Source organism: Streptococcus sp. FDAARGOS_522, assembly GCF_003812445.1.
Classification (GTDB): domain Bacteria; phylum Bacillota; class Bacilli; order Lactobacillales; family Streptococcaceae; genus Streptococcus; species Streptococcus agalactiae.
Window position 1 is genome coordinate 1,510,172 of sequence record NZ_CP033808.1, and the last position, 57,671, is coordinate 1,567,842.

General features: G+C 37.3%; 41 protein-coding genes, 31 tRNA genes, 6 rRNA genes and 2 pseudogenes (2 of these 80 running past the window's edge). 10 read left to right on the forward strand and 70 right to left on the reverse strand.

Going from position 1 to position 57,671, the window contains the following annotated elements:
- The 59 genes and pseudogenes from purC to EGX70_RS08090 all read right to left on the reverse strand — a co-directional run.
- Positions 1-55, reverse strand: the 5' portion of a protein-coding gene (gene purC, locus EGX70_RS07795; protein WP_001064659.1) for a phosphoribosylaminoimidazolesuccinocarboxamide synthase. 650 nt of this gene lie to the left of the window's left edge; only the first 55 of its 705 coding nucleotides appear in the window; it begins with the start codon at positions 53-55; its stop codon lies beyond the left edge, outside the window.
- Between the two features lie 123 nt (positions 56-178).
- Positions 179-417 (reverse strand): annotated as a pseudogene (locus EGX70_RS07800) (phosphopantetheine-binding protein).
- Between the two features lie 10 nt (positions 418-427).
- A complete protein-coding gene (gene plsX / locus EGX70_RS07805; RefSeq protein ID WP_000717407.1) occupies positions 428-1,420 on the reverse strand; it encodes a phosphate acyltransferase PlsX in 993 nt (330 codons plus the stop codon).
- A gap of 77 nt (positions 1,421-1,497) precedes the next feature.
- Positions 1,498-2,376: a CPBP family intramembrane glutamic endopeptidase gene (locus EGX70_RS07810; RefSeq protein WP_172581985.1), complete on the reverse strand. Its 879-nt coding sequence runs from the start codon at positions 2,374-2,376 to the stop codon at positions 1,498-1,500.
- Positions 2,377-2,438: 62 nt separating this feature from the next.
- Positions 2,439-3,200: a DNA repair protein RecO gene (gene recO, locus EGX70_RS07815; RefSeq protein WP_001266269.1), complete on the reverse strand. Its 762-nt coding sequence runs from the start codon at positions 3,198-3,200 to the stop codon at positions 2,439-2,441.
- Complete coding sequence (locus EGX70_RS07820; RefSeq protein WP_000171457.1) at positions 3,190-4,365, reverse strand: pyridoxal phosphate-dependent aminotransferase; 1,176 nt, start codon at positions 4,363-4,365, stop codon at positions 3,190-3,192. The genes recO and EGX70_RS07820 overlap by 11 nt, the downstream gene beginning before the upstream one ends.
- A 107-nt stretch (positions 4,366-4,472) precedes the next feature.
- A complete protein-coding gene (locus EGX70_RS07825) occupies positions 4,473-5,441 on the reverse strand; it encodes a ribose-phosphate diphosphokinase (RefSeq protein ID WP_000122450.1) in 969 nt (322 codons plus the stop codon).
- Positions 5,442-5,564: 123 nt separating this feature from the next.
- Positions 5,565-6,908: a CHAP domain-containing protein gene (locus tag EGX70_RS07830; protein ID WP_000746079.1), complete on the reverse strand. Its 1,344-nt coding sequence runs from the start codon at positions 6,906-6,908 to the stop codon at positions 5,565-5,567.
- A gap of 235 nt (positions 6,909-7,143) precedes the next feature.
- A tRNA-Ser gene (locus EGX70_RS07835) sits at positions 7,144-7,231 on the reverse strand.
- A 13-nt stretch (positions 7,232-7,244) separates the two neighbouring features.
- Positions 7,245-7,318, reverse strand: a tRNA-Ile gene (locus EGX70_RS07840).
- Between the two features lie 34 nt (positions 7,319-7,352).
- Positions 7,353-7,423, reverse strand: a tRNA-Gly gene (locus EGX70_RS07845).
- A gap of 20 nt (positions 7,424-7,443) precedes the next feature.
- A tRNA-Phe gene (locus EGX70_RS07850) sits at positions 7,444-7,516 on the reverse strand.
- Positions 7,517-7,518: 2 nt separating this feature from the next.
- Positions 7,519-7,592 (reverse strand) — tRNA-Met (locus EGX70_RS07855).
- 10 nt (positions 7,593-7,602) lie between these two features.
- A tRNA-Ser gene (locus tag EGX70_RS07860) sits at positions 7,603-7,692 on the reverse strand.
- Positions 7,693-7,707: 15 nt separating this feature from the next.
- Positions 7,708-7,781 (reverse strand) — tRNA-Ile (locus tag EGX70_RS07865).
- 19 nt (positions 7,782-7,800) lie between these two features.
- Positions 7,801-7,874, reverse strand: a tRNA-Met gene (locus tag EGX70_RS07870).
- Positions 7,875-7,889: 15 nt separating this feature from the next.
- Positions 7,890-7,963, reverse strand: a tRNA-Pro gene (locus tag EGX70_RS07875).
- A 7-nt stretch (positions 7,964-7,970) separates the two neighbouring features.
- Positions 7,971-8,044, reverse strand: a tRNA-Arg gene (locus EGX70_RS07880).
- Between the two features lie 11 nt (positions 8,045-8,055).
- Positions 8,056-8,139: transfer RNA gene (locus EGX70_RS07885), tRNA-OTHER, on the reverse strand.
- Between the two features lie 8 nt (positions 8,140-8,147).
- Positions 8,148-8,219 (reverse strand) — tRNA-Gly (locus EGX70_RS07890).
- Between the two features lie 34 nt (positions 8,220-8,253).
- Positions 8,254-8,326 (reverse strand) — tRNA-Thr (locus EGX70_RS07895).
- A 10-nt stretch (positions 8,327-8,336) separates the two neighbouring features.
- Positions 8,337-8,418: transfer RNA gene (locus tag EGX70_RS07900), tRNA-Leu, on the reverse strand.
- A gap of 9 nt (positions 8,419-8,427) precedes the next feature.
- Positions 8,428-8,500 (reverse strand) — tRNA-Lys (locus tag EGX70_RS07905).
- A gap of 2 nt (positions 8,501-8,502) precedes the next feature.
- Positions 8,503-8,575: transfer RNA gene (locus tag EGX70_RS07910), tRNA-Asp, on the reverse strand.
- Between the two features lie 2 nt (positions 8,576-8,577).
- A tRNA-Val gene (locus EGX70_RS07915) sits at positions 8,578-8,650 on the reverse strand.
- Between the two features lie 3 nt (positions 8,651-8,653).
- Positions 8,654-8,769: ribosomal RNA gene (gene rrf / locus EGX70_RS07920) — 5S ribosomal RNA — on the reverse strand.
- 72 nt (positions 8,770-8,841) lie between these two features.
- Positions 8,842-11,737: ribosomal RNA gene (locus EGX70_RS07925) — 23S ribosomal RNA — on the reverse strand.
- A gap of 153 nt (positions 11,738-11,890) precedes the next feature.
- Positions 11,891-11,963 (reverse strand) — tRNA-Ala (locus tag EGX70_RS07930).
- A 54-nt stretch (positions 11,964-12,017) separates the two neighbouring features.
- Positions 12,018-13,566, reverse strand: a 16S ribosomal RNA gene (locus EGX70_RS07935).
- A gap of 145 nt (positions 13,567-13,711) precedes the next feature.
- A tRNA-Pro gene (locus EGX70_RS07940) sits at positions 13,712-13,785 on the reverse strand.
- Positions 13,786-13,792: 7 nt separating this feature from the next.
- Positions 13,793-13,866 (reverse strand) — tRNA-Arg (locus tag EGX70_RS07945).
- 11 nt (positions 13,867-13,877) lie between these two features.
- A tRNA-Leu gene (locus EGX70_RS07950) sits at positions 13,878-13,962 on the reverse strand.
- An 8-nt stretch (positions 13,963-13,970) separates the two neighbouring features.
- A tRNA-Gly gene (locus EGX70_RS07955) sits at positions 13,971-14,042 on the reverse strand.
- Positions 14,043-14,077: 35 nt separating this feature from the next.
- Positions 14,078-14,150: transfer RNA gene (locus tag EGX70_RS07960), tRNA-Thr, on the reverse strand.
- 10 nt (positions 14,151-14,160) lie between these two features.
- Positions 14,161-14,242: transfer RNA gene (locus EGX70_RS07965), tRNA-Leu, on the reverse strand.
- Between the two features lie 9 nt (positions 14,243-14,251).
- Positions 14,252-14,324, reverse strand: a tRNA-Lys gene (locus EGX70_RS07970).
- Between the two features lie 2 nt (positions 14,325-14,326).
- Positions 14,327-14,399 (reverse strand) — tRNA-Asp (locus tag EGX70_RS07975).
- Between the two features lie 2 nt (positions 14,400-14,401).
- A tRNA-Val gene (locus tag EGX70_RS07980) sits at positions 14,402-14,474 on the reverse strand.
- Between the two features lie 3 nt (positions 14,475-14,477).
- Positions 14,478-14,592: ribosomal RNA gene (rrf, locus tag EGX70_RS07985) — 5S ribosomal RNA — on the reverse strand.
- Between the two features lie 72 nt (positions 14,593-14,664).
- A 23S ribosomal RNA gene (locus EGX70_RS07990) occupies positions 14,665-17,560 on the reverse strand.
- A 153-nt stretch (positions 17,561-17,713) separates the two neighbouring features.
- Positions 17,714-17,786, reverse strand: a tRNA-Ala gene (locus EGX70_RS07995).
- A gap of 54 nt (positions 17,787-17,840) precedes the next feature.
- Positions 17,841-19,389, reverse strand: a 16S ribosomal RNA gene (locus EGX70_RS08000).
- The 16S, 23S and 5S rRNA genes sit together here with 28 tRNA genes alongside, the layout of an rRNA operon.
- A 491-nt stretch (positions 19,390-19,880) precedes the next feature.
- Positions 19,881-21,857, reverse strand: a complete 1,977-nt coding sequence (gene ftsH / locus EGX70_RS08005; protein ID WP_000794520.1) for an ATP-dependent zinc metalloprotease FtsH — start codon at positions 21,855-21,857, stop codon at positions 19,881-19,883.
- Between the two features lie 22 nt (positions 21,858-21,879).
- Positions 21,880-22,422, reverse strand: a complete 543-nt coding sequence (hpt, locus tag EGX70_RS08010; RefSeq protein WP_000892188.1) for a hypoxanthine phosphoribosyltransferase — start codon at positions 22,420-22,422, stop codon at positions 21,880-21,882.
- A gap of 4 nt (positions 22,423-22,426) precedes the next feature.
- Entirely contained in the window at positions 22,427-23,701 is a 1,275-nt protein-coding gene (gene tilS, locus EGX70_RS08015; RefSeq protein WP_000282854.1) for a tRNA lysidine(34) synthetase TilS, read from the reverse strand.
- 1 nt (position 23,702) lies between these two features.
- Entirely contained in the window at positions 23,703-24,989 is a 1,287-nt protein-coding gene (locus EGX70_RS08020) for a serine hydrolase (RefSeq protein WP_000757207.1), read from the reverse strand.
- Entirely contained in the window at positions 24,989-25,123 is a 135-nt protein-coding gene (locus tag EGX70_RS08025) for an SP_0009 family protein (protein ID WP_001061057.1), read from the reverse strand. The genes EGX70_RS08020 and EGX70_RS08025 overlap by 1 nt, the downstream gene beginning before the upstream one ends.
- Before the next feature lie 2 nt (positions 25,124-25,125).
- Positions 25,126-25,497 (reverse strand): septum formation initiator family protein, encoded by a 372-nt coding sequence (locus EGX70_RS08030; protein ID WP_000042845.1) that lies wholly within the window; start codon positions 25,495-25,497, stop codon positions 25,126-25,128.
- Positions 25,484-25,756, reverse strand: coding sequence for an RNA-binding S4 domain-containing protein (locus EGX70_RS08035; RefSeq protein WP_001234967.1), 273 nt, complete (start codon positions 25,754-25,756; stop codon positions 25,484-25,486). Before EGX70_RS08035 ends, EGX70_RS08030 begins: the two co-directional genes overlap by 14 nt.
- A 290-nt stretch (positions 25,757-26,046) precedes the next feature.
- On the reverse strand, positions 26,047-29,544 hold the full coding sequence (gene mfd / locus EGX70_RS08045; RefSeq protein ID WP_001021194.1) for a transcription-repair coupling factor: 3,498 nt from the start codon (positions 29,542-29,544) through the stop codon (positions 26,047-26,049).
- The gene (pth, locus tag EGX70_RS08050) at positions 29,541-30,116 is read right to left on the reverse strand and encodes an aminoacyl-tRNA hydrolase (RefSeq protein WP_000240202.1); all 576 of its coding nucleotides are present in this window, start codon (positions 30,114-30,116) and stop codon (positions 29,541-29,543) included. The genes mfd and pth overlap by 4 nt, the downstream gene beginning before the upstream one ends.
- Before the next feature lie 83 nt (positions 30,117-30,199).
- Positions 30,200-31,315: a redox-regulated ATPase YchF gene (gene ychF, locus EGX70_RS08055; protein ID WP_001218689.1), complete on the reverse strand. Its 1,116-nt coding sequence runs from the start codon at positions 31,313-31,315 to the stop codon at positions 30,200-30,202.
- A gap of 243 nt (positions 31,316-31,558) precedes the next feature.
- Positions 31,559-31,675 (reverse strand): hypothetical protein, encoded by a 117-nt coding sequence (locus EGX70_RS11310; protein ID WP_000369331.1) that lies wholly within the window; start codon positions 31,673-31,675, stop codon positions 31,559-31,561.
- A 202-nt stretch (positions 31,676-31,877) separates the two neighbouring features.
- Positions 31,878-32,075, reverse strand: a complete 198-nt coding sequence (locus tag EGX70_RS08065; RefSeq protein ID WP_000285199.1) for a DUF951 domain-containing protein — start codon at positions 32,073-32,075, stop codon at positions 31,878-31,880.
- A gap of 9 nt (positions 32,076-32,084) precedes the next feature.
- A pseudogene (locus tag EGX70_RS08070) lies at positions 32,085-32,977 on the reverse strand (diacylglycerol kinase family protein).
- Positions 32,978-33,034: 57 nt separating this feature from the next.
- Positions 33,035-34,171, reverse strand: a complete 1,137-nt coding sequence (gene dnaN, locus EGX70_RS08075; RefSeq protein ID WP_000581132.1) for a DNA polymerase III subunit beta — start codon at positions 34,169-34,171, stop codon at positions 33,035-33,037.
- 154 nt (positions 34,172-34,325) lie between these two features.
- Positions 34,326-35,687, reverse strand: coding sequence for a chromosomal replication initiator protein DnaA (gene dnaA, locus EGX70_RS08080; protein WP_123948149.1), 1,362 nt, complete (start codon positions 35,685-35,687; stop codon positions 34,326-34,328).
- A gap of 208 nt (positions 35,688-35,895) precedes the next feature.
- On the reverse strand, positions 35,896-36,669 hold the full coding sequence (locus EGX70_RS08085) for a ParB/RepB/Spo0J family partition protein (protein WP_000456084.1): 774 nt from the start codon (positions 36,667-36,669) through the stop codon (positions 35,896-35,898).
- A 97-nt stretch (positions 36,670-36,766) separates the two neighbouring features.
- Entirely contained in the window at positions 36,767-37,996 is a 1,230-nt protein-coding gene (locus EGX70_RS08090) for a S1C family serine protease (RefSeq protein ID WP_000728357.1), read from the reverse strand.
- A gap of 200 nt (positions 37,997-38,196) precedes the next feature.
- Between EGX70_RS08090 and rlmH the strand changes: the two genes are divergently transcribed.
- A complete protein-coding gene (gene rlmH / locus EGX70_RS08095; RefSeq protein WP_000768333.1) occupies positions 38,197-38,676 on the forward strand; it encodes a 23S rRNA (pseudouridine(1915)-N(3))-methyltransferase RlmH in 480 nt (159 codons plus the stop codon).
- Between the two features lie 72 nt (positions 38,677-38,748).
- Here the strand turns inward: rlmH and EGX70_RS08100 are convergent.
- Positions 38,749-38,822, reverse strand: a tRNA-Arg gene (locus tag EGX70_RS08100).
- Positions 38,823-39,013: 191 nt separating this feature from the next.
- Here EGX70_RS08100 and EGX70_RS08105 point away from each other — a divergent pair.
- Both EGX70_RS08105 and EGX70_RS08110 read left to right on the forward strand, forming a co-directional pair.
- Positions 39,014-39,085: transfer RNA gene (locus EGX70_RS08105), tRNA-Glu, on the forward strand.
- A 29-nt stretch (positions 39,086-39,114) separates the two neighbouring features.
- Positions 39,115-39,188, forward strand: a tRNA-Asn gene (locus EGX70_RS08110).
- A gap of 66 nt (positions 39,189-39,254) precedes the next feature.
- Here the strand turns inward: EGX70_RS08110 and EGX70_RS08115 are convergent.
- The 3 genes from EGX70_RS08115 to EGX70_RS08125 form a co-directional block, all read right to left on the reverse strand.
- Positions 39,255-41,834, reverse strand: a complete 2,580-nt coding sequence (locus tag EGX70_RS08115; RefSeq protein WP_000154429.1) for a YfhO family protein — start codon at positions 41,832-41,834, stop codon at positions 39,255-39,257.
- Between the two features lie 122 nt (positions 41,835-41,956).
- Positions 41,957-43,576, reverse strand: a complete 1,620-nt coding sequence (locus EGX70_RS08120) for an ABC-F family ATP-binding cassette domain-containing protein (RefSeq protein WP_123948065.1) — start codon at positions 43,574-43,576, stop codon at positions 41,957-41,959.
- A gap of 65 nt (positions 43,577-43,641) precedes the next feature.
- Positions 43,642-44,514: a YitT family protein gene (locus EGX70_RS08125; RefSeq protein ID WP_000037681.1), complete on the reverse strand. Its 873-nt coding sequence runs from the start codon at positions 44,512-44,514 to the stop codon at positions 43,642-43,644.
- Between the two features lie 243 nt (positions 44,515-44,757).
- Between EGX70_RS08125 and EGX70_RS08130 the strand changes: the two genes are divergently transcribed.
- Positions 44,758-45,450 carry a YoaK family protein gene (locus tag EGX70_RS08130; RefSeq protein ID WP_001250494.1) on the forward strand — a complete coding sequence of 231 codons (693 nt, stop codon included), beginning with the start codon at positions 44,758-44,760 and terminating at the stop codon, positions 45,448-45,450.
- A 107-nt stretch (positions 45,451-45,557) separates the two neighbouring features.
- Positions 45,558-46,583: a tryptophan--tRNA ligase gene (gene trpS, locus EGX70_RS08135; protein WP_000165475.1), complete on the forward strand. Its 1,026-nt coding sequence runs from the start codon at positions 45,558-45,560 to the stop codon at positions 46,581-46,583.
- A gap of 119 nt (positions 46,584-46,702) precedes the next feature.
- Here the strand turns inward: trpS and arcC are convergent, their stop codons facing one another.
- The 6 genes from arcC to EGX70_RS08165 all read right to left on the reverse strand — a co-directional run bounded on the left by arcC (position 46,703) and on the right by EGX70_RS08165 (position 52,839).
- A complete protein-coding gene (gene arcC, locus EGX70_RS08140) occupies positions 46,703-47,659 on the reverse strand; it encodes a carbamate kinase (protein WP_000237847.1) in 957 nt (318 codons plus the stop codon).
- 20 nt (positions 47,660-47,679) lie between these two features.
- A complete protein-coding gene (gene arcD, locus EGX70_RS08145; RefSeq protein WP_000410015.1) occupies positions 47,680-49,107 on the reverse strand; it encodes an arginine-ornithine antiporter in 1,428 nt (475 codons plus the stop codon).
- A gap of 62 nt (positions 49,108-49,169) precedes the next feature.
- A complete protein-coding gene (gene argF / locus EGX70_RS08150) occupies positions 49,170-50,183 on the reverse strand; it encodes an ornithine carbamoyltransferase (protein ID WP_000195399.1) in 1,014 nt (337 codons plus the stop codon).
- A 15-nt stretch (positions 50,184-50,198) separates the two neighbouring features.
- A complete protein-coding gene (locus EGX70_RS08155) occupies positions 50,199-50,630 on the reverse strand; it encodes a GNAT family N-acetyltransferase (RefSeq protein WP_000772113.1) in 432 nt (143 codons plus the stop codon).
- A gap of 5 nt (positions 50,631-50,635) precedes the next feature.
- Positions 50,636-51,868, reverse strand: coding sequence for an arginine deiminase (arcA, locus tag EGX70_RS08160; protein ID WP_000194844.1), 1,233 nt, complete (start codon positions 51,866-51,868; stop codon positions 50,636-50,638).
- Positions 51,869-52,134: 266 nt separating this feature from the next.
- On the reverse strand, positions 52,135-52,839 hold the full coding sequence (locus EGX70_RS08165; RefSeq protein WP_000159980.1) for a B3/4 domain-containing protein: 705 nt from the start codon (positions 52,837-52,839) through the stop codon (positions 52,135-52,137).
- Positions 52,840-53,046: 207 nt separating this feature from the next.
- On the opposite strand from EGX70_RS08165, the gene EGX70_RS08170 reads away from it, so the two are divergent.
- The 5 genes from EGX70_RS08170 to EGX70_RS08190 all read left to right on the forward strand — a co-directional run bounded on the left by EGX70_RS08170 (position 53,047) and on the right by EGX70_RS08190 (position 57,519).
- The gene (locus EGX70_RS08170; protein ID WP_000628848.1) at positions 53,047-53,727 is read left to right on the forward strand and encodes a Crp/Fnr family transcriptional regulator; all 681 of its coding nucleotides are present in this window, start codon (positions 53,047-53,049) and stop codon (positions 53,725-53,727) included.
- 9 nt (positions 53,728-53,736) lie between these two features.
- Positions 53,737-54,222, forward strand: coding sequence for an arginine repressor (locus EGX70_RS08175; RefSeq protein WP_001034427.1), 486 nt, complete (start codon positions 53,737-53,739; stop codon positions 54,220-54,222).
- A 156-nt stretch (positions 54,223-54,378) separates the two neighbouring features.
- Positions 54,379-55,860: an IMP dehydrogenase gene (guaB, locus tag EGX70_RS08180; protein WP_000073440.1), complete on the forward strand. Its 1,482-nt coding sequence runs from the start codon at positions 54,379-54,381 to the stop codon at positions 55,858-55,860.
- 74 nt (positions 55,861-55,934) lie between these two features.
- On the forward strand, positions 55,935-56,597 hold the full coding sequence (locus tag EGX70_RS08185) for a helix-turn-helix transcriptional regulator (protein WP_001868421.1): 663 nt from the start codon (positions 55,935-55,937) through the stop codon (positions 56,595-56,597).
- Positions 56,598-56,652: 55 nt separating this feature from the next.
- The gene (locus EGX70_RS08190) at positions 56,653-57,519 is read left to right on the forward strand and encodes a GRP family sugar transporter (protein WP_000398683.1); all 867 of its coding nucleotides are present in this window, start codon (positions 56,653-56,655) and stop codon (positions 57,517-57,519) included.
- Positions 57,520-57,530: 11 nt separating this feature from the next.
- Here EGX70_RS08190 and recF read toward each other — a convergent pair whose 3' ends face one another.
- Positions 57,531-57,671, reverse strand: the 3' end of a protein-coding gene (gene recF / locus EGX70_RS08195; protein WP_000264870.1) for a DNA replication/repair protein RecF. Its footprint extends 969 nt past the window's final position; 141 of the gene's 1,110 nt are visible here — the last part of the coding sequence; its start codon lies off the right edge, out of view; the stop codon is at positions 57,531-57,533.

The window sequence follows — 57,671 nt, forward strand, 5'->3', positions numbered from 1 at the left end:
CTTTTGTACTATAAATATCTTTCGCTTTTCCTGTATAAATAAGCTGGTTATTCACTTTATTATTCGCCTTTCTCTTATTTTAAGAGTTATTCTAACACACAACATTATCTAATACAACAAAAACTTTATTTAAAATCAAAAAAAAGAAGAAATGTTCGTATTTTCTTCCTTTTTATTATTACTTATGTTCAATGATATAATCTAATAGTTGTTGGACGCTTGACATGTGTTCGACAGCCTCATCTGGAATCTCTAGATGAAACACATCTTCCAAATGATAATAAACTCTGTTAAAGCGATAGAGTCAATTGCTAAATCATCATGTAACGATGACTCTGGTGTGATATCTAACTGTGGGTCACCAAGTTGCTGCCTTAATAATTCCAGCATCTTTTCAAAAACTTCATCTCTTGACATGAGTTCACTCCTATTCATCTGTAAAGGCATCAACTAATTGATCAACTACTTGAGTTTCCAACATTGTACGAACTTGCTTCAAAGTAGAATAAACAGCTTTAGAATCACTTGATCCATGGCATTTTACTATTGGAGCTTTTAAACCAAAAAGAACCGCACCACCCGCGCTTGAATAGTCCATACTATCTTTTAGCTGATATAGGCTATCTTTTAATAGAAGTGCTCCTAATTTAGCTTTCACGCCACCTGATTTAATTGAAGATTTTAGGCTTCCCATAATACTCATAGCTGTACCTTCCATTGTCTTTAGAACAGCATTTCCAGTAAAACCATCAGTGACAACAACATCTGCTACACTTGACATCAAATCACGTGCTTCAATATTTCCAATAAAATTAATAGAAGGCTCTGCTGCTAACAGTTCATAGGCTTCTTTATGAAGAGAATCGCCTTTTGTTTCTTCCGTTCCGTTATTTAAGAGACCTACACGAGGAACTTCAATACCACGGACATTTTTTGCATAAAACGACCCTAAAATAGCATATTGATGAAGATGAGAAGCTGTGTTTTCTGCATTAGCTCCTAAATCAAGCATATCAAAACCCACACCATCTAACGTAGGTATAGTTGACATTAAGCCTGGTCGATCAACACCTTTTATACGTCCTACTACAAACAAACCAGCAGCTAATAAAGCTCCTGTATTCCCTGCAGAAATAAAGGCCTGTGCAACACCATCTTTGACTGCCTTAGCTCCTAAGACCATCGAAGACTGTTTTTTACGACGAACAGCTTTAGCAGGCTCATCATCAGAATTAATTTTTTCTTCAGTATGAATAATACTAACTCGCTCCGTTACTGTTAAATATTTCTCAATTTTTTTCTGATCGCCATAGAGTTGTACTTCAATATCACTAAAATCTGAAATAGCTTGATTAACACCCTCTACAATAGCTTTGGGAGCGTAATCTCCACCCATAGCATCTACAGCAATTTTCTTCATGAATGAACTCCTCATAAAAACTTAGTGGCTATATTATAGCACGTTTCTTTATTTTTTTCACAAGAAGGCAATAATAGCTAATATCTAACAGATACTCTCACTCTTTCCAAAGAAAAGTATGCTAAACAACCTACTAATATCAAAGAACATAGTACTCCCCCTTCAAAACCAAAATCCCCACCATTCCAAAGAGCAAAGCTAGAATTTTCAGTAATTCTAAAAAGAGAAACAGGAGAATACCCCCCACTAACCTTATTACCTAATACACATCCCATAGTAAAATTCCATGTAGTATGAACTCCTGTAACAAAAAGAATATTTTGGGTCATATTAAAAAGAATAGAAAAAATAATACCAAGTAAAAATAAATTAAAAAGTGCTATTGCTGTGATACCATAGTTTCTAAAGTGGATAAAGGAAAACAACATAGAATTGCATAAAACACCTGCAAAACTACCTTTAAATTTGGTAACTGTTGTCATAACATATCCTCTAAATAAAATTTCCTCTGTCAAGCTTTGGATAAAGTATGCAAGAAATAAAAAGGAAAAAGGTCCAAAAGAAAAGGAATTGCTGGAAGAAATTTCCACAAAACCTGATAACCAGTGGCAAATATAAATAAAAAACATCAGTAAACTACCAGTAATAAATCCTGAGATCGTTGTTAAAACATTATTATCTTTAGTAAATCCCAAGGAAGTAAAATCCCTTTTTTGGAAATAGATTAAAAATAGTAAAATACTTGCCAAAATAGGAACAAATAGTAAAAGCGCAATGTATAAATTGAATTTATAATCATCAGGTAGCAATTTTACTACAAGGCGTCTGCTTACAATGATGCCGATAACTTGAATTAGAACTGCACCAATAACTGGCACAAACCAGTTAGCAAAAAAGAGTTTATTGGTAATGTATAATGTTTTTTTCATCTCAAATATCCTAAAAATTAATTCCATATTAGTTTATCCTAATATTAAAAAAAAGAACATGACACTAATGTCATGTTCCTCTTTACAACTTAATCTGATTTCATAATACTTCCCCAACTAGACAAATCATCAATAAATTTTTTACTTTTAAGATGAATCCCTACATATTCATCGTAAATCATGTCCAAAAATTGACGAATTTTAAGTTTCATCTCAGGTTTCACAGAAATTGTTTGTAAATCATCAAATTGAATTGACTGAAAACGATTGATTAAGTATAGCATATTAGGATCTAGGTGGTTTCTTCTCTCGTCTTTATAATAATGGTTTGGACATAATAATCCAGAATATTTGTGTGAAAAATCAAAAGGTAATCCTGCCCTATGACAAAAAACACAATCATGAAAATTTAAAGCAACACCGAACCTCTCTAGTAGTTGTACTTCAAAAATATTCGTTAGAATCTCATAATCTAAACCGTCCTCAATCAATTCTAACGTTTTCTTTAGGAAAATAAATAATTGAGCATCCGCTACATTATCACTAATAGCCACATCAGCCAAAGAAGTAATATAACTCGCATATGACAACTTAAACAAGTCTGAATTAATTTCTTGAAATGCTAAAACTTCTTTATAATCATCAATATAAGAAAGACCATTATCATTAATTTTTAAAATAAAATGAGCAATAGTCAAAGGTTGGAGCACAGCATTGAATTTTGACTTTGAAGCATGCTTTACAAAAAACATCCTTTTTCCCTCAGTCTCCGTAAAGATTTTAACTAATTTATCATCTTCACGATAATTACGATTATACAAAACGAGACCGTATGTTTGACTAACCCTCATATGATTCCATAAAAACTTTCAATCTAGCCATTGCTGTTTCAATAACTTCCATACTAGCAGCATAAGAAAGACGTATATATCCTTCACCATATTTACCAAAAGCCACCCCTGGAATAATAGCTACTGCTTGTTGATAAGCAAAATCCTGACAAAACTTAAAAGAATCCTGTGGATAACTATCAGGTATTTTAGCAAAGATATAAAAAGCGCCACTCGGTTTAATTATTTTGAAACCAAGTTTAGACATTTTATCAATGATATAATCTCTACGTTTAATATATTCTTGACGCATAGGTAACGTATCATTTTTACCCACAGATAAGGCTTCTACCCCAGCAAATTGCGAAATAGTACTAGCAGCTGTCACCATGTATTGATGACTTTTAATGATTTGAGCAGTAAATGCTTCAGGAGCATACACCAATCCAACTCTCCAACCAGTCATAGCATGTGATTTTGATAAGCCATTAATTAAGATAGTTTGGTTAGGTAAATATTCTGCAATTGAAACATGCTGCTGACCAGTGTAAGTTAACTCAGAATAAACTTCATCACTAATAACAAAAATATCATATTTTTTAAAGACTTCAGCTAATGCAGCAATTTCTTGCCTTGAATAGGTAATACCTGTAGGGTTAGTAGGATAATTAAGTAAAACAGCCTTTAATTTTTCACCTTGTTGGATAATAGCCGTTTCTAACATTTCAGGAGTTAGTCTAAAGTCATTTTCTCTAGTATCAATTTCTACGATATCAGCTCCTACAAGGTTAACTATTGGCTCATATCCTGGATAAGCGGGGGCGGGTAATAGAACAACATCACCAGCTTCTAAAATAGCTATAAGAGATGCAGACAGAGCTTCTGTGGCACCTATCGTAACCAAGATCTCACTATCAGGATTATAAGTAAGATTATATTTATCCTTTGCAAAATCTGCAGCAGCTTGCCTTAGAGCTAATAAACCGCTCATACCAGTGTAATACGATTGATTCGCATCAATAGCTGATTTAGCTGCTTCTTTAACATGATCAGGAGTGGTAAAATCTGGTTCTCCAAGAGTTAATTTTACCATTCCAGGTATATCTGAAATAGATTGATCAAACTGACGAATTAAGGAGACCTCTATTCTATCTAAGTACTTATTAAATCGTTTCTCTAATGTCATCATAACCTCCTGATAAGAAATAATATATTTAATTATACAAGAAAAATAATTTGTGTCCAGTTTTCCGTCATTAAATGATAAAAAACCTGTTAATAACAGGTTTTTTGTCATTTTAGTTTATTCATTTCAAATAATGGTGATAAAGGACGTTTCTCGTGAATACGGATAATAGCTTCACCAATCAATTCCGCAATTGAAATTTGTTCAATCTTATCAATCAAACGTTCTTCAGGGAGGTAAATCGTATCTAACACAATTAATTTTTCAATAGCTGAATTTTGAATATTATCCAAAGCCGGCCCTGATAAAACAGGGTGAGTACATGAAGCATAAACAGCTGTTGCCCCTGCTTCAGCTAAAGCGTCTGCAGCATGGCAAATAGTACCTGCAGTATCAATCATATCATCAATTAAAATACATTTTTTACCTTTGATATTACCAATAATATTCATTACTTCAGATGTATTCATTTTAGTAACACTACGGCGCTTATCAATGATAGCAATCGGTGTCTTTAAACACTGTGCCAGCTTACGTGCACGTGTTACACCACCATGATCAGGACTAACGACAACAACATCATCACCAACCAATCCCTGACGATCAAAGTAATCTGCAATAAGGGGAGCCCCCATAAGGTGATCAACGGGAATATCAAAGAATCCCTGAATTTGAGCTGCATGTAAATCAACTGTTAAAAGACGATCAACACCAGCAACTTCTAGCATGTTCGCAACGAGTTTCGAAGTAATAGGTTCACGAGAACGTGCCTTGCGATCTTGACGAGCATACCCATAGTAAGGCATTACCACACTAACAGACTCCGCACTAGCACGCTTTAAAGCGTCAACCATAATTAAAATTTCCATCAAATTATCATTAACTGGTGAGCTTGTTGATTGTAAAATAAAAACATGATGGCCACGAATAGACTCTTCAATATTAACTTGAATCTCACCATCAGAAAATTGGCGAACTGTCGATTGACCTAGCGGAATTCCAATCGTCTGAGACACTTTTTTCGCTAGTTCTTTGTTTGATGACAGTGCAAACAATTTTAAATTAGAATAAGACATGATTTCCTCCAAAACTTTAGTCCTATACCATTTTAACGCTTTTTACACAATTTTTCAATCCAAAATAAACCATACCTAATTAATAAACAAAAAGGAGACCACGAAAGATCTCCTTAGTATTCATTAATTTGGGTAAATATAGTAAACAGAGCCAGAAGCACTAGGGTTAAATGAACCACGGTAATTGCCAATGCTCATATTTCCAGCATAGTTTGATTCCATAACTTGGATAGATGAATTGTTAGCCACTGACGTTACTACTGCAACGTGCCCGTAACCACCACCATCATATGGCCAAACAGCTACTGCACCAACACGAGGGGTAGTTCCTACAGAATAACCAGCTGCACGTGCACTAGCACCCCACTGATTAGCATTTCCCCAATAGTTACCAACCCAAGAAGCCATTGACTTAGCTCCCCAAGTACATTGTCCCATTGGGTATGTGTTACTTGAATCATAACTTCTGACAACAGGTTTTGATACCGATCTAGGTGTTGAAGAAACAACTGCTTTAGGTGCTTCAACTGCTTTAGTTACTACAGAAGGTTGAGCAACTTTTGGCTCATTAGTAGCTGTAGCTGTAGTTTTAGCAACAGTAGTTGCCGAAGAAGTAGCCGTAAGATTAGAAGGCTTTATTTCAGTTCTCGGTTGTGTTTGAACTGTTTCAGTAGGAGCTGTGGCAGACTCAACTTGTGCTGCTGCCTGTGCTTGTGCTACAGACTCAGCTTGTGCTTTCGCTTCAGCTTGTGCTTTCGCTTCAGCTGCTGCTTGTGCTTCAGCTGCCTTACGCGCAGCTTCCTCAGCTTGTGCTTTTGCCTGAATTAAAGATGCTTTTTCATTTTGGACTGTAGTCAATTGAGCAGATAACTCTAATTGAGCTGCTTCTAATTGTGCTCTTTGTGTTGCTAAGGCTGCTTTATTATTTTCGATAGCTTGCTTGTTAGCTGCTACAGTATTTATAGCATTTTGATTTTCAATTTGTTTAGCTTCTAAGGCCGCTTTGTCAGCCTCTTGTTGTGCTAACATCTTTTCATTAGCTGAAACAACCTCACGAATAGCAACAACACGATTAACAGCATCAGATACTGATTTCGAATTTAAAATAGTATTAATATAGTTAGTCAAGTTACCCTTTTGAGCACTACGAACTTGCTTTTTCAAAGATTCGTTACGTGCAACAATTTTATTAGAAAGAGTTTGAATCTCTTGACCTAACTGCTGAGATACAGCCTCAAGTTGAGCATTTTGCGCTTCTAATTCTGATTGTTGAGACTCTAAAGCACCAACTTGTCCTTTAATAGCAGTCACCTGGTTTTGTGCTGCTGCTTGTTGCCCTGATAAAGTATTGATTACTGAATCAGTAGCAGCAATTTTCGAGTCAAAGTCATCAGCGTTTACTGTTACGGCAGCAGTTCCAAGAGTTACTCCACTCACAAGGACTGCTGATAATATTCTTTTTTTCATTTTTATTAAACTACTCCTTTACGATAAGACATTAAATATTTTACCAAAAAATTCACGAAATTATATTACGTCATTGTTACATTTATATTTGAAATCAACTATTTCTAAATGAACCATAATCAAATCTAGAAAACGATAACCTTCTTCTATTCACTCTATCAATATAATTGCTCCATAGTGAAACTAAAAGAGAAATAAAAAAAGAGTATAATTACTCTTAAAATTATAATATTTACGGAGAATAAGGGATTCGAACCCTTGCGCCAGTTACCCGACCTAACGATTTAGCAAACCGTCCTCTTCAGCCTCTTGAGTAATTCTCCAAATTAATATTGATGGGCACGAGTGGACTCGAACCACCGACCTCACGCTTATCAGGCGTGCGCTCTAACCACCTGAGCTACGCGCCCAAGCAAATGCTTGGTTTTACTTTAATGTAAAGTAAGCGGGTGACGAGAATCGAACTCGCGACAACAGCTTGGAAGGCTGTAGTTTTACCACTAAACTACACCCGCTAAAAATCTTATATAATAAATGGCGCGAGACGGAATCGAACCGCCGACACATGGAGCTTCAATCCATTGCTCTACCAACTGAGCTACCGAGCCTATTGCGGGAGCAGGATTTGAACCTACGACCTTCGGGTTATGAGCCCGACGAGCTACCTAGCTGCTCCATCCCGCGATATCTTTAAAGGAGGATGTGGGATTCGAACCCACGCACGCTTTTACACGCCTGACGGTTTTCAAGACCGTTCCCTTCAGCCGGACTTGGGTAATCCTCCATATAACAAAAAATATGGACCTTGTAGGACTCGAACCTACGACCGCTCGGTTATGAGCCGAGTGCTCTAACCAGTTGAGCTAAAGGTCCAAAGTCTCAATAAAATAAATAGCGGCGGAGGGGATCGAACCCCCGACCTCCCGGGTATGAACCGGACGCTCTAGCCAGCTGAGCTACACCGCCATAAAAATATATCCATCGGGAAGACAGGATTCGAACCTGCGACACCTTGGTCCCAAACCAAGTACTCTACCAAGCTGAGCTACTTCCCGAAAAATATGCACCCTAGAGGAGTCGAACCTCTAACCGCCTGATTCGTAGTCAGGTACTCTATCCAGTTGAGCTAAGGGTGCTAAATATTATATGCCGAGGACCGGAATCGAACCGGTACGATGTTTACCATCGCAGGATTTAAGTCCTGTGCGTCTGCCAGTTCCGCCACCCCGGCCTCTAACAAGCGAACGACGGGGTTCGAACCCGCGACCCTCACCTTGGCAAGGTGATGTTCTACCACTGAACTACGTTCGCACTAAAGACACTATTTATCCTATAAAAATTGTAATGCCGGCTACATGACTTGAACACGCGACCCTCTGATTACAAATCAGATGCTCTACCAACTGAGCTAAGCCGGCAATCTACTAATGCGGGTGAAGGGACTTGAACCCCCACGCCGTTAAGCGCCAGATCCTAAATCTGGTGCGTCTGCCAATTCCGCCACACCCGCATTTCTAAATGACCCGTACTGGGCTCGAACCAGTGACCCATTGATTAAAAGTCAATTGCTCTACCAACTGAGCTAACGAGTCTACGGTCCCGACGGGAATCGAACCCGCGATCTTCGCCGTGACAGGGCGACGTGATAACCGCTACACTACGGGACCTATGGGAGTTAACGGGATCGAACCGCTGACCCTCTGCTTGTAAGGCAGATGCTCTCCCAGCTGAGCTAAACTCCCTTTGCTAAGCGACTACCTTATCTCACAGGGGGCAACCCCCAACTACTTCCGGCGTTCTAGGGCTTAACTTCTGTGTTCGGCATGAGAACAGGTGTATCTCCTAGGCAATTATCACTTAACTATTGAGCCTTATTCACTCAAATTGAATATCTATAGTCTAACAAGAAACCGTAACGTTGTCAATATCTCTTTTGGATAAGTCCTCGAGCTATTAGTATTAGTCCGCTAAATGTGTCACCACAATTACACTCCTAACCTATCTACCTGATCATCTCTCAGGGCTCTTACTGATATAAAATCATGGGAAATCTCATCTTGAGGTGGGCTTCGCACTTAGATGCTTTCAGCGCTTATCCCTTCCCTACATAGCTACCCAGCGATGCCTTTGGCAAGACAACTGGTACACCAGCGGTAAGTCCACTCTGGTCCTCTCGTACTAGGAGCAGATCCTCTCAAATTTCCTACGCCCGCGACGGATAGGGACCGAACTGTCTCACGACGTTCTGAACCCAGCTCGCGTGCCGCTTTAATGGGCGAACAGCCCAACCCTTGGGACCGACTACAGCCCCAGGATGCGACGAGCCGACATCGAGGTGCCAAACCTCCCCGTCGATGTGAACTCTTGGGGAGATAAGCCTGTTATCCCCAGGGTAGCTTTTATCCGTTGAGCGATGGCCCTTCCATACGGAACCACCGGATCACTAAGCCCGACTTTCGTCCCTGCTCGAGTTGTAGCTCTCGCAGTCAAGCTCCCTTATACCTTTACACTCTACGACTGATTTCCAACCAGTCTGAGGGAACCTTTGGGCGCCTCCGTTACCTTTTAGGAGGCGACCGCCCCAGTCAAACTGCCCGTCAGACACTGTCTCCGATAGGGATTGCCTATCTGGGTTAGAGTAGCCATAACACAAGGGTAGTATCCCAACAACGCCTCAAACGAAACTGGCGTCCCGTTATCATAGGCTCCTACCTATCCTGTACATGTGGTACAGATACTCAATATCAAACTGCAGTAAAGCTCCATGGGGTCTTTCCGTCCTGTCGCGGGTAACCTGCATCTTCACAGGTACTAAAATTTCACCGAGTCTCTCGTTGAGACAGTGCCCAAATCATTACGCCTTTCGTGCGGGTCGGAACTTACCCGACAAGGAATTTCGCTACCTTAGGACCGTTATAGTTACGGCCGCCGTTTACTGGGGCTTCAATTCATACCTTCGCTTACGCTAAGCACTCCTCTTAACCTTCCAGCACCGGGCAGGCGTCACCCCCTATACATCATCTTACGATTTAGCAGAGAGCTGTGTTTTTGATAAACAGTTGCTTGGGCCTATTCACTGCGGCTGATCTAAAATCAGCGCCCCTTCTCCCGAAGTTACGGGGCCATTTTGCCGAGTTCCTTAACGAGAGTTCTCTCGCTCACCTGAGGCTACTCGCCTCGACTACCTGTGTCGGTTTGCGGTACGGGTAGAGTATATGTATCGCTAGAAGCTTTCTTGGCAGTGTGACATCACTAACTTCGCTACTAAACTTCGCTCCTCGTCACAGCTCAATGTTAAAGATATAAGCATTTGACTCATATCACACCTCACTGTTTGACCAGACACTTCCAATCGTCTGGTTTAGTTAGCCTACTGCGTCCCTCCATCACTATATACTCTAGTACAGGAATATCAACCTGTTGTCCATCGGATACACCTTTCGGTCTCTCCTTAGGTCCCGACTAACCCAGGGCGGACGAGCCTTCCCCTGGAAACCTTAGTCTTACGGTGGACAGGATTCTCACCTGTCTTGCGCTACTCATACCGGCATTCTCACTTCTATGCGTTCCAGCGCTCCTCACGGTACACCTTCTTCACACATAGAACGCTCTCCTACCATGACACTTTGTGTCATCCACAGCTTCGGTAATATGTTTAGCCCCGGTACATTTTCGGCGCAGGGTCACTCGACTAGTGAGCTATTACGCACTCTTTGAATGAATAGCTGCTTCTAAGCTAACATCCTAGTTGTCTGTGCAACCCCACATCCTTTTCCACTTAACATATATTTTGGGACCTTAGCTGGTGGTCTGGGCTGTTTCCCTTTCGACTACGGATCTTAGCACTCGCAGTCTGACTGCCGATTATATCTCGTTGGCATTCGGAGTTTATCTGAGATTGGTAATCCGGGATGGACCCCTCACCCAAACAGTGCTCTACCTCCAAGAGACTTAACATCGACGCTAGCCCTAAAGCTATTTCGGAGAGAACCAGCTATCTCCAAGTTCGTTTGGAATTTCTCCGCTACCCACAAGTCATCCAAGCACTTTTCAACGTGCCCTGGTTCGGTCCTCCAGTGAGTTTTACCTCACCTTCAACCTGCTCATGGGTAGGTCACATGGTTTCGGGTCTACAACATGATACTATGACGCCCTATTAAGACTCGGTTTCCCTACGGCTCCGTCTCTTCAACTTAACCTCGCATCATATCGTAACTCGCCGGTTCATTCTACAAAAGGCACGCTCTCACCCATTAACGGGCTCGAACTTGTTGTAGGCACACGGTTTCAGGTTCTATTTCACTCCCTCCCGGGGTGCTTTTCACCTTTCCCTCACGGTACTGGTTCACTATCGGTCACTAGAGAGTATTTAGGGTTGGGAGATGGTCCTCCCAGATTCCGACGAGATTTCGCGTGTCTCGCCGTACTCAGGATACTGCTAAGGTTAATCTATCATTTTAAATACGAGGCTGTTACTCTCTTTGGCTTACCTTCCCAGGTAATTCTTCTATAATGATTAATCCTATATCGCAGTCCTACAACCCCGAAGTGTAAACACTTCGGTTTGCCCTCCTGCCGTTTCGCTCGCCGCTACTAAGGCAATCGCTTTGCTTTCTCTTCCTGCAGCTACTTAGATGTTTCAGTTCACTGCGTCTTCCTTCTCATATCCTTAACAGATATGGATACTAGTCATTAACTAGTGGGTTCCCCATTCGGACATCTCTGGATCAGCGCTTACTTACAGCTCCCCAAAGCATTTCGTCGTTAGTCACGTCCTTCTTCGGCTTCTAGTGCCAAGGCATCCACCGTGCGCCCTTATTAACTTAACCTTATTAACCTAGTTTCTTTAAACTAGAAAACTCATTAAATATTCACAGCGTTTTCGGTTTATTTTCTTGTTACTTTCTACAATCTATTTCTAGATCGTGGAATTTGATATAGATATTCAATTTTCAATGAACAATTTGAACCTTTCGATTCAATGGAGCCTAGCGGGATCGAACCGCTGACCTCCTGCGTGCAAAGCAGGCGCTCTCCCAGCTGAGCTAAGGCCCCACAAGACCTCTCAAAACTAAACAAGACGCAAATGGCAGGTTTCCTTATCCTTAGAAAGGAGGTGATCCAGCCGCACCTTCCGATACGGCTACCTTGTTACGACTTCACCCCAATCATCTATCCCACCTTAGGCGGCTGGCTCCTAAAAGGTTACCTCACCGACTTCGGGTGTTACAAACTCTCGTGGTGTGACGGGCGGTGTGTACAAGGCCCGGGAACGTATTCACCGCGGCGTGCTGATCCGCGATTACTAGCGATTCCGACTTCATGTAGGCGAGTTGCAGCCTACAATCCGAACTGAGATTGGCTTTAAGAGATTAGCTTGCCGTCACCGGCTTGCGACTCGTTGTACCAACCATTGTAGCACGTGTGTAGCCCAGGTCATAAGGGGCATGATGATTTGACGTCATCCCCACCTTCCTCCGGTTTATTACCGGCAGTCTCGCTAGAGTGCCCAACTTAATGATGGCAACTAACAATAGGGGTTGCGCTCGTTGCGGGACTTAACCCAACATCTCACGACACGAGCTGACGACAACCATGCACCACCTGTCACTTCTGCTCCGAAGAGAAAGCCTATCTCTAGGCCGGTCAGAAGGATGTCAAGACCTGGTAAGGTTCTTCGCGTTGCTTCGAATTAAACCACATGCTCCACCGCTTGTGCGGGCCCCCGTCAATTCCTTTGAGTTTCAACCTTGCGGTCGTACTCCCCAGGCGGAGTGCTTAATGCGTTAGCTGCGGCACTAAGCCCCGGAAAGGGCCTAACACCTAGCACTCAGCGTTTACGGCGTGGACTACCAGGGTATCTAATCCTGTTTGCTCCCCACGCTTTCGAGCCTCAGCGTCAGTTACAGACCAGAGAGCCGCTTTCGCCACCGGTGTTCCTCCATATATCTACGCATTTCACCGCTACACATGGAATTCCACTCTCCCCTTCTGCACTCAAGTCCTCCAGTTTCCAAAGCGTACAATGGTTAAGCCACTGCCTTTAACTTCAGACTTAAAGAACCGCCTGCGCTCGCTTTACGCCCAATAAATCCGGACAACGCTCGGGACCTACGTATTACCGCGGCTGCTGGCACGTAGTTAGCCGTCCCTTTCTGGTTAGTTACCGTCACTTGGTAGATTTTCCACTCCTACCAACGTTCTTCTCTAACAACAGAGCTTTACGATCCGAAAACCTTCTTCACTCACGCGGCGTTGCTCGGTCAGACTTCCGTCCATTGCCGAAGATTCCCTACTGCTGCCTCCCGTAGGAGTCTGGGCCGTGTCTCAGTCCCAGTGTGGCCGATCACCCTCTCAGGTCGGCTATGTATCGTCGCCTTGGTGAGCCTTTACCTCACCAACTAGCTAATACAACGCAGGTCCATCTCACAGTGAAGCAATTGCTCCTTTTAAATAACTAACATGTGTTAATTACTCTTATGCGGTATTAGCTATCGTTTCCAATAGTTATCCCCCGCTATGAGGCAGGTTACCTACGCGTTACTCACCCGTTCGCAACTCATCAGTCTAGTGTAAACACCAAACCTCAGCGTTCTACTTGCATGTATTAGGCACGCCGCCAGCGTTCGTCCTGAGCCAGGATCAAACTCTCATTAAAAGTTTGAGCTTTGCTCTTTTCTGTCTCGCTGACAGATTTATTGTTTTTTTGTCATTGACGGATTTACAATGTAAATCCACCCTGCACATTCGTTCGTCTTGTTCAGTTTTCAAAGGTCTAATGATATACCATAAAAATATATCCATCGGGAAGACAGGATTCGAACCTGCGACACCTTGGTCCCAAACCAAGTACTCTACCAAGCTGAGCTACTTCCCGAAAAATATGCACCCTAGAGGAGTCGAACCTCTAACCGCCTGATTCGTAGTCAGGTACTCTATCCAGTTGAGCTAAGGGTGCTAAATATTATATGCCGAGGACCGGAATCGAACCGGTACGATGTTTACCATCGCAGGATTTTAAGTCCTGTGCGTCTGCCAGTTCCGCCACCCCGGCCTCTAACAAGCGAACGACGGGGTTCGAACCCGCGACCCTCACCTTGGCAAGGTGATGTTCTACCACTGAACTACGTTCGCACTAAAGACACTATTTATCCTATAAAAAATTGTAATGCCGGCTACATGACTTGAACACGCGACCCTCTGATTACAAATCAGATGCTCTACCAACTGAGCTAAGCCGGCAATCTACTAATGCGGGTGAAGGGACTTGAACCCCCACGCCGTTAAGCGCCAGATCCTAAATCTGGTGCGTCTGCCAATTCCGCCACACCCGCATTTCTAAATGACCCGTACTGGGCTCGAACCAGTGACCCATTGATTAAAAGTCAATTGCTCTACCAACTGAGCTAACGAGTCTACGGTCCCGACGGGAATCGAACCCGCGATCTTCGCCGTGACAGGGCGACGTGATAACCGCTACACTACGGGACCTATGGGAGTTAACGGGATCGAACCGCTGACCCTCTGCTTGTAAGGCAGATGCTCTCCCAGCTGAGCTAAACTCCCTTTGCTAAGCGACTACCTTATCTCACAGGGGGCAACCCCAACTACTTCCGGCGTTCTAGGGCTTAACTTCTGTGTTCGGCATGAGAACAGGTGTATCTCCTAGGCAATTATCACTTAACTATTGAGCCTTATTCACTCAAATTGAATATCTATAGTCTAACAAGAAACCGTAACGTTGTCAATATCTCTTTTGGATAAGTCCTCGAGCTATTAGTATTAGTCCGCTAAATGTGTCACCACAATTACACTCCTAACCTATCTACCTGATCATCTCTCAGGGCTCTTACTGATATAAATCATGGGAAATCTCATCTTGAGGTGGGCTTCGCACTTAGATGCTTTCAGCGCTTATCCCTTCCCTACATAGCTACCCAGCGATGCCTTTGGCAAGACAACTGGTACACCAGCGGTAAGTCCACTCTGGTCCTCTCGTACTAGGAGCAGATCCTCTCAAATTTCCTACGCCCGCGACGGATAGGGACCGAACTGTCTCACGACGTTCTGAACCCAGCTCGCGTGCCGCTTTAATGGGCGAACAGCCCAACCCTTGGGACCGACTACAGCCCCAGGATGCGACGAGCCGACATCGAGGTGCCAAACCTCCCCGTCGATGTGAACTCTTGGGGAGATAAGCCTGTTATCCCCAGGGTAGCTTTTATCCGTTGAGCGATGGCCCTTCCATACGGAACCACCGGATCACTAAGCCCGACTTTCGTCCCTGCTCGAGTTGTAGCTCTCGCAGTCAAGCTCCCTTATACCTTTACACTCTACGACTGATTTCCAACCAGTCTGAGGGAACCTTTGGGCGCCTCCGTTACCTTTTAGGAGGCGACCGCCCCAGTCAAACTGCCCGTCAGACACTGTCTCCGATAGGGATTGCCTATCTGGGTTAGAGTAGCCATAACACAAGGGTAGTATCCCAACAACGCCTCAAACGAAACTGGCGTCCCGTTATCATAGGCTCCTACCTATCCTGTACATGTGGTACAGATACTCAATATCAAACTGCAGTAAAGCTCCATGGGGTCTTTCCGTCCTGTCGCGGGTAACCTGCATCTTCACAGGTACTAAAATTTCACCGAGTCTCTCGTTGAGACAGTGCCCAAATCATTACGCCTTTCGTGCGGGTCGGAACTTACCCGACAAGGAATTTCGCTACCTTAGGACCGTTATAGTTACGGCCGCCGTTTACTGGGGCTTCAATTCATACCTTCGCTTACGCTAAGCACTCCTCTTAACCTTCCAGCACCGGGCAGGCGTCACCCCTATACATCATCTTACGATTTAGCAGAGAGCTGTGTTTTGATAAACAGTTGCTTGGGCCTATTCACTGCGGCTGATCTAAATCAGCGCCCCTTCTCCCGAAGTTACGGGGCCATTTTGCCGAGTTCCTTAACGAGAGTTCTCTCGCTCACCTGAGGCTACTCGCCTCGACTACCTGTGTCGGTTTGCGGTACGGGTAGAGTATATGTATCGCTAGAAGCTTTCTTGGCAGTGTGACATCACTAACTTCGCTACTAAACTTCGCTCCTCGTCACAGCTCAATGTTAAAGATATAAGCATTTGACTCATATCACACCTCACTGTTTGACCAGACACTTCCAATCGTCTGGTTTAGTTAGCCTACTGCGTCCCTCCATCACTATATACTCTAGTACAGGAATATCAACCTGTTGTCCATCGGATACACCTTTCGGTCTCTCCTTAGGTCCCGACTAACCCAGGGCGGACGAGCCTTCCCCTGGAAACCTTAGTCTTACGGTGGACAGGATTCTCACCTGTCTTGCGCTACTCATACCGGCATTCTCACTTCTATGCGTTCCAGCGCTCCTCACGGTACACCTTCTTCACACATAGAACGCTCTCCTACCATGACACTTTTGTGTCATCCACAGCTTCGGTAATATGTTTTAGCCCCGGTACATTTCGGCGCAGGGTCACTCGACTAGTGAGCTATTACGCACTCTTTGAATGAATAGCTGCTTCTAAGCTAACATCCTAGTTGTCTGTGCAACCCCACATCCTTTTCCACTTAACATATATTTTGGGACCTTAGCTGGTGGTCTGGGCTGTTTCCCTTTCGACTACGGATCTTAGCACTCGCAGTCTGACTGCCGATTATATCTCGTTGGCATTCGGAGTTTATCTGAGATTGGTAATCCGGGATGGACCCCTCACCCAAACAGTGCTCTACCTCCAAGAGACTTAACATCGACGCTAGCCCTAAAGCTATTTCGGAGAGAACCAGCTATCTCCAAGTTCGTTTGGAATTTCTCCGCTACCCACAAGTCATCCAAGCACTTTTCAACGTGCCCTGGTTCGGTCCTCCAGTGAGTTTTACCTCACCTTCAACCTGCTCATGGGTAGGTCACATGGTTTCGGGTCTACAACATGATACTATGACGCCCTATTAAGACTCGGTTTCCCTACGGCTCCGTCTCTTCAACTTAACCTCGCATCATATCGTAACTCGCCGGTTCATTCTACAAAAGGCACGCTCTCACCCATTAACGGGCTCGAACTTGTTGTAGGCACACGGTTTCAGGTTCTATTTCACTCCCCTCCCGGGGTGCTTTTCACCTTTCCCTCACGGTACTGGTTCACTATCGGTCACTAGAGAGTATTTAGGGTTGGGAGATGGTCCTCCCAGATTCCGACGAGATTTCGCGTGTCTCGCCGTACTCAGGATACTGCTAAGGTTAATCTATCATTTTAAATACGAGGCTGTTACTCTCTTTGGCTTACCTTCCCAGGTAATTCTTCTATAATGATTAATCCTATATCGCAGTCCTACAACCCCGAAGTGTAAACACTTCGGTTTGCCCTCCTGCCGTTTCGCTCGCCGCTACTAAGGCAATCGCTTTTGCTTTCTCTTCCTGCAGCTACTTAGATGTTTCAGTTCACTGCGTCTTCCTTCTCATATCCTTAACAGATATGGATACTAGTCATTAACTAGTGGGTTCCCCCATTCGGACATCTCTGGATCAGCGCTTACTTACAGCTCCCCAAAGCATTTCGTCGTTAGTCACGTCCTTCTTCGGCTTCTAGTGCCAAGGCATCCACCGTGCGCCCTTATTAACTTAACCTTATTAACCTAGTTTCTTTAAAACTAGAAAACTCATTAAATATTCACAGCGTTTTCGGTTTATTTCTTGTTACTTTCTACAATCTATTTCTAGATCGTGGAATTTGATATAGATATTCAATTTTCAATGAACAATTTGAACCTTTCGATTCAATGGAGCCTAGCGGGATCGAACCGCTGACCTCCTGCGTGCAAAGCAGGCGCTCTCCCAGCTGAGCTAAGGCCCCACAAGACCTCTCAAAACTAAACAAGACGCAAATGGCAGGTTTCCTTATCCTTAGAAAGGAGGTGATCCAGCCGCACCTTCCGATACGGCTACCTTGTTACGACTTCACCCCAATCATCTATCCCACCTTAGGCGGCTGGCTCCTAAAAGGTTACCTCACCGACTTCGGGTGTTACAAACTCTCGTGGTGTGACGGGCGGTGTGTACAAGGCCCGGGAACGTATTCACCGCGGCGTGCTGATCCGCGATTACTAGCGATTCCGACTTCATGTAGGCGAGTTGCAGCCTACAATCCGAACTGAGATTGGCTTTAAGAGATTAGCTTGCCGTCACCGGCTTGCGACTCGTTGTACCAACCATTGTAGCACGTGTGTAGCCCAGGTCATAAGGGGCATGATGATTTGACGTCATCCCCACCTTCCTCCGGTTTATTACCGGCAGTCTCGCTAGAGTGCCCAACTTAATGATGGCAACTAACAATAGGGGTTGCGCTCGTTGCGGGACTTAACCCAACATCTCACGACACGAGCTGACGACAACCATGCACCACCTGTCACTTCTGCTCCGAAGAGAAAGCCTATCTCTAGGCCGGTCAGAAGGATGTCAAGACCTGGTAAGGTTCTTCGCGTTGCTTCGAATTAAACCACATGCTCCACCGCTTGTGCGGGCCCCCGTCAATTCCTTTGAGTTTCAACCTTGCGGTCGTACTCCCCAGGCGGAGTGCTTAATGCGTTAGCTGCGGCACTAAGCCCCGGAAAGGGCCTAACACCTAGCACTCAGCGTTTACGGCGTGGACTACCAGGGTATCTAATCCTGTTTGCTCCCCACGCTTTCGAGCCTCAGCGTCAGTTACAGACCAGAGAGCCGCTTTCGCCACCGGTGTTCCTCCATATATCTACGCATTTCACCGCTACACATGGAATTCCACTCTCCCCTTCTGCACTCAAGTCCTCCAGTTTCCAAAGCGTACAATGGTTAAGCCACTGCCTTTAACTTCAGACTTAAAGAACCGCCTGCGCTCGCTTTACGCCCAATAAATCCGGACAACGCTCGGGACCTACGTATTACCGCGGCTGCTGGCACGTAGTTAGCCGTCCCTTTCTGGTTAGTTACCGTCACTTGGTAGATTTTCCACTCCTACCAACGTTCTTCTCTAACAACAGAGCTTTACGATCCGAAAACCTTCTTCACTCACGCGGCGTTGCTCGGTCAGACTTCCGTCCATTGCCGAAGATTCCCTACTGCTGCCTCCCGTAGGAGTCTGGGCCGTGTCTCAGTCCCAGTGTGGCCGATCACCCTCTCAGGTCGGCTATGTATCGTCGCCTTGGTGAGCCTTTACCTCACCAACTAGCTAATACAACGCAGGTCCATCTCACAGTGAAGCAATTGCTCCTTTTAAATAACTAACATGTGTTAATTACTCTTATGCGGTATTAGCTATCGTTTCCAATAGTTATCCCCCGCTATGAGGCAGGTTACCTACGCGTTACTCACCCGTTCGCAACTCATCAGTCTAGTGTAAACACCAAACCTCAGCGTTCTACTTGCATGTATTAGGCACGCCGCCAGCGTTCGTCCTGAGCCAGGATCAAACTCTCATTAAAAGTTTGAGCTTTGCTCTTTTCTGTCTCGCTGACAGATTTATTGTTTTTTTGTCATTGACGGATTTACAATGTAAATCCACCCTGCACATTCGTTCGTCTTGTTCAGTTTTCAAAGGTCTTTGCCTCTCTTGAGACAACTTCTATATTCTAGCAAACTTATTCTGCTTTGTCAACTACTTTTTTTAAGTTGTTAACTACGCGCTAATAGAAACTGCTCTCTCGAGACAACTTATTCATTATACTAAATATTTCTACTTCCTGTCAATACTATTTTTGCATTTTTTCTTTTATTTTTAAAAAGTTAATATTATTTATAGTAACTAACCTTCTATACTTGTTTAATGGATAGCATTTTTACCGTTGTCATGTTCATATTTTATCTTCTTAATTCACAAATTTAAACTTCATCTTCATAAAAAATACCCCTCAAATTTTATCTAAATTTGAGGGGTGTTTGAAATTTATAAAGTTCTTTAAAAATATATGATGACTTATTTTTTATCTTCTTCTTGCATTTTTTCTTTGATTTCATCGTATGATAACGCTCTTGCTTTATCTTCATCATTTTCTGTCTCAGGCATTTTACCTGTCTCGAAAATCGACTTAATCTGAGCAGCATCAAGAGTCTCATATTTTAAGAGGGCTTCTGCAATTAATTTATGAGTATCACGGTTTTCGTTGATAATATCAGCTGCCTTATTACGTGCTTCATTAAGAAGGTGACGAACTTCATCATCAATAAGTTGTGCAGTTTGAGCAGAATATGATTTTTCAGGTGACATTTGGCCAGCCATCATTGCGTGGTTACCTTCGTATTGAACTGGTCCAAGTTTCTCGCTCATACCATATTCAGTTACCATAGCGCGGGCCATGGCAGTGGCTTGTTCGAAGTCATTTGAGGCACCTGTTGTCTGAGCGTTGAAAATAATTTCTTCCGCTACACGTCCTCCCATAAGACCTGCTAATTGCTCTTTCATATCATCTTTTGAAAGAAGCATTTGATCTTCTTTAGGTAAAGCAATCATATATCCACCTGCACGACCACGTGGTACGATAGTAACTTTATGAACAACTCGCGCATTTGAAAGAATCAAACCGACAATTGTGTGCCCAGCTTCATGGTAAGCAACCATAGCTCTTTCTCTGTCAGAAATAGTACGATCTTTTTTAGAAGGACCAGCAATTACACGGTCTTCTGCTTCATCAATATCTGAAGCATCAATAACTTTTTTATTTCGTCGCGCAGCAACTAAAGCAGCTTCATTGAGAACATTCTCCAAATCAGCACCAACAAATCCTGGGGTTTGTTGAGCTACTACTTTTAAGTCAACATTATCTGCTAATGGTTTATTTTTAGCATGTACTCTCAGAATTGCTTCACGACCTTTTACATCAGGTTGTCCAACTAGAACTTTTCTATCAAAACGTCCTGGACGCAGTAATGCGGGATCTAACACGTCACTACGGTTGGTAGCAGCGATAACGATAATACTTTCGTTTCCTTCAAAACCATCCATTTCAATTAAAAGTTGGTTGAGCGTTTGTTCACGTTCATCGTTTCCGCCACCCATACCAGCTCCACGTCGACGTCCAACAGCATCAATTTCATCAATGAAAATAATAGCACGTTCAGCTTTTTTAGCGTCTTCAAACAAAGAGCGTACTCGACTAGCTCCAACACCGACAAACATTTCAACAAAATCTGAACCGGAAATACTAAAGAATGGAACCCCTGCTTCACCGGCAACAGCTTTTGCTAATAGGGTTTTACCTGTCCCTGGAGGTCCTTCTAATAGAACCCCTGCTGGAATTCGGGCACCTAGAGATTTATATCGTTTAGGATCTTTAAGGAAGTCAACGACTTCTATTAATTCTTGCTTTTCTTCCTCTGCTCCAGCAACATCCGAAAATCGAACTTTAACCTCATCTTTACTAGATGATCTTGCTTTATTTTTACCAAAGCTCATGGCACCACGAGCGCCACCGCCACCACCTTGGTTCATCATCATCATAAAGAAACCAATCATGATAACTAAAGGTAAAAAACTGGCAATATAAGAAATCCATGTCCCACTTGAACTTTCATGTTTGACCTGAATATTAGTGTTATTTTCTTCAGCAGCGCTAACAAGAGATTTTATTGAAGAGTCATTTGGTAGTATAACAGAATTAAATCCTGTAACTTTAGTAGCAACACTACCACCTAAAAAAGTAAAACTATTAGCTGATTTAATTGTTTTGGCTTTCTTATATGTCCCACTAACTTCAACAACACCACCACTTGGCTGGTATGAAATAGACTTAATTTCTCCAGCTTTTAATTGTTTAACAAGTTTTGTATAAGAAATTTGCTGGTTTTGAGAGCTAGATCCTTTTAAATAGTATTGAAAGGTTGTAATAACCGCAATAATCAATAATATGTAAATAAAGGAATTTTTCAGAAAACCATTATTTTTATTATTTTTCATAGTTTAAGAGAGTACCTTTTTTCTATTTTGAGTAAATTTCTTCTTTTAACACACCGACATAAGGTAGGTTACGATAGTTTTCAGCATAGTCTAAACCGAATCCCACAATAAATTCATTTGGGATATCGTAACAAACGTAATCAGCATCAATATCTACCAATCGCCCTTCTGGCTTATCAAAAAGGGTTGCAACTTTGACAGAGTTAGCTTGACGATACTTAAACATATCTCGAAGGTATTTTAATGTACGTCCAGTATCAATGATGTCTTCAATAAAGATTACATCTCTTCCTTCAATATTAGTATCGACATCTTTTAAAATTTTAACTTCTCCACTACTAGTTGTACCACCATGATAGCTTGAAACAACCATAAAATCAATTTCAACATGTGTATCAATATGCTTTAATAGTTCAGCCATAAAAGGCACTGACCCCTTTAATACACCTACTAATAATGGATTCTTACCTGCATAATCTGCAGTTAATTTAGCTCCTAATTCTTTCGTTTTCAGAATAATATCTTCTTCTGAATATAAAACCTTTTTTATATCATTTTCAAGCATGATGTCACCTTTTTTCTAAATTTTCAATATAAAGTTTGTCCTTCATTATATCATGTTCAGAAGGTTTTCTCAAATATGTTCTACCTGCAACAATCACAAATATCAACTCTTTATTTTGCTCCCCAATAACAGCTTCTTCTCTGTCTTTTAGAGTTATTTTCTCATCAATAAATAGACGGCGAATTTTTTTAGTGTGATTTCCTAAAAATATCCTATCCCCTTCTTTTCTTCTTCTTAAAATAATCGGAGAAGTATCATAAATAGGAATAGTAATGTCTGCTTGAGAAATGAATTTTCCATAGGAAAATAAATATTGTGAGAATATTTGTATATTATGCAATTCTAATCTTTTTTCAACCTTAAAACTATCCGTCTTAGGATGGATTTTTGTAATATGAAAACTCTCGTAATCCTTATGAAGAAAATAGCCCGATTTAATAGTATAGTCAATATTGGCTTTAGTTCTAATCAATTTTAATATTACTCTGAACTGTTCTTTACTCACTTGTAAATCTGGAAATTTGCTAATGTAATCTTGCAATAAAAATTCTTGGACAGAATGAGTTTGCCTTAAAAAATCATAGCAGTTTGTTACTTCGATGCTCCTTGTTAGGTCTGTTAAAGCCGTGAATAAACACTCTGTTTCCTCAGAGAGAGTTATGAGAGAATCTTTCAATTGATTATTTTCTCTTTCCAAAGCAGGAAAGTAGACGTTTCTTATTCGATTTCTTAAATAATCAGACGAAGCGTTGCTAGCATCTTCAAAATGAAAAATATTTGGTAATAACTCCTTTTTATATGGAAGAAATGGTCTAATCAATTGACCGTTTGCAAAAGCACTCACTTGCTTAATCCCTGATAAATAGCGTAGCCTGCTTCCTCTTAAAATTCTCATAAATACAGTTTCAGCTTGATCATCAGCATGGTGAGCTGTTACTAAAGCCGTGTAACCTTCTTCACGCATAACTTTTGAAAAAAAATTGTAGCGATGGTTACGCGCTCTATCTTCTGAAAATATTCCTTGAAAATAAGAGATAAAGACAGGGACATCATGTATCTGTCCCCACTGTCTGATATATTCTTCTTCTTTTTCTGATTCTTTTCGCTGTCCATGATTTATGTGTGCAATACCAATACTAATCGATAACTCTTTTTGATACTGGTATAAAAATTGCAACAAATTTATTGAATCAATGCCACCAGAAACAGCAATTAGAACTTTCTGATGAGCGGTAAATAACCCTTTAGATAAGGTATCTTTCAAAATAGTGTTATACATATTATTTTAAAACCTGGTAAACGTCGTCAGCAATCTTAGTGATATCATCGTAAGATGATTTATCCGTAAAGATAATCATAATAAAAGGTTGTTCTGCATAAACAATAGCCGCATCATGTTTGTAGTCATAAGCATCTCCAATTTTATGTGCTACTTTAACTGGTATATTTTTAGGGATTCTTGTATTATCAAAATCAGTCTTTGATAGGTAATTAACAATATCTCCATTTTGATAATAAATTGCTTCCATCATTTTACCCGCAGCTTGTGGAGAAATCTGGCGTTTCTTCATATCCCAGTGCATACCAGAAATTGTGTCTACTTGTGTTTGAAACATTGAATCGTATTGATTATTGACATAATAACCTAGCATATTTGTTGCAACATTATCTGATTCCTTGGCAGTTGCTTCAAGTAACTCCTTAACGGTATATAATTTATGATCAGCTTTTTTCTCTAATTTCCCACTACCACTTGGAGCATAGCTATTAGGAAATTGATTAACATTATCTTTGTATTCAAATTTGCTGTCCAATGACAGTTTTCCTAATTTTACTTGCTCTTGGCTAGCATAAAGTGTTGCTAATTTTGCAATACTTGCAGAGTACATTGACCTATCAATATTAATACCAGCTACTGTCTGTGTATTTAATTGTTTGATGTATATACCATATTTATCTTTATTATATTTTTCCAATAATACTTCTTGAACCTTAGCCATACGATTATCAGCAACCGATAGATCTTCTACTGATATCCAAAAACCACTGTCCGTTTTATAATAAATACCATGTTCTGTTTCTGCTTGTTCTACTAAATGCACTCTGGAATAAGGTTTTAAATTATTTTTAACTTCACTAACACCATTTGTGTAAGGTGCTTCATAAGTCACAAAAGAAGGTTTTAACCAATAATCCAATGAGACAGATTGCTGCTTAGAAACTAAATCATTAAAAATAGCTTCACGACTAGCCTTTATGAACTGTCCATTGGACAAAGTAAATACTGGAATTCCATTTGAATTAATTGTAAGAGAAACAATCGACAATAAAGTATTTGGAACTAAAGTCTCTCCTGTTATGGTTAAAGCTTCATCTTGAAAACTGCTTATTTCAATTTTTGTAGTTGGTCTCTCTGGAATAGTATCAAAATACATTTCCTTATCCACAACTGTCTGAGTTAAGGCGTATCGTCTATTTTGAGAAAGCGTTAGTGGCTCCTCGGTACTTATAGCTGGGATTGATACAAAATATAAGCTACATAATAAGAAGGTTAAAACTTTCTTCATTACTTTTCTCTGCTCTCAATCTTTTCTTTTTCTACAATTATTTGCCTAAGTTGATAGTTCTTATCAGCTAACTCTTCTAGTTTGTCATCCGAGTAGGCTAGAAAATGTTCTATTGTTTCAATTAAATTATTCATAATTATTTTGGTAAAAGGTCTGGTAATGGGTAAATCATTTCGCCAGTCTTAGAGAAATAATACTTCGCTCGAGCATATTTTTGAACGTAATCTGGATTTTTTAGTTGTTTTGCTAGTAACTTCTGGTTCTCAGTTCTATTAGTTAATGTCTGATAGTCTTTCGTTAATTTTACAACTTCTTGACGACGTTCTTGTAAAGTTCTGTAACTCTTAACTAAATTATAAGTGGGTAAAATAAATAAAAGCATGACAAAAATAAGAACCCAACCCATTAAACGATTTTTTCGGCGTAACTCCTCAGCTTCGTAACGTTTTTTTAGATTCTCATCGTTAATATATTGATTATTTAACTGAACAACATTAGGCTTGCTCATCTGTTTCTATCCTTGTTTCATTAATAATTTCATACATCTTGATAGCATCTTCTTTCTTAGTGCTATCTTTCATTTCTAATACTTTAACGGTCAACAATTTATTACCAAAACGAATTTCAACTTGGTCATTAAGCTTTAGGTCAGTTGATGACTTTGCTAATACGCCATTCACCTTGACACGTCCTTTGTCTGCAACTTCTTTAGCAACGGGACGACGCTTAATGATACGCGACACTTTTAGATACTTGTCTAATCTCACTGATGATCACATCCTTCTATCTAAATTAACTCTACTATTTTAGCATTTTTTTTGGAAAATATCTGAACTGATAATATTTGTCAATATAATGTAACAAAAAGAGAGCTAATAGCTCTCTTAATTCTCTCAAATATCAAGTAAAAAACTTCTATTTTAATAACCTCTAAAAATATTTATGTCTTTCAAAAGTTGAGATGTTTGACGTGAAACATAATGTTGCTCGTACTATTCTTCTTGAACCAAACATTTTCTAAAAGAGTATCCAAATTTCCTTGCAACTTTTCACTTAGTTATTCTTCTACTGGTTTACGTGACTTAATCTCGATAAAACATTCGGCAAATTTTAGAAGTTCTTCAATAATTTCATAATTTTTCTTATGTTTGATATTAAAAACAACTTCCATCTTACCATTTGTTTCGCTAATTCTAGCCTTAAGTTGAGTTTTTGATAGTGCTTCAAAATAATCTTGAGTTAAAAAATACTTCAAAGATGCTTTTTCAAATAGGATGCTTATTTCATTACCTTTTCTTTCTACTAATTCAGTAAAGGCAAGGTCCAGATAAGCTTTTAAAAGTCCTATTTCTAAAAGGTATGCAACTTGATCAGGATATTCTCCAAAACGATCTATTAACTCATCTTGTAAGGTTTCATAATCAGCCCTAGTTTCTAATTCACGAATACGCTTATATATTTCTATTTTTTGGCGCTCATCTGATATATATTCTGCTGGTAAATAGGCGTCAATTTGTAAGGCTAATTCAGCATTACCTTTTTGACGAATTAATGATTTCCCTTGTTTGGTGGCAATCGCTTGCTCTAGAAGCTGTGAATACATCTCGAATCCAACCGAATCAATAAAACCACTTTGTGAAGCTCCTAAAATATTTCCTGCACCACGTATAGATAAATCACGCATCGCTATTTTAAAACCAGATCCCAATTCTGTAAACCCTTTGATTGCATCTAGTCTTTTCTCAGAAATTTCTGTTAAAACTTTATCAGGTCTGTACATAAGGTAAGCATAAGCAATGCGATTACTTCTACCCACACGGCCTCTTAATTGATAAAGGGTTGACAAGCCCATATGATCTGCATTTTCAACAAAGAGGGTATTAACATTTGAAATATCGACTCCTGTCTCAATTATTGTCGTTGCAACTAAAACATCGTAATCTCCATTGATAAAGTCTATTAATGTATTTTCTAATTGAATTTCAGACATTTGACCATGAACAAAACCAATACTAGCTTCTGGTACTAACTCCTGAAGTTCTGAAACTTTCTGATCAATAGTGTCAACTTTATTGTAAACATAAAAAACCTGTCCTCCTCTGTCTATCTCACGAATAATAGCTTCTCTAACTAAACCAGGATTTGTCTCCAAAACGTAAGTCTGCACAGGATAACGATTGGTTGGAGGTGTTTCAATCACTGATAAGTCTCTAATGCCAAGCATTGACATATGTAATGTTCTAGGTATTGGGGTCGCTGTCAAAGTTAAGACATCAACTTTTGTTTTTAATTCTTTTAACTTTTCTTTATGCTTTACACCAAATCGCTGTTCCTCATCAATAACTATTAACCCTAAATCCGAAAATACAACATCTTGAGAGAGAAGCCGATGTGTTCCAATAATAATATCAACTTGGCCCTTAGATAATCTTTTTAGTGTATCTGTTTGTTCTTTTTTGCTACGAAAACGACTAAGTACATCAACTGTAACAGGATAATTGCTAAAACGTTCTTTAAAATTTTCAAAATGCTGCTGAGCTAGAACTGTTGTTGGGACTAAAACAGCAACTTGTTTATGGTCATTGACAGCTTTGAAAGCCGCACGCATAGCAACCTCTGTCTTACCAAAACCAACGTCTCCAACCAATAATCGATCCATCGGACGATTACCTTCCATATCCTGTTTAATTTCTTTTATAGACCGCAATTGATCCTCTGTCTCTACATATGCAAAATCATTATCAAAGTCATTTTGCATATTATCGTCAGGAGAAAATGCAAATCCTTGTAATTGACTACGCTCTGCATAAAGTTTCAACAAATCATCAGCAATATCTTCTACTTGCTTTGCAACTCTCTGTTTTGCTTTTTTGAAGCGACCATCATTTAACGTATTAATTTTAGGCTCTTTGCCATCTGCAGAGACATATTTTGTTAGAAGTTCAATTTGTTCTACGGGGATAGAGATACGATCAGCATTTTGATATTGAATAGTCAGATAATCACGATGAATACCTTGTATCTCAATTGTTTCAATACCTAAAAATTTTCCTACGCCATGAACATTATGAACAACATAATCGCCAACTGAAAGTTCATTATAATCTTTTAGACGTTCTGCATTACTAATATTACTGCGTCTAATTTTCCTTTTAACACGCCTATGATAAATCTCACGTTCAGTAATCAGAACAATTTTCTCATCTGCAAAATAAAAACCATTTGAAAGATGCCCAACAATAAGTTGTGACTCCTTTGGAACGATATCGTTTTTATCTGAAATGATTAAATCTAACCCATATTCTTTTAAATTTTCTTGAAGGAGATTTAAACCTTTTTGAGAATCTACTTGCAACAGTACTGTCGCTCCAGATTTCTTATAACGATTGATTTCATCGACCAACAATGGAAATTGATTAAAAAATTCTTGCATTCCATATTGAGTAAAATGATGAAGTTTATCAAATTTCAGATTTCCTAATCCTTTGTGGAAATTTGAAAAGAAGGTTGCTGGTTGGTATTGTCTTAATTGCTTATAAGGATCTGAAAAATAGTTCAAACTAGAATGAGACTTGCCTTGTTGTAAATCTTCCGTCAGAAGGCTAGCTATTTCTAAATCTAACTTAGCATTTCGATCTACAATTTTTTGAAAATCATCAACAAAAAGTGGAGTTCCCTCAGGAATATAGTCTAATATTCCCCATTCTTTTTCATAAAAGATACTTAGAAAACGACGAATATCTGAGTGCTTAAAATGATTTTCAGTTGTAGATAAAACCTCGCTCAAATAGGCGCGTTGTACCTCACTAGCTGTTACTAGATAGCCCTCAAGTTTTTTCTTTGCACGCTCGAAATCTGCATCTTGTAAAATAATATCATCTGCTGGCGAAATCTGTACTGACTCTAATTGTTTAAGAGACTTTTGAGTGTCAATATCAAACTGCCTGATGCCATCTATTTCATCTCCGAAGAATTCCAAGCGATAAGGATATTCTTGTGTCATCTCAAAAATATCTAAAATATCTCCTCTTTGGCTAAATTCACCAGGACTAAATACTTGAGAAACTTTCTGATAACCTAAATTGACTAGGTTCTTACTCAATTTATCTAAATAACATTCTTGACCGATTTCAAACTTATATTGACTTTTCGAGAAAACTTCCGGATTTGGTAATAGTAACCTTAAACCACTGATACTAGTAATCAAAACACCGTTTTTTTCTGGATCTTTTAGAAACCTCAAGGCACTGAGTCGTGAAATTGATTTATCTAATGAAGAGAAAATAAACTCTGCTGCAGGAACGTCATCAGCAAAAAATTGATAAACGTTATCTTCTCCAATTAAACTTGATATATCACTTGATAATTTATCAGAATCGTTTTGAGTGGCAGTGACTACCATAATTTTTTTAGATAACTTCTCGTAGGCTGATGCTATGGCAATAGCTTTACTTGCTCCTGAAAACCCCATAACTAATTGGCGACTATTAGTTACTAATCCAGAGTGCCATGTCCGCACCACTTTATTTTGGCTAAATAATTCTATAATATTCATTTTAAACCGTTGTATTTCTGCATTGTTTTTTGAAAATCATTCGTCTGTAAATAATAATTGACAGCATTGTCAACCTTATCAAGAGTATTTGATATCATAATTTCATCATTTTTATCAAACTTCCCTAGAACATGATTAATAACTGTCATACGTCCATTCGGACGTCCTATACCTACTTTAATACGATCAAATTCTTGAGTACCTAAATGAGCAATAATAGACTTGATACCATTATGTCCCCCAGCAGATCCTTTTTGACGAAAACGTATTTTACCGACTTCCATGTCTAAATCATCATATATGATAATCATATCCTTAATAGAAATGTTGTAGTAAGTAAGTAGGGCTTTTACAGCAATACCACTGTTATTCATAAAAGTAGTTGGTTTGATAAAATAAATTTTTTCACCGTTGATAAAATCACTACCTATCTCTGCTTTAAAATTTTTATCTTCTGTAAAGTTGACGTCAAGGTTTTTTACAATTCTGTCAACAGCCATAAATCCAATATTATGTTTTGTATCATTATATTTACTTCCTGGATTTCCTAATCCAACAATCATTTTTACCATTATCTTCTCCATTAAAACGCAAAAATGGTTAAGGATAATAACAATATCCTTAACCTAAAAGTTAACAAATTGATTATTTATTACTAGACATTGAAACGGAATTCCATGATATCGCCATCTTGAACAATATACTCTTTTCCTTCTTCACGTAACCGGCCAGCTTCTTTTACTGCTTTTTCAGATCCATATTGAATAAGGTCATCATATGACATCGTTACTGCACGAATAAAACCTCTTTCAAAATCTGAATGGATAATACCCGCAGCTTGTGGAGCTTTTATACCACGCTTAAATGTCCAAGCGCGAACCTCTTTTTCACCAGCAGTAAAGTAAGTTCCAAGGCCTAAAAGATGATAAGCAGCTCGTGTTAATTTATCAACACCAGATTCTGTTAATCCAATAGCTTCTAAAAATTCTAACTTATCTTCATCATCAAGTTCAGATATTTCTTCTTCAGCTCGAGCAGAAATCACAACTACTTCTGCACTCTCTGTTTCTGCAAATGCACGAATTTGATTAACATAGTCGATATCATCAGGATCAGCTACTTTGTCCTCATCAACATTAGCAACATATAAAACAGGTTTAGTTGTTAATAAAAAGAGACCTTTAACAACTTTTGCTTCCTCTTCTGTAAACTCAATGGTACGAGCTGATTTCCCATCTTCCAAAACAGGTTTAATCTTTTGTAAAACATTGAACTCTGCTACTGATTCTTTATCTTTTTGAGTTCGTGCCATTTTTTCAACACGCGCATAACGTTTATTGATTGACTCTAAATCAGCTAAGATTAATTCAAGATTAATAGTATCAATATCTGCTATAGGATCAACGAAGGCATCCTCACGACCTTGTTCACGCATAACATTTTCATCATCAAAAGCACGTACCACATGAACAATAGCATCCACTTCACGAATATTAGCTAAAAATTTATTACCTAGACCTTCCCCCTTCGAAGCACCTTTAACAATACCTGCAATATCAGTAAATTCAAAGGTTGTCGGAACTGTTTTTTTAGGCGTAATCAATTCTGTCAATTTTTGTAGACGCTCATCTGGTACTTCTACCATACCAACATTGGGATCAATAGTCGCAAAAGGATAATTAGCAGCTTCTGCTCCTGCTTTTGTAATTGCGTTAAATAAAGTTGATTTACCAACATTTGGTAAGCCTACAATACCTGCTGTTAAAGCCATTTAGTGAGTCTCCATTCAAATTTCAATCAAGACTATTATATCAAAAAATAGAAGAAAAAGCGGTATGATAAGAAGAAAATTTCAGATTTGCTTATCATTATGCTACTCTTTCACCCTAATTTAAATTATCCACTCCGAAACAAAGGGAAGACCTAGAGCTTATAAGAAAGTTAATATAGCTAAGATAATTAGTAGAAATAGAATAATATTTCGAAAAATTAACCAATAAATTTTATTATATTTTTACAGATCAAGATTTTTTTCATAAATACGTTCAACTTTAACTTCATTTGTTTTAGCTAAAACATGTTCATCTAAGCTCACGTCAAAAATCTCAGCTAACCTGATTAAATTATCCAAATCTGGTGTGGTATCCCCATTTTCCCATTTTGATATGACTTACCGAAAAATAAACAACTGTTCTGCAACTTTCGTCATTGTCAATGGCCACCTTTCTTCTTTCGATAACATTAGAATAGCTAATTTTCCAACGGCATACTAGCAATTATTTAGGAAAGTATTGGTTGCAAATATAGCTATAATTATTTGTTTAAAAGGACTTTCATGGTTGCAGTACTTTTTTTAATTTTCGCTCAAAATCATAACGACTCATCATAATCACATGCTGACAGTTAGTGCATTGAATTTTAATATCAGCTCCTACTCTAAGCACTTTCCATTGATTAGCTTTTTTACCAGTCTCTTTAATCACACAGGCGTGCGGTTTTTTCATTTCAACAAGTGATCCAACTTGATACATCTTTTCTCCTTACATATATAAATACCTTTTTTGACATTTTAAACTAATCTGATCTAACTCAACTATTTCGCCATCTATTTCAATCAAACTATTTTTAGGAAAATATACGGTCATAGCTTTGAAAGTCTGGTGTTTTATACTTTTAGAGGTAGTATGCCTTTTAAAAACCAAAGATAATAAAATACTTAATCGTTTTAGAAAAGTATGCCCTTTAGCGTAAACCATATCTAACTCTGCAGTTAAAGCACTTGCTTTAGGCCAAATAGTAATGCCACCTCCAAAATAAGTGTTATTTGCTAATGCGAAAAAATAAAGGTCATTTAGTTTTATCCGCTGTCCTGTCTCTCCTTCCACTAATACTTGTACTTTAGAAGAATGTAATAATGATTTGATAGCTATAACAATGTAAGTTATTTTTCCTAGACGATATCTATTCAAAATATTTTTTATTTTAGAGTTAGACGCTTTCCAAACGACATAGGCTGCAAAACCTAAATCTAAACTATTCAAAATCAGCCCTTTATCATAAATAAAGCAATTAATTTCCTTTAATCTTTCTGTCTGAATAGCGGTAAGGGTTTCTTTGAGGTTAGGAATTTTCAAAGCTCTGGCAAAATCATTTCCCGAACCAACAGGATAATAAGCGCACGGAATATGTTGGGGAGATAAGTCATTACTTTTGATAAGGTACCATCTCCTCCTATAATCATTAGATGATCACTTTCTTTAAAAGACCTTAGTATATTAATGACTTGTTTTTTTTCATCATCTTTCTGTTCTGTATAGAACACAGAAATATCTTCAGTATGATAAAACTCCTGAATTTGACCAACAATAGTGGAGGCATTTTTATTACCAGCATGGGGGTTAGCTATTATATATAGAGTCATATTACTCATCATTATAGCATATCTTAGAATAAGAAAACTACCCAAGAATAACTTGGGTAGTTTTCTTATTTAGTTAGTACGAACAGGAGTTATTAATTGTATGAAATCTTCAGTATCTTCACCAGGTGTCAAAGTAAATGGACGTACTGGAGAAATAAATCGAATCGTAACTGTTTCGCTTTTTACTGCTTTTAAAGATTCAATTAGGTAAGTTGGATTAAAACTAATATTTAAACTATCACCTTTAAGGCTAACAGTATCCAATTCCTCATTAACTTTACCAACTTCTGGAGAGTTTACATGAGCTGAGACTGTTTCATTTTGAATTTCTAAACGAACAGTACCGTTCTGAGTTGCATTCGAAATTAAATAAGCACGTTCCATAGCATGGCGTAAAGCATTTGTATTAAAGATAATTTCGGTTTCAAACTGATTAGTTAGGAGGCGATCAGTATCAGGGTAGTTTCCTTCAAGCAAACGTGTATAGAAGCTGATATTTTCACTTCTAAATAACATTTGACTATCTGAGAAGAAAACCTCTACAGTTTCAATATCATCTGTAAAAACAGCCGAAAATTCTCGAAGGGATTTACTTGGAACAACCAAATCAAAATTATTAGCCGATTTCTCTAATTGGAAAGTGCGTTGACTCATACGGTGTGAATCTGTCGCAACAGCCTTAAAGTATTTATTTTGACTGATAACCAAATGAACACCTGTTAAGATTGGACGGCTTTCTTGTTGGCTAGCAGCAAAAGCAGTTTCATTAATAATTGATTTTAACAGTTTAGTTTCTAATGTTAATGGAGTATCTGTTGTCATTTCCTGCAGACGAGGGTATTGATCGACATCCTTACCTTTCAAAGTAATCTCTGATTTTCCACTAGTAAGAACAATTTGATGTTGTTCAATCTCTGTAAATTCTAAAGTTACATCTGGTAAACTTGAAATAATATTAATAAAGAAACCAGCTTCTAACAAAATAGAGCCTGGATTCGTTACTAGTAAACCTGCGTTTTCATTTGAAGCAGGAATAGTATTTTCAATTGAAATTTGTCCATTTGACCCCGTTAAAATGATAGCATCTCTAGTCACTTCTATTTTAACAGTTGAAAGGATTGGAATCGCATTTTTATGACTAATAGCTCGTTTGGTTACCGTTAGAGCATGCAAGAAGAAATTTTTATTTATTGAAAAATGAATCATAGTATATCCTTTATATATTAGTATAAATTTAGTAGTAATAGTAGGTCCTGTTAAAGTTGTGAATAAGTATTATAACTTTAGTATTCATAAGGAAAATAACTTGTTCACAACCTGTGGAAAAGTCTCGTATTTTTCTGATACTTATCCACAAAGGCTACCTGATTTTATTTTTGATAGTTTCTATCTCAATTCGTAAGTTGTCATCTTGAGCAACCATATTTTTTAATTTATTATAAGCGTGGAGAACAGTTGAGTGATCTCGTCCCCCAAATTCTTTACCTATTTTGGGGAGACTGTTATCTGTCATCTCACGAGCTAAGTACATGGCTACCTGTCTTGCAAGGACAATATCTTGTGTTCTTTTAGTTGCTTTTATCTCTTTTACAGTTACGCCATAGAATTTACCAACCTGTATTTGAATTTCTTCTATAGGAATGACAGTAACAATAGGACCGTCATTTTTACGTGCTCTGATAGCTTCTGCAGCTATATCTACTGTAATAGTTTTAGCATGCTTAAAGTCAGCAACTAGACTAATATTTTTCAAGGCTCCTTCTAATTCACGTACGTTGGAATCAAATTCTCCTGCTAAGTATTCAATGGTATCTTGAGGAAAATCATAAGGATATTCTTGAATTTTATTGGTTAAAATAGCAACTCGTGTTTCAAAATCAGGTGGTGTGATATTTACTGGGAGTCCCCAACTAAAGCGCGTGACTAGACGTTCTTCTAGATCATTTAATTGATTTGGATTTCGGTCACTGGTCAATACGATTTGTTTATCGTTTGTATGTAAAGCATTGAAAGTATTGAAGAACTCCTCTTGGGTCCCCCCTAAGGTTTTCTTAGCAAGCGACTGAATATCATCAATCAGGAGTAAGTCCAAGTTGCGAAACTTTTCTTTTAATTCTTCCATCGAATCTAAACGAATATGACTGACGAATTCATTAATAAAATTCTCAGCAGTGATGTATAAAACCCTCGCGTTTGGATTATCTCTTAAGACTTGATTTCCAATAGCATTTAGTAGATGCGTCTTTCCTAGACCAGGTCCCCCCCAGATAAATAGAGGATTATAAGTCGTGCCAGGACTATCAGCTACAGCAATTGATGCTGAAACAGCCCATCTATTTTCATCTCCTTGAACAAAATTAGCAAAAGTATATTTCTCTTTAAGATTAGAGTCGATTTTTCTAATTGGTAAAGTATTTACTTCATTGCTAGATTGCTGGTAGTTAGAAAAACTAGTTTCTTGTAAATGTAAATCGTTTGAGACATAGTTAGCTGTAATTTCAGCATTGAAAATTTCAAAACCAGCTGTTAGGATAACAGGCCCCAAATTTTGTTCCCAGAATAGCTTTTTCATTTCAATGTTATCTAAAGTAATAACTGCAGTTTGATGTTCAATTTTGAGGAGTCTAGCCTCTAGAACAAAAAATTCATAAGCTGCTGGTGCTATTTGAGAACGAGATAGCTCTAGTACTCTATTCCAAAATAGTTGTTCGTTTTCCGTCATAGCTTCTTCCTTATTGTCTTGTGGATAATTATTGTTATATTGTACCATAAAAAAATAAAGTTTTCCACAGATGTTGAAGAATAAAATCAACAATGTTAATTAAAGTTTTCCACAGTCTGTGGAAATTAGAAAAGCTTAGAGAATCAACAGAAAAATAGCAAAATACCTTGTGGATAAGTTTGATTAAATAAAAAAATAATCAACACCCTTATTTTAGAGTGTTGATAATTCTGTTTAATTCTTCTTGGTTAGCGAAAGCAATCTTTATATTGCCAGCACCATCTTTATTAATAGTAAGTTTCACTTTGCTACCAAGAAATTGAGCTAACTCATTTTCTTGATGTTTTAGAAAGACATCTTTATTTTGAAGTGACTTATGATTTGTTTTCTTTTCTTGTTTTAATAACTTCTCTAGTCGTCTTACACTAATATCTTCAGTGAGGATTCTCTGATACCAATCTTTCTGTTGACTAGCATCTGGTAGACTGAGTAGTGCACGCGCATGACCAGAGGAAAGTTTTCCTTCTTCAATAGCTGAAGTAATTAGTGGCGGTAAATTTAGTAGTCGTATCGTATTTGATATATAGGGACGAGATTTTCCCATATATTTTGCTAACTCTTCATGTGTCATACTTTTCTTTTGTAGAAGTTGAGAGTAGGCTTTAGCCTCTTCAATGGGTGACAAATTAGATCGTTGTAAATTTTCGACAATAGCTAATTGCATACTATCATCATTATTATAGGATTTTATAATTGCAGGTATACTTTCCAATTTAGCTAACTTTGCGGCTCTTAGCCGTCGTTCTCCGGCTACCAGTTCGTAACCAAAGACTGCTGACGGTCTTACAATAATGGGTTGAATAAGGCCATTAATTTTAATAGAGTCGGCTAATTCTTCTAGTTCTTTTGTATTAAATTCTAGGCGAGGTTGATACGGATTTGGAGCAATATGATTGATGTTGATCGTTTCTAAATATTCCATTTTAGACCTCAGATTCTATAGACTTACTAAAGGGATTGGTCTATCTGACCAACCCCTTTAATTTTACTATATCTTAGTTAAAATAACTAGAATTGATTTAGTTATTTGCTCGTTGTTTAGCTAAATCTTTACTAGTTTTAGTAAGTTTTATAGTGACTGTTTGTTTATTTTCACCACGATAAAAGGTTACTGTTATGGAATCTCCTACCTGGTGGCCATAGAGTAAACTTTGTAAATCACTTGGAGATGCTACTTCTTTATCGTCAACTTTAGTAATGACATCGTATTTCTTTAGTTTGCCTTGAGCTGGCATGCCAGATTGGATAGATGCTACTACAATACCATTAGTAACATTACTTGGGATTTTCAGTTTACTAATAACATCGGATGGTAAATTACTTAATCCAGCCATAGAAATACCTAGAGCAGGTCTCTCTACTTGTCCGTTACTCTCAAGTTGATTGATAATCTTAACAACATCATTTGAAGGAATGGCAAATCCCATACCTTCAACGCTATTTCCTGACGATTGTCCTGAGGTTTGATTTGATGTAGAAGAAATTTTACTAGAATTAATTCCAATAACCTGTCCTTCAATATTGATAAGTGCTCCACCTGAATTACCAGGATTGATAGCAGCATCAGTCTGGATAGCATTTGTAGAAACTGTTTGTCCTTCTTCATTAGTCATTGTTACAGTTCTTTTTAAACTAGATACAATACCTTGAGTTACAGAATTTGCATACTCAGTTCCAAGAGGGCTTCCGATCGCTATAGCAGTTTCACCAATGTTGAGTTTTGATGAATCAGCAAATTCTGCAATATTTGAAACTTTATCTGATGGAATTTTGACGACGGCTAAATCAGAGTAGGTATCTGACCCAACAAGTTTCCCAACTGCTTTTGAGCCATCGGCTAGTTGAATTTCAATTTGTTTAGCCCCATCAATGACGTGGTTATTAGTGACAACATAGGCATTTTTACCATCTTTTTTATAGATGACTCCAGAGCCTTCACCGTAAACTTGTAAGCCCTTATCAGTGTTGCCTCCCTGATTACCAAAAAAATGACTATAGAAGTCTGATAGGTCAGAACGACTCTCTTGTTGTTTATAATTGATAACAGAAACAACACTATTTTGTACCTTTTTAACAGCTTTTGTTGTAGGCGTTATGTTATTATAATTTACTTTACTAGTTTTAGTGACACCACCATTTGGAATATTGTCATTATGATTCATGACAAAACTAGCAAATGCTCCACCAGCAAAGCTAACAATAATGATTAGAGAACACTTTAGAAGTGATGAGACTAATTTTTTTTTCACAAATAGCTACCTCCGTAAACTTTTATACTAATCTTATGACAAGCTTCTTAATTATACCTTAAAAGCTAAAAAAAGGAAATATCCACAACTTGTGGATAACCTTGATTATAATTATAGAATGCCTATAAAATAAGGGGATATGTAAGGATAAACATGTGGATAAATTGTGAAAATATTGTGGATTATGTTATAATGTAGCTATGAAATTAAAAATAATTACAGTTGGAAAATTGAAAGAGAAATACCTTAAAGAAGGTGTTGCAGAGTATCAGAAACGTCTGAATCGCTTTTCTAAAATTGAGACAATTGAGCTAGCTGATGAAAAGACGCCTGATAAAGCTAGTATATCTGAAAATCAAAGAATTTTAGATATAGAAGGGGAACGTATTTTGAGTAAAATAGGTGAGAGGGATTATGTCATTGGTTTGGCTATAGAAGGGAAACAATTGCCATCTGAATCATTTAGCCATCTAATCGATCAAAAAATGATATCCGGCTACTCTACTATTACTTTTGTTATTGGTGGTAGTTTGGGCTTATCTCCAAAAGTGAAAAAACGTGCTGATTATTTAATGAGTTTTGGACTGCTAACATTACCTCATCAACTTATGAAATTAGTCTTGATGGAACAAATTTATCGTGCTTTTATGATTCGTCAAGGCACTCCTTACCACAAATAATCGTTCCATTTATGAAACAACTGCTAAAAACAAATAAAAAAGCCTAGATAATCTATCTAGGCTTTCATTATCTGATTCCAGCAGGATTCGAACCTGCGACCGTTCGCTTAGAAGGCGAATGCTCTATCCAGCTGAGCTATGGAACCATCAACTCTGTTATTCTACCAAAATATTAGGCAGGCTGTCAAGTTTTCATATGTACTATTTATGAGTTGGAAATATATTTTTTTGCTCATAAGTAGGTTCAATTTTTTTGTAAAAATTATTGAACAAAAGTATAGACAAACCTTTTTTTTCTGATATAATATTAAGAGTACTAAGGAAACACCTAACCTATGGTCCGTTGGTCAAGGGGTTAAGACACCGCCTTTTCACGGCGGTAACACGGGTTCGAATCCCGTACGGACTATTGATAACTGCTTTGCAGTTTTTTATTTATCCGGCATAGCTCAGTTGGTAGTAGCGCATGACTGTTAATCATGATGTCGCAGGTTCGAGTCCTGCTGCCGGAGTGATAAGACACATCTAAACGTTGATTTGTCGGCGTTTTTTGTTAATAAAATAGGATGAGAATACTCTCATCCTATTTTATTTTTTCCAAATTTAAAATAATAGACAGTAAATAATACTATTCCAGTAATAGATAGGCCTACCCCAAATTTAAAGCCGTAAGGGATAAAAATTAATGTTACTTTGCCTTTTCCTTTAGGAATATTTATTTTCATAAAACCTTTCTGAGCTTTGAAAATTTTTATTTCTTTATTATTTTGATAAGCTTTCCAACCCCTATCATAGGGAATAGTGAAGAAAAGAGAACTTCTATTAGGACTTGTATAATTAGCAATAACTTTATTATGATCAGTTCTTACTTTTACTTTTCGTTTATTAATAACAGTCATAGCTTTTTGATAAGCTTCTAACTTGAGCCCATAAAAGTGAGGAATTGGGAAAGAAACTTGATCATTGTGTGGAAATTGAAATTTTACTTTGATACGACTGTTTTCAGCAAAGGAACCAATATTAAAAAATGAATAAGCATTATCAAGAGTATTAGGTACAAATGGTCCATTATTAACGGAGATTTGAACAATTTTATTTTCCTCATTATTAAAATTTATAAACGGCATACTAACATATAACTGACTGTTTTTAGGGATAGTTATGTTATAGGTAATTTCAGTATTCCCTTGTTTATTCTTTTTAACAAATACTTGTTTATTAAGAGTGGTTTGCCCAGAAACGCTATTTGGAATAAGATGCTCAAAATACGTCTCTTTCAAACCACTTAATTGATTTAAAAGAGTTGTCTGATTATCCAAAGTATTCACAGTAAATGGTTTATCTTGATATACTTGATTCGTTAGTATAGCTAATTGACTGGCAAACTGATTTTTGTAAAGAATGGTTTGTTTATCTTGAGCTTTTCTGATAAAACCAAATTTATCAAAAGGATATTCTGTAAGGTTATATTTTACACCAAATAGACTATCTGCGATCAAAGTATTATTTTGATAACGTAAATTTAAATTTGTACCATCTGATTTAAAGCCAAGTCTATCAAGCACTTGACTGGAAGAACGATTTCTAATAGATGAAAATTGTGAAATACCATTATAATTATATTTCATAGAGTCGTTGCCGGTTTGTCCTAACCAGCGCTCTGTACGGAAGAATGTAGAGCTATTTCTCTCAGTCTTTCTGATAAGTTTGCTAATGCTGTGATTATATTTAGCATATCCTTGCCTAGATGGAAATACCCACTCATTGTTAAGACTATTTAGTTGGTAAAAAGTGTTTAAAGTCATCTCTAACACAACAAAACCAATAAGAAAGGGATAAAAAACTAGTTTAGGTATTTGCTTACTGACAAAACTAATAGTTAGAATAATATAAGCTGAGAGGAAAGTTAAGGTTAAAAGAAGTAATTCAAGATTAAGGTAATGATAATGCTTTTTAAATAAAAACGTGATTATGAAACCACTTACTAAAATTAAATTGACCCCTAAAATCTTTTTCCAAGAAATGTTGTCTAAATACTCAAGGCATTCAGCAGCTAGCAGACAGATAAGTACTGAAAGTACCCAAGAGTAGCGATGGAGAAACATATTTGGAGCATGCATCCCTTGCCAAAATAAATCTAGAGGTGTTATATAAAAACTAGCAATAACAAATATTAGTAAAAATCCATATGCTAATCTAGTCCTTCGAGGAACTTCCTTTATTGTAAAGTAAAGTAAAGAAAGGAGTAAAGGAAGTAAACCTACATAAATCATAGGAATAGAGCCAAATTTTGTTGTATCATAGGCTCCAATCATATTTTTAGCAAACAAATCCATGTACCAAGAATTTTCTGTAAACATCTTCGATACCTTTGTCAACTTTTCACCATGAGTAGTTAAATCAAAATAAGTTGGCAAAATCATAATGCTACTAGTCATACCAGCTAAAAGAGATAAAAAGGTAAAATGAAGAAATTGTTTAAATGCAACCGTACTATCAGTATTACGGGTTATTTGTACGATGAAGTAAAGGCTAGTAAAGATGGCAGTCATAAAACCAAAATAATAGTTTTGGATGAATAAGGCTGTCAGAGAGAGGAAATAAAGTATAGGTTTTCTTTCCCATAGTAGCTGATCAACTCCTAAAACAACAAGGGGAATTAGAATAAATACATCTAGCCACATATTAATTTCAATTTGGCTAATTGAGAAACTCATTAAGCTATAGCAAGTAGAAATTACTAAAAGTAAGATACGATTAACTTTACAATGACGTTTACAAAGAGTGACAAACATTGACAAACCTATCAACCCTATTTTACATATTGTTAAAAGGTAGATAGCATCAGGCATATTTTTTAGATTAAAGAAATAAACTATTGGGGATAAAAAACTTCCCAAATAGTAACTACTCAGAGCATAAAAATTTAAACCTAAACCGCTTGTAAAGGTATAGAATAAGCTGTTTGAACCATGAAGAATATTTCTTAATGCTTGATTAAAGATAACATATTGATGAAAGCCATCGCTTGCTAATATGGTTGTTGGACTTCCCCAATAAATATTCTTAGTAAAGAGGATGCAGACTATGATTATGAAGGGGAGTAGAAAGCTTATTGTATAGTAAGGTATACGAAGCTTATAGTGGTTAATTGTCATATATATCTCCTAAGATAAAAAGGCTGGACACTATTTGTTCCAACCTTTTTATTTAAATGATTAATATAGTTTTAAGATTTTCAATCTTGACACGTTTATTAGGTTAGAGATATGCCAAAGGATTATTTCCAGAGTTGAGCGACCTTAGCTTGTACTTCGGCATTTTCAAGAAATTCATCGTAAGTTTCATCGATACGATCGACAACTCCGTTTTTAGAAAGAACAATAATATGGTTCGCTAAAGTTTGAATAAACTCGTGGTCATGACTTGCAAAAATAATAGATTCTTTGAAATCTTTTAGTCCATCGTTGAGACTTGAAATAGATTCCAAATCTAAGTGGTTTGTTGGATCATCAAGAACAAGAACATTAGATTTTAATAGCATTAATTTCGAAAGCATAACGCGTACTTTTTCACCCCCAGATAAGACATTAACAGATTTGTTAACCTCATCTCCAGAGAAAAGCATACGACCTAGGAAGCCACGTAAGAAGGTATTATCGTCTTCTTCTTTACTAGCAAATTGACGAAGCCATTCTAAGATTGACTCGCCAGAAGCAAAGTCTCGTGAATTGTCTTTTGGAAGGTAAGAACGACTAGTTGTTACTCCCCATTTGATTGTTCCTTCATATTCGATATCCCCCATCAATGCTCGAATAAGTGCAGTAGTTTGGATATCATTTTGTCCAATAAGTGCAGTTTTATCACCAGGACGAAGAATGAAACTGATATTATCAAGGATTTTTTCCCCATCAATAGTGACAGAGAGATTTTCAACGGTCAATAAATCATTTCCCATTTCGCGTTCGGCTTTAAAGTTAACGAATGGGTATTTACGGCTTGATGGTACAATCTCTTCAAGTTCAATTTTATCAAGCATTTTTTTACGAGAAGTTGCTTGTTTTGATTTTGAAGCATTCGCTGAAAATCGTGCAACGAATTCTTGAAGTTGTTTAATTTTTTCTTCTGCTTTAGCATTACGATCAGCTTGTAAACGAGCTGCTAATTCTGATGATTCTTTCCAGAAATCATAGTTACCGACGAACAGTTTAATTTTTCCCAAATCAAGGTCAGCCATATGTGTACATACTTTATTCAAGAAATGACGGTCGTGGGAAACTACAATAACTGTATTTTCAAAGTCAATCAAGAAATCTTCTAACCAAGTAATAGACTGGATATCAAGTCCATTGGTAGGCTCGTCAAGGAGAAGTACATCTGGTTTACCAAAGAGAGCTTTTGCAAGGAGAACTTTAACTTTGTCTCCATTAGCTAGTTCACTCATATTTTGATAATGAAGCTCTTCTGAAATATTTAGATTTTGGAGTAATTGAGAAGCCTCACTTTCAGCCTCCCATCCACCGAGTTCAGCAAATTCTCCTTCTAATTCCGCAGCGCGAACACCATCTTCATCAGAAAAATCTTCTTTCATGTAGATAGCATCCTTTTCTTTCATGATACTATAAAGTGTTTCATTACCCATGATAACGACATCAATGACGCGCTCATCTTCATAATCAAAATGATTTTGGCGAAGTACAGAAAGGCGTTCATCTGGGCCAAGTGCAATATGTCCTGTTGTTGGTTCAATATCACCAGCTAAAATTTTAAGGAAAGTTGATTTACCAGCGCCATTTGCTCCGATAAGACCATAGGTATTTCCTGCTGTAAAGTTAATGTTAACTTCATCAAATAATTTGCGATCACTAAAACGTAGTGAAACATCTGAAACTGTAAGCAATTTTGTTACCTCTTGTGTATATTCTATCTGCTATTCTACTAGAAAAAGCTTTAATTATCAATCGATTACATTGGCATAAGAATGTCTTCATCAAGACGTCCATGATTTTTTTGAAGACTAAATCCACGTCCAGAAGCTTGTGATGTTGGAGTTACTGTTATGAAGGCTGTTTCGTCAATTTCTGCTATTGCCTCTTGTAATTTAGCAAACTCATAACCAGCAATAGTGGTCATAAGCATGATTTGATTAGTTCCAGAATATCCCCCTTTAACGGGAATTTCTGTTACTCCTCTATCTGCGACAGTATTGATATATGTCTTAATTTTTTGGTGCTCTTGAGAAACGATTAAGACAGTGCTTAAGGTTGTAAAACCAGTTTGGATAGCATTAATAATATAACTAATAGTTATCAACCCAATAATAGAAAACATAACCGTATCACTGTCAAAAGCTAGGAAACCAACAATTGTAACAAGTCCATCAATCAATATAACCCCTTGTCCAAGGCTTATAGGAGTATATTTTCCTAAGAATTGAATGATAATCCCCGTTCCACCAGTTGAAGAGTCACTCCAAAAAACAATCCCCAAACCACATCCTACAATAACACCTCCAAAAAGTGCTGCGAGGAGTGGGTTGTGGGTCAAAGTTGGTACACTTTGTGTTAACTTAATAAAAACAGGAAAAATCCAAGAACCATAGACAGTTTTTAAAAAGGTTTGTTTACCTAAGCCAAAGTAGCAAAGAAGGAGCAATGGAATATTGATAATCATAATAAAAAAAGCAGAATCCCAACCAAATACTTCATGAAAACTAACTGCCAAACCACTAATCCCCCCCGTGACAATATGATTATGAAGGAAGAAAGCGTTGAAACCAAATGCAACAATTAGAGATCCAATATTTAATAGTATAAAATTCTTAATTTTTTTAGACATGATAAGCTCCTTAACTTTAGTAATAATAACATGATAAAAAGAGAAAGCTGTCAATAAATAATATTGACAACTCAGTCATAACATTTTTATTTTATCAAAACTTATTATTACCTATTATCTAACAGCGAGACTTGGTAGTCAAGTAAATTTAGAAAAGAAATTTCTCGATATTTTTAAGTTGAATGCCGATTTTATTGGTATATAATAGAAAACATGATAATACAAGAAGGAGAATTTGCTATAATGCGCAGAGATGATATTATAATGCCACAAGATGGAAGAAAAATGGCTGTATTATTGGGTTTTATTGGTGGTTTTATTGACGTTTATAGTCACATGCAGTTTCACTCCCTTGTTGCAACACAGACAGGTAATATTATCTTGATGGTGGCAAATCTCGGACAAAATGATTTTCACTTTTTTATCACTAAATTATTTTCTATTTTCTTTTTTTCAATTGGTTTTTTGGTTGGTATTGTGATTAAAGAACGTGCAGTAACAGCTTTTTGGCGTCTATATGCATTATGTCCCCTTTTACTGTCTACTATGTTTATTCCTTTTGTTGAAAATGTAAACCACAATATCTGGGTAGCTTTATTAGCCTTTAGCACAGGTATTTTAATGTTGACATTTTCAGGAAGTCGCATTGAATCTGAACCATATACTATCTTAATGACTTCTGGTAATTATCGAAAAATGCTACAATTTTGGTATGAGTATATTGTTAATCGTCAGAGAACGGCTATGCAAAAAAGACGAGCTATCAATTATTCACTGGTAGTTCTAGCATTTATTGTTGGAGCATTGGTAGCTGCAATAGTTTACGATATCTTTGCATATAGAGCTATTTTAGGTGTGACGATAACGCTTTTAATTATTATGATTCATTATACGATTGAAATTATTAAGAACGATTTAACGTTACATAATGTTTAATCATCTTAATAAGGTGAATGTTTCTTGTAGAGATGAATTGCAATAGGGCTTGTGACATGATAAGATAACTATATGAAATGATATCTTTGGTATATTAAGGAGTAAACATGACGAAACCAATTATCTTAACAGGTGATAGACCGACAGGAAAGTTGCATATTGGACATTATGTAGGTAGCTTAAAAAATAGAGTTCTACTTCAAAATGAGGGTAGCTATACTTTATTTGTCTTTTTAGCAGACCAACAAGCATTGACAGACCATGCTAAAGATCCGCAAACTATTGTTGAATCAATTGGTAATGTTGCACTTGATTATTTAGCTGTTGGGCTAGATCCAAACAAGTCGACTTTATTCATTCAAAGTCAAATTCCTGAGTTAGCAGAATTAAGTATGTATTATATGAACTTGGTTTCACTTGCACGTTTGGAACGTAATCCAACTGTAAAAACAGAAATTGCTCAAAAAGGTTTTGGTGAGTCTATTCCAGCAGGATTCTTAGTTTATCCTGTTGCACAAGCAGCTGATATAACCGCTTTTAAAGCTAACCTTGTTCCTGTAGGGACTGACCAAAAACCAATGATTGAACAAACACGTGAAATAGTTAGATCTTTCAATCATGCTTATAATTGTCAGGTTTTAGTTGAACCAGAAGGAATCTATCCAGAAAATGATGCAGCAGGTCGTCTGCCAGGGTTAGATGGTAATGCAAAAATGTCTAAGTCATTAAATAATGGAATCTTTTTAGCAGATGATATGGATACAGTTAAGAAAAAAGTTATGAGTATGTATACTGATCCAAACCATATTAAAGTAGAAGAACCAGGACAAATCGAAGGTAATATGGTATTTCATTACCTTGATGTTTTTGGAAGAGATGAAGACCAAAAAGAGATTACTGCTATGAAAGAACACTATCAAAAAGGTGGACTTGGAGATGTTAAAACAAAACGTTATCTACTTGATATCTTAGAGCGTGAATTATCACCTATTAGAGAACGTCGCCTCGAATATGCTAAAGATATGGGACAAGTTTATCAAATGTTACAAAAAGGTAGTGAGAAAGCTCAAGCTGTTGCAGCCTCTACTTTGGATGAGGTTAAATCAGCCATGGGTTTGAACTATTTTAAATAATATATTCCTATAATAAAAGAGAGCTAGATATATCTAGCTCTCTTTTATTATAGGAATGCCTAAGGAGTGACATTACTTTGTTATTAATAAGGAGTGTATGTAATGGTAATCTACATTGTTTAATTTGCAACAATTTGTGTCCCTGCATTTTCTGCTAAGACATTATCAATATTTTCAAGTGAAGTAATGATAGCACGCGCTTCTGGTTTATTTTCAACAAAAGCAATCGCAGCTTCTACCTTTGGTAGCATACTGCCAGGGGCAAATTGATTTTCAGTGATATATTGTTTCATTTGTGAAACAGTAACTTCTTCTAATTTTTCTTGATTAGGTTTATTAAAATTAACAAAAACGTTGTCAACGCCAGTTAAGACGATGAATAAGTCAGCATCAACAAGTTCTGATAAAGTTTGACTGGCAAAGTCTTTGTCAATAACAGCTTCAACCCCTTTTAATGCCTTTGTATTAGCATCTTCAATAACTGGTACACCTCCGCCACCTGCGCTAATAACAACCACACCAGAGTCCACTAACCGTCTAATAACAGAAGCTTCTTTGATACCAACCGGTTTTGGTGAAGGAACGACTTTACGCCATCCACGACCAGCATCTTCTTTAAATTTTGAACCTGTTTCTTGGGCTTGTTTCTTGGCATCTTCTTCAGATAAGAATGGGCCAATAGGTTTTGTTGGATTAGTGAAAGCTTGATCTTTTTCATCAACAATAACTTGAGTTACCACTGTTGCAACCTCTTTGTCAATGCCTTGTTCTTGTAATTCATTGTTAAGAGCATTTTGTAACCAAAAACCAATACTTCCTTCTGTCATGGCAACACAAGTATCCAAAGGCATTGCTGGATTTTTTTCAGAATCTGCAGCTGCTTGCTGTAGCAATAAGTTACCAACTTGGGGACCATTTCCATGAGTAACAATGACATCATGGCCTTCTTTAATCAGTTTGACCAGTGATTTTGATGTGTTGATTAATGCTTCTTGTTGTGCTTTTGCTGAAGCATCTGTTGATAGAATAGCGTTACCACCTAAGGCAACTACGATTTTTTGATGTTCTTTTACCAATTTATCCCTCTTTCTAATGACTAACCTGCTAGGATTGCAGCAATGTCAATTTGTCCAGTCATAATTTCAATAATACATAGTAAGCAAAGCGCTAGAATGACAATGGCACTAATTTTTTCATATCCCACAAAGATAGGAAGCTTGTCATCTTTTCTCATTTTAATATAGAGAATCATACCTAGAGTGTAAGCAATCATTGTCAAAAGTAAGTAATCAAAACCACCAGCGTAGATAAGGTAAACAGCATAGATTGTAGCGAGGATACCGATAATTAAATTCTTTTGATGTCCTGGAGTTGACTTATCCTCACGGAGTGTGAATTGTAATTGATATAGTGCTGTAAAAGCATAAGGAATTAAGATAGCAGATGATGCTAATGCGAAACCAAAACGATAAGCACTTTGTGTGAATAAGAACGTGATTAAGAATGCTTGTACACAAAGATTAGTGACTAAGAGTGAGTTGATTGGAGCTTTGTTTTTATTTTCTTTTGCAAAGAATTTAGGAAAAGCACCTTCTTTAGCAGCTTGATATGGTAATTCTGCTGCAAATAAAGTCCAAGCAAGAATAGCGCCAAATACTGAAATGATAACACCAAGGTTAACTAAGATAGCGCCCCAGTGACCAACAGCCTTTTCTAGAACGTAAGCCATAGCTGGTGTTTTTAAGTTTGCAAGTTCTGGACGTGACATGATACCAAGTGATAAAACAGAAATCAATACATAAAGTGAAATCATAGTGAATAATGCTAGGATACTTGCTTTACCAATATCAGAGTGTTTTTTAGCACGACCTGAGAAGACAACGGCGCCCTCAATACCAATAAATACCCAAACAGCGGTTTTCATAGTTGAATTGACTTGGTTGAAAATTGATTGATGTAATCCATTTCCCCAGATATCAAGACTAAAAATGTTAAATTTGAAAGCTAATAACGCTGAAATTAAGAAAATAATAACAGGTACTAATTTTGCAAAGGTAACTATGGTATTAATAAATGCAGCTGTATTAACACCTCTTAAAATTAAGAAATGGACAACCCAAATAACTATACTTGCTCCAATAATTGAAATGATATTATTTCCATTACCAAAGAATTTAAAGAAATAACCGAGTGAACTGAATAAGAGTGCAGCGTAGGCAACATTTCCAAGCCAAGCTGATAACCAATAACCCCATGCAGAGTTAAATCCCATAAAGTTTCCAAACCCCTCTTTAGCGTAACTAAAGATTCCAGCTGTTAGGTCCGGCCTTTTTTCAGATAAATTTTGAAAACTTAAAACGAAAGTCCCCATCCCGATAGCAGTAATTACCCAAGCAATAAGCATTGGTACCAAACCGGCTCTGGAACTCATATTTTGCATTAAATCAAAGATTCCGCCACCGATAAGAGAGCCAATGACAAGCATTGTTAGTGGTAAAAGACCTAATTTTTTTTCTTTTTCCATTTTATACCTCATTTCCTAAAATAGGGAATTGACTATATGTCAACTCCCTATAGTCGTTTAATTTAAACTTTTGGAATGAAAAGATTTCCAAGGGTTGCAGCCATTACAGCTTTAATAGTGTGCATACGATTTTCAGCTTGGTCGAAATGACGGGCATATTTGCTACGGAAGACTTCATCAGTAACTTCCATTTCCTTGACTCCAAATTTTTCAGCGACGTCTTTGCCATAAACGGTATTTGTATCATGGAACGCAGGTAAGCAGTGTAAGAAGATAAGATTATCATTATTAGCTTTTTTAATCAGATCCATGTTTACTTGATATGGTTGAAGAAGTTCAACGCGTTCTTTGAACTTATCTTCTTCTCCCATCGATACCCAGACATCAGTGTAAAAGACGTCTGCTCCCTTTACAGCTTCGTCTACATTATCAGTAACGAGAACGTGAGCCCCAGACTCTTTGGCATATCCTTCAGCCAATTTAACAATCTCTTCAGCAGGGAAAAGTTCTTTTGGAGAAAAGATGTGTACATTGACTCCCATCAAAGTCCCAGCCACTAAAAGTGAGTTGGCAACGTTGTTACGTCCGTCACCACAGTAAACAAGAGTAATACCTTCAAGTTTACCGAAGTTTTCTTTGATAGTAAGGTAGTCAGCTAGCATTTGTGTTGGATGCCATTCATCTGTTAAACCATTCCAGACAGGTACTCCAGAAAATTCAGCAAGCTCTTCAACCATTCTTTGGCTAAAACCACGGAATTCAATACCATCAAACATACGTCCTAAAACCTTAGCAGTATCTTCTGTTGATTCTTTTTTACCAAGTTGAATATCATTTGCACCAAGGTATTCCGGATGAGCGCCTAGGTCAATTGCTGCAGTTGTAAAGGCTGCGCGAGTACGAGTAGATGTTTTTTCAAATAAGAGAGCAATATTTTTACCTTCAAGATAATGATGAGGAACACCACGTTTTTTAAGGTCTTTTAAATGAGCTGAAAAATCAATAAGATATTCAAATTCCTCACGAGAAAAATCTTTTTCTGCTAAGAAACTACGTCCTTGAAATACTTGTGTCATATGTTAATGTCTCCTTTAAATTAAATATTTTTCGAGTGTTTGACAGGCTTCCCCGTCTTCCATATAAATATCCCCAGTAGCTTGATACCCAAGTGTCTGGTAGAAATCTTTTGCTGTCAATTCAGCATGTATAGTTAGATAGTGATAACCATTTTCTTTTGCATAATTTTCTAGTGCTATAATAATTTTGGTACCATAGCCGTTACCACGATAACCTTTTAAAGTCGCAATTCGAGTCAAACGAGCTTCTGTTTGAGTTTCAGGAAGAAAGCGTCCTGTTGAAACTGGCTGTTTCCCATCATAAAGAACAGCATAAATAGTATCTTGCTCGTCATTATCATCGAATTCTTCTTCCATTTTTATATTTCTTTCGATAACGAAAACAGAAAAGCGAATATATAGGCTTGCAGCTCTTTGGTAAGGCAAGTGATTGACTAATAGCTTCATAAATTTTAAAGGTCTTCACGTTCAAATGGCATTGACATGCAGCGTGGTCCACCACGCCCACGAACTAATTCACTTCCATTAATCTTAATTAATTTCAATCCTTTGGACTCTAAGATTGCATTTGTGATTGTATTTCTGTTGTAAACGACAACGACACCTGGTGCTATAGTTAATGTATTTGAACCATCATTCCATTGTTCACGTCCAGCAGCGACTAAGTTGTCACCCCCACAACGAATCAATTCCACTTTCTCAACTCCTAGGTTTTTCGCTAGAAGATCTGCCAAATCACCTTTTTCTTCTTCAATATGAAGATCTTGGTTTTCGTAAGTTACAGAGTAAACGCGAAGATCGCCTTCAATTTCTGGGTGAATTGTAAACTTGTCATAGTCAACCATTGTAAAGACTGTGTCAAGGTGCATAAATTTACGATTATTTGCAAATTCAAATGCTAAAACCTTTTTAAAACCTAAATTTTGTTTAAAAATATTGACTAAGAGTTTTTCAATAGAGGCAGCATCAGTACGTTGAGAGATACCAACGGCAAGGACATCTTTAGAAAGGACAAGCTCATCTCCACCTTCAATACGAGTTGTTTCTTCACGTTCATAGACCATAGGGACTTTTCCACCGTACTCTGGGTGATGTGTAAAGATATATTTACCGTATAAAGTTTCGCGATTACGTGTTTCAGAGAACATATGATTTAATGAAACTCCATTCCCAATAGTTGCAAATGGATCACGTGTAAAGTAAAGATTTGGCATCGGATCTATGGCAAATGGATAATTAGATTCGACAAGATCAGTTAGACCTTTTTCAGAAGATGGGATTTCAGGTAGCTCAGACTTTTGGATACCTGCCATAGTTTTTTCGATAAGTTCTTTATTATCTTTGATATTGAGTAATAATTCTCGAATAGCTTTTTTAGTAGCACGACCGCGAACATTTGCTTCGCCAATGTACTCATCGATAAACTGTTCACGAATTCCTTGGTTTGTTAACGACTCGGCAGCAAGATTTTCAAGGTAAAGTACTTCGACTCCTTCGTTGCGAAGTGCTTGTGCAAACGCATCGTGTTCTTTTTGTGCATCTTCCAAAAATGGGATATCATCAAACAAGAGTCTCTCTAAATAATCAGGCATCAGATTTTCTATTTCTTTACCTGGACGGTGTAGCATAACTTTTTTAAGTTTTCCAATTTCTGAGAAAACATGAATTGGATGTGTTTGAGTCATATTTTACTCCTTTCTTAGTTAGAGATTTGTATTGAAACAGGATTTATCTCTATATCTACATTTACATTCTACTTTCTTTTGAATATAAAATAGGGAAGTTATTCGCATTAAAAGTGTTAAGAATGTCACGATTATATCCAAAAAAATTTAAATTTATAGAAATGAAAGCGATTTCTATGCAATTTCTTTCTTTTATCGTTGGAAAGTGAGAAATTATTAACCTAAAAAAATAACGAAAAGTAAAATTTTTACTTTTCGTTTTAATGTTATAGCGTTATTTCACTGTGTTCTTTATCTAATATGATGGTCTGTGTTTTAGCTTTTAGAAAACGATTTGTATTGGTGGCGATAAAGTCCAACGCTTCTTTAAAAATAATTTCTCTTCCATTATCAATTAATTCGATAACTAAAAAAGCGTTCTGAGTATTATCGGTAATCATAGTACGTTTTCCATCACGCCAATTAAAACAGCGGCAAACTGCTCCAACATCATCAACATAGGCAAGCTCACCTGAAAGAGTTGGTCTGTTAAAATCTTCGCCAATCAAGTAAAATTCATCACCACCATTGGTAATAGTTAGTTTTAAATCACCTCTAAATGTATCACTATCCTCAGCACCAATAGGTAATCCAAACCTAAGGCTAGCGGCATTATAGATATCAACTAGAGGATTTATACTAGTAATTTCGTTTCCTGAATTAACTCGCTTCAATAATGCTTCGATACTTGAACGTGCACCTTTTTTAGTTTTAAAGGTTTGATATGCTTTACGATAAGTTTGAATAACTCTGTTTTGACTGAATTCTTTCTCTTGCAAATATTTTTTTGCTAAAGAATGACTATCAGACAGTAACTGTTTAAGTTCTGTTTCAAGGTTCCTGTCCATGTGATAATCTTTGATTAAGATTACTCCAATTTTAGAAGTTGGAAACAAATTCCAGTACGATGAATCAACAATAAATTTAGTCATGAAGGCCTCTCAATTTTTTTAAAAGATATCAGAACAATTACATTTTCTCAAAAGCGTTTTCAAAATTCAACGAAAAACATTCTTTCTACGAATTTTTTTGCTATAATGAAGGAGGATTTATCGTGACAAGAAAATTTTATACATTAAAAAATTTTCATTATACAAAAAATGTTCGCATCTAATGATTAGAAAGGTCTAGAAAATCAGGTGATTACAAAAGAACAATATTTTTATTTCAGACAACTAGATGATTTTAAACACTTTACTATTGAACAATTTGACCATATTGTGAGCCACATTAAACATCGTACAGCTCTAAAAAATCATACCTTATTTTTTGAAGGTGATTACCGTGAAAAACTGTTTTTAATCCAGTCAGGACATGTAAAAATTGAACAATCAGACGCTTCTGGTTCTTTTATTTATACAGATTATGTTAGACAAGATACGGTTTTTCCTTATGGAGGTCTCTTTTTGGATGATGATTACCATTTTTCAGCAGTGGCTATTACGGATATTGAGTATTTTTCTCTGCCAATGGCTTTATACGAAGAATACTCTCTTCAAAATATCAATCAAATGAAGCATCTTTGTCGGAAATATTCTAAGCTATTACGAGTTCATGAAATACGACTTCGTAATATGGTGACTTCAAGTGCCAGTATGAGAGTTATCCAATCGCTTGCAACTCTACTTTTGCAAGTTCCTACAGAAAGGGGACATTTACCTTTTCCTATTACAACGATTGAAATTGCCAATATGAGCGGAACTACTCGCGAGACAGTTAGTCATGTTTTAAAGGAATTACGCCAAAAAGATATCGTTGAAATGAAAGGAAAGAAGCTTCTCTATAATAATAAAAATTATTTCAAGAAATTCATTGAATAAGGAGTTTATATGAATAAAAAAGAAACAAGACACCAATTAATTCGTTCCTTAGTCTCTGAGACTAAGGTGCGTACACAACATGAGTTAAGGGAATTACTAGAAAAAAATGGCGTTTCAGTGACGCAAGCAACATTATCTCGAGATATGAAGGAACTTAATTTAATTAAGGTTAACGAAAGCAGTGATAATGCTACAGAAACTTATTATGAGATTCATAGTATATCTCAGAAGCGTTGGGAAGAACGGTTACGTTTTTACATGGAAGATGCCCTAGTCATGCTGTTTCCAGTTCAAAACCAAATCGTTTTGAAGACACTACCTGGCTTAGCTCAATCTTTTGGCTCCATATTAGATTCGATTTTATTACCTGAGATCTTAGCAACTGTCTGTGGTGATGATACTTGTTTGATTATTTGTAATAATAGTGAAGAAGCTCAAAAGTGTTTTGAGAAATTAAGTCAGTATACGCCGCCTTTCTTCTTCTCAAAAAAATAGAAAATTAAGAAGATTTTTTCATTACTTTAAAGAGCTAGAAGCTATTAATTCTATGCTCTTTTTATATTGACAAATGATTTTAGCGTGATATGATAGTAACAATATAATTTTAATGGGATTTTTTATATCTACTATCTAAGAAAAGAGGATTTTTTGATGTCAAATTGGGATACTAAGTTTTTGAAAAAAGGTTTTACTTTTGATGATGTTCTGCTTATTCCTGCTGAAAGCCATGTTTTACCAAATGAAGTTGATATGAAGACAAAGTTGGCTGATAATTTGACATTAAACATTCCAATCATTACAGCTGCAATGGATACAGTTACAGATAGTAAGATGGCTATTGCTATTGCGCGTGCTGGTGGGCTTGGTATCATTCATAAAAATATGTCAATAGTTGATCAAGCAGAAGAAGTTCGTAAAGTTAAACGCTCAGAAAATGGTGTTATTATTGACCCATTCTTCTTGACACCAGATAATACTGTCTCTGAAGCTGAGGAATTGATGCAAAACTATCGCATTAGTGGAGTTCCTATTGTAGAGACACTCGAGAATCGTAAATTAGTTGGAATTATTACTAACCGTGATATGCGTTTCATTTCTGATTATAAACAACTAATCTCAGAGCACATGACAAGTCAAAATCTTGTAACAGCTCCTATTGGTACAGATCTTGAAACTGCAGAGCGTATTCTTCATGAGCATCGTATTGAAAAGCTACCTTTAGTAGATGATGAGGGACGTCTTTCAGGACTTATTACTATTAAGGATATCGAAAAAGTTATTGAATTTCCGAAGGCAGCAAAAGATGAATTTGGACGTCTCTTAGTTGCTGGTGCAGTAGGTGTAACCTCTGATACTTTTGAACGTGCAGAAGCTTTGTTTGAAGCAGGTGCAGATGCTATTGTCATTGATACAGCACATGGACATTCAGCTGGTGTGCTCCGTAAAATTGCTGAAATTCGTGCTCACTTCCCTAATCGCACATTGATTGCGGGAAATATTGCTACAGCAGAAGGAGCGCGTGCACTTTATGATGCAGGTGTGGATGTCGTTAAAGTTGGTATTGGTCCAGGTTCAATTTGTACGACTCGTGTCGTTGCTGGGGTAGGTGTTCCTCAGATTACAGCTATTTACGATGCAGCGGCTGTTGCGCGTGAGTACGGTAAGACTATCATTGCTGATGGTGGTATTAAATATTCAGGTGATATTGTAAAAGCACTTGCAGCAGGTGGAAATGCAGTTATGCTAGGTTCAATGTTTGCAGGAACAGATGAAGCGCCAGGAGAAACAGAAATTTTCCAAGGGCGTAAGTTCAAGACATACCGTGGTATGGGCTCAATTGCAGCAATGAAAAAAGGTTCAAGCGATCGTTATTTCCAAGGTTCTGTAAACGAGGCTAACAAATTGGTTCCAGAAGGTATTGAAGGTCGTGTAGCATACAAAGGTTCAGTAGCCGATATTGTTTTCCAAATGCTTGGTGGCATTCGTTCTGGTATGGGATATGTAGGTGCAGCGAACATAAAAGAACTTCATGATAATGCTCAATTTGTTGAAATGTCAGGAGCTGGTTTGAAAGAAAGCCATCCCCATGATGTTCAAATTACAAATGAGGCACCAAATTATTCAGTACACTAAAATAAGGACAAAAAGCATCCCCTATGAGGATGCTTTTTGTTGCATAAAAGAAACAAATATAGTAAAGTTTTTGTATGAAAAATTATGGAAAAATTTTAAAAGAGTTGAGAGAAGACAAAGGTATATCCCTAAGTTCTCTAGCCAAAAGTGCTCAATTATCAAAATCAACTCTATCACGTTTTGAAAATGGTGAGACACAAATAGGTATTGATAAATTTATTAAAGCTTTACAAACGTTGGAGGTTAGGGTAACTATCAATGAAGTATCCATTCTAGATTCAAAAGTTAAGGCTGGAACTTCTAATACTGATTTAGAGCAATTAACTTTACTGGAATCTTATCGAGATAATGAAGATATCATGAGAATTTTCAGTTTCCAAAAACAACAATCCTGTGATAGAATAGAAAGCAATGTTCTCAAAATATTGGCTAAACTTTTTATTTCAAATTTAGGGTTAAATATGAGGCTGCCTCAAGATGAGATTAACCTGGTAGTTACTTATCTGAATGGTGTGACACAGTACAATGATTTTTATTTCAAAGTCATCTGCTATTTTCAAGATATTTTACCTAAAGATGTTATTTTAAATAAGATTAGTAATATGACTAAAGAACAGTTACCTTATTCTAAATCACTGGTCAATTTATTGATAAAACAAGTCATTATAGCTTTGGAAAAAGATAGTGTTGATAAAGCTATAGTATTTGCTGATTTTGCTAATAAAGTTAGTCAATAGATTCTCTAGGATTGAAAATAGGTAATACTTAATATTCCATTGTAAGGAGAAAGAATTGGAAGGTTTACTTATTGCATTGATTCCCATGTTTGCGTGGGGAAGTATTGGATTTGTTAGTAATAAAATTGGAGGCCGTCCAAATCAACAAACATTTGGAATGACTTTAGGAGCATTGCTATTTGCGATTATCGTATGGTTATTTAAACAGCCAGAGATGACTGCCTCATTGTGGATTTTTGGTATCTTAGGTGGTATCCTATGGTCAGTCGGCCAAAATGGTCAATTTCAAGCAATGAAATATATGGGAGTCTCTGTTGCTAATCCACTGTCAAGTGGTGCACAATTAGTAGGTGGAAGCCTAGTTGGTGCTTTAGTCTTTCATGAATGGACTAAGCCAATCCAATTTATTTTAGGATTGACAGCGTTGACATTATTAGTTATCGGCTTCTATTTCTCAAGTAAACGTGATGTCTCAGAACAAGCTTTGGCAACACATCAAGAGTTTTCAAAAGGATTTGCTACAATTGCTTATTCAACTGTAGGTTACATCTCATACGCAGTTTTATTTAATAACATTATGAAGTTCGACGCTATGGCCGTTATTTTACCCATGGCTGTTGGAATGTGTCTAGGTGCAATTTGTTTCATGAAGTTTCGTGTTAACTTTGAGGCTGTTGTTGTTAAAAATATGATTACAGGTCTCATGTGGGGCGTTGGTAATGTCTTCATGTTATTGGCAGCAGCTAAAGCAGGGCTAGCAATTGCTTTTAGTTTTTCTCAACTTGGAGTAATTATCTCTATTATTGGTGGTATTTTATTTTTAGGTGAGACAAAAACGAAGAAAGAGCAGAAATGGGTTGTCATGGGTATCCTTTGTTTTGTTATGGGTGCTATATTACTTGGTATTGTTAAATCTTATTAAAAAGCAACAGATTAATCTGTTGCTTTTTTTTCATTAATACTAATAGTACCATCACTAACATTAAAGATTTTGAGTTGATCAGGTAAAGCACTTAAATGCTCTAAACTTGTTGTAGTAATAAATGTTTGAACATTCTCTTTGATTCCCTCTAA

Excerpts from the sequence above, each read along its gene's own strand:
- EGX70_RS07830 (WP_000746079.1), bottom strand. The coding sequence starts at position 6,908 with ATGAAAAAAAGAATATTATCAGCAGTCCTTGTGAGTGGAGTAACTCTT.
- EGX70_RS08185 (WP_001868421.1), top strand. The coding sequence starts at position 55,935 with ATGAAAAATTATGGAAAAATTTTAAAAGAGTTGAGAGAAGACAAAGGT.
- EGX70_RS08165 (WP_000159980.1), bottom strand. The coding sequence starts at position 52,839 with ATGACTAAATTTATTGTTGATTCATCGTACTGGAATTTGTTTCCAACT.
- ftsH (WP_000794520.1), bottom strand. The coding sequence starts at position 21,857 with ATGAAAAATAATAAAAATAATGGTTTTCTGAAAAATTCCTTTATTTAC.
- EGX70_RS08155 (WP_000772113.1), bottom strand. The coding sequence starts at position 50,630 with ATGAAGCTATTAGTCAATCACTTGCCTTACCAAAGAGCTGCAAGCCTA.
- pth (WP_000240202.1), bottom strand. The coding sequence starts at position 30,116 with ATGGTAAAAATGATTGTTGGATTAGGAAATCCAGGAAGTAAATATAAT.
- EGX70_RS08115 (WP_000154429.1), bottom strand. The coding sequence starts at position 41,834 with ATGACAATTAACCACTATAAGCTTCGTATACCTTACTATACAATAAGC.
- EGX70_RS08020 (WP_000757207.1), bottom strand. The coding sequence starts at position 24,989 with ATGAAGAAAGTTTTAACCTTCTTATTATGTAGCTTATATTTTGTATCA.
- plsX (WP_000717407.1), bottom strand. The coding sequence starts at position 1,420 with ATGAAGAAAATTGCTGTAGATGCTATGGGTGGAGATTACGCTCCCAAA.
- EGX70_RS08025 (WP_001061057.1), bottom strand. The coding sequence starts at position 25,123 with ATGAATAATTTAATTGAAACAATAGAACATTTTCTAGCCTACTCGGAT.
- argF (WP_000195399.1), bottom strand. The coding sequence starts at position 50,183 with ATGACACAAGTATTTCAAGGACGTAGTTTCTTAGCAGAAAAAGATTTT.
- trpS (WP_000165475.1), top strand. The coding sequence starts at position 45,558 with ATGACGAAACCAATTATCTTAACAGGTGATAGACCGACAGGAAAGTTG.
- mfd (WP_001021194.1), bottom strand. The coding sequence starts at position 29,544 with ATGAATATTATAGAATTATTTAGCCAAAATAAAGTGGTGCGGACATGG.
- rlmH (WP_000768333.1), top strand. The coding sequence starts at position 38,197 with ATGAAATTAAAAATAATTACAGTTGGAAAATTGAAAGAGAAATACCTT.
- arcD (WP_000410015.1), bottom strand. The coding sequence starts at position 49,107 with ATGGAAAAAGAAAAAAAATTAGGTCTTTTACCACTAACAATGCTTGTC.
- ychF (WP_001218689.1), bottom strand. The coding sequence starts at position 31,315 with ATGGCTTTAACAGCAGGTATTGTAGGCTTACCAAATGTTGGTAAATCA.
- dnaN (WP_000581132.1), bottom strand. The coding sequence starts at position 34,171 with ATGATTCATTTTTCAATAAATAAAAATTTCTTCTTGCATGCTCTAACG.
- EGX70_RS08085 (WP_000456084.1), bottom strand. The coding sequence starts at position 36,669 with ATGGAATATTTAGAAACGATCAACATCAATCATATTGCTCCAAATCCG.
- EGX70_RS08130 (WP_001250494.1), top strand. The coding sequence starts at position 44,758 with ATGCGCAGAGATGATATTATAATGCCACAAGATGGAAGAAAAATGGCT.
- EGX70_RS07810 (WP_172581985.1), bottom strand. The coding sequence starts at position 2,376 with ATGGAATTAATTTTTAGGATATTTGAGATGAAAAAAACATTATACATT.
- EGX70_RS08125 (WP_000037681.1), bottom strand. The coding sequence starts at position 44,514 with ATGTCTAAAAAAATTAAGAATTTTATACTATTAAATATTGGATCTCTA.
- EGX70_RS07820 (WP_000171457.1), bottom strand. The coding sequence starts at position 4,365 with ATGACATTAGAGAAACGATTTAATAAGTACTTAGATAGAATAGAGGTC.
- recO (WP_001266269.1), bottom strand. The coding sequence starts at position 3,200 with ATGAGGGTTAGTCAAACATACGGTCTCGTTTTGTATAATCGTAATTAT.
- EGX70_RS08030 (WP_000042845.1), bottom strand. The coding sequence starts at position 25,497 with ATGAGCAAGCCTAATGTTGTTCAGTTAAATAATCAATATATTAACGAT.
- EGX70_RS08065 (WP_000285199.1), bottom strand. The coding sequence starts at position 32,075 with ATGTATCAAGTTGGATCACTTGTTGAAATGAAAAAACCGCACGCCTGT.
- dnaA (WP_123948149.1), bottom strand. The coding sequence starts at position 35,687 with ATGACGGAAAACGAACAACTATTTTGGAATAGAGTACTAGAGCTATCT.
- arcA (WP_000194844.1), bottom strand. The coding sequence starts at position 51,868 with ATGACTCAAACACATCCAATTCATGTTTTCTCAGAAATTGGAAAACTT.
- guaB (WP_000073440.1), top strand. The coding sequence starts at position 54,379 with ATGTCAAATTGGGATACTAAGTTTTTGAAAAAAGGTTTTACTTTTGAT.
- tilS (WP_000282854.1), bottom strand. The coding sequence starts at position 23,701 with ATGTATAACACTATTTTGAAAGATACCTTATCTAAAGGGTTATTTACC.
- EGX70_RS07825 (WP_000122450.1), bottom strand. The coding sequence starts at position 5,441 with ATGTCTTATTCTAATTTAAAATTGTTTGCACTGTCATCAAACAAAGAA.
- EGX70_RS08175 (WP_001034427.1), top strand. The coding sequence starts at position 53,737 with ATGAATAAAAAAGAAACAAGACACCAATTAATTCGTTCCTTAGTCTCT.
- hpt (WP_000892188.1), bottom strand. The coding sequence starts at position 22,422 with ATGCTTGAAAATGATATAAAAAAGGTTTTATATTCAGAAGAAGATATT.